Genomic DNA, 57671 nt, shown 5'->3' with positions numbered 1-57671 from the left:
CTCGTGTGTAGTTGGGTGACCCTGAAGTCTAGAGTTGATTTTTCTGAAGGTAGCAAGCTCACTCACTGGGAAATATCCAGCGCGCGCCAATGTACTGTAGAAAACTGGGGAAATGTGACCGTTCGATAAGAAGAAAAGATCTTCTCCGATACCATCCATGTTAAAGGAAGGATCATGCTTCATGGCATGAAAGTACAATGCAACAAAGTAATCAGTACAACCCAAAGAACCTCCTGGGTGACCCGATTGACATGCATGTACCATACGAACGATGTCTCTTCTTACTTGTGAAGCGATTTGTTCAAGTTTTGTTATATCTGCACTCATCTTAATGTATAATATTTCGATAATTTGCGGATAAAGTTAATGATTTTTAATGAATAATAGACCGCTGTTGGGGGAGTATTTAGTATCAAGTAGTTAGTATTTAGACCCATGGTTTGTTATTGCATGAATACTTGTTGGGATGCTACACGTATCGACCGATTAAAGAATTAAAATCTCACATCTACTGTATGAAATATGTTTTTGAAATCTGGTGTCTCACGTCTGATTTCTATTATAAATTCGGACGGGCATTCTTTTCGTTCATGTCTGGGGATATATCTCCTTCAAACCAAATAAAAAAAGGACTTGTGAATCATCTCACAAGTCCTTTTTAATATCTTTAAGACTAACACGCTTACTTTCTCATATCTCAAATTTCAGCGATTTCACTTAGGTAATGTTTTCCGGGATAGGTCTTAATACTAACTACTAACTACTATATATTACCCAAAAGCGGTCTCTCTCTACATCGCATTCGCTACAACTTCATCCACTTCTGGGACCATACGTTTCAATAAGCCTTCGATTCCGGCTTTTAAAGTGATGGTAGAAGATGGACATCCTGAGCATGAACCACGAAGTTCAACCGTTACTATACCGTTGTCAAATGACTTGTAGGCGATTGCACCACCATCTTGTTCTACAGCTGGACGTACATAGTCGTGTAGAACCTGTTGGATTTTCACTTCTACATCATTTCCTTCGAATACCACTTCTTCGGAGTGCTCCTCAGGTTTAACAGCCAATTCAGATTCAACAGCGCCTTTAACGAACTCTTTCAATAATGCTTCGATATCCGACCATTCCGCATCTTCTGTCTTGGTGATGGTAACAAAGTTGCTGGCAAAGAATACACCATTTACAAAATTGAATTTGAATAATTCACGGGCAAATGCTGACTCTTGTGCTTTCTCCCGATCTGGATAATCCAAACTACCATTGATTAACAGCTTGTTAACCAAAAATTTCATGGTTGCCGGATTAGGGGTACTTTCTGTATATACGTTTATTGTTGCCATGTTCTCTCTAATAAAAATTTAACAAATATAGGGTATTTCAAGCTGTAAGCCCGTCATTGGGGCGTCAAAGCTTATAATTGAACCCCGGTATAATTGCTTGGTGATATAGCCTTGATCTCTGCCTTTACCTCATCGGATACTTGTAAGTTCTCTACAAATTCCGCAATGGTATCCTGCGTAACGTGGCTGTTTGTTCTCGTCAAATCCTTTAATGCTTCATATGGTTTTGGATATCCCTCACGACGCAATATCGTTTGAATAGCTTCAGCAACTACCGCCCAGTTGTTTTCAAGGTCTTCTTGGAATGCTGTTTCATTTAAGATTAACTTACGTAATCCGCGTAAGGTAGATTTAATCGCAATTAACGTATGCGCCATAGGGACACCTACATTACGCAATACGGTAGAATCCGTTAAATCACGCTGTAATCTGGAAATTGGAAGTTTCGCTGATAAATGTTCAAATACAGCATTCGCTAAGCCTAAATTACCCTCTGCATTTTCAAAATCAATAGGGTTTACTTTGTGAGGCATTGCCGAAGAACCGATTTGACCCGCAGTAATTTTCTGTTTGAAGTAATCCATGGAAATGTAAGTCCAGATATCACGACAAAGGTCAATAACGATGTTGTTGATGCGTTTCAAGTTATCGCAAGAAGCAGCAAAGTTATCGTAATGTTCAATTTGCGTTGTAGTTTGCGAGCGATCCAAACCTAAGACCTCATTGACAAAATTATTTCCAAATGCCACCCAGTCATTGTTTGGATAAGCTACATGGTGTGCATTGAAATTACCTGTAGCACCACCGAATTTGGCAGAGTAAGGAACCTGCGTCAATAAGTTCAATTGTTTCTCTATACGTTCGATAAAGACTTTGATTTCTTTTCCTAAACGCGTAGGAGATGCGGGCTGTCCGTGCGTACGAGCCAACATGGGAACTTTTTCCCAAGAATTAGATAATGATTTCAATTCGTCCACTAATTCTTGAATTGCCGGTAAATACACGGCATCAATGGCCGCTTTCCAGGAATAGGGAATAGCAGTGTTATTAATATCTTGAGATGTTAATCCGAAGTGGATGAATTCTAAAGAATCCGTTAATCCTAATTTCTCAAATTCATTTTTCAAGAAATATTCAACAGCTTTCACATCGTGATTGGTCACTTTCTCGGTATCCTTAATCCATTCAGCATCCGCCAAACTGAAGTTACGGTAGATATCGCGTAGCTTTTCATTTAAGCTACCATCAAAATGACTAAGTTGCGGAATGCCTGATTGAGACAGGGCAATAAAATATTCTACCTCCACCAATACACGGTATTTGATCAAGGCAAACTCGGAAAAGTAGTTTGATAAATCTTTCGTGCTATTGTAATATCTGCCATCAATCGGCGTAACTGCGGTAAGTGGGGATAATGTCATGAGTTATAATATATTTTGGCGGTAAAAATAAGGAAAGAGGAGACAAAAGACAATAGACATTAGACATCAGACGGTAGAAATGTCAAGATGTTACTTTACGAAATCTTGGATAGACTGGCTTCAACCTATAAATTCAATAGTCTGAAATCTGTTGTCTATCCTCTGTTGTCCTCGACAAAAACAACAAAAGCCCGTTTCTAAAACGGGCTTTTGGAGTATTTTTGAATTTGTTCGGATTATTGAACGTTTTTCTTCAAAGAATCAACAGCTTGCTCAGCAGTTGAATCAACAGCGTTGATTGCTGAATCAGCAGTGTTTTTCAATGAATCAGAAACAGCGTTTGCAGTTGAATCGATAGCGTTAGCAGCTGAATCAGTAGCAGCTTCAGTTTTAGTTTCAGCGTTGTTACAAGAAGCAACAGCTACAGTTAAAGCTAAACCTAAGAATCCGAATTTTAATACATTTTTCATTTTTAATTTTTTATTTAGTTGAAACAAATTTGTTTATTTAATCCTTAATACCTCATACCTTAGAAAGGTAACCCAAAAAAAATATTTTTTTTATAATCACTTTAAATGAGTTGATTCTCAGTAGATTATTTTAATCCTTTTTGCTTTGGGCAGCGCAAATATACTACTGTTTTGCTGATTTGCAACAACAAAAAACAAATTTTGTTAAATTTTTGTTATTTTTTTAAATTACATATATGTTCGATAAACTAAAAAATGCTATAAAGCTCTTTAAATCAGTGGATTTGGAGCAATTGGAAAAAATCTCACAGAAAGTTGATTTATCCGAAGTTTTGTCATCTGTATCAAAAATGGATGAAAATCAGCTCAAAATGGCCATGAAAATGTTGACTGGAAGTAAGAAAAAAAGAGAAGCTCCACCCATTAATGCCGACTTTTATGAGGTCTCCTCAAAATTATCTGCCGAAGATCAAGCCCTACAGATGAAGGTGCGGCATTTCTTGGAAACAGAAATTAAGCCTATAGTAAACAAATATTGGTTACATGATGAATTTCCTTTTGAGGTCATCCCCAAGCTCGCTGAGCTTAATGTATGCGGCTATGTCTATGAAGGCTATGGCTGTGCCGGTGGTACATCTTTAATGGACGGTATCATTGCCAGTGAGTTTGGGCGTATCGATCCTTCCATCGCTACATTTTTAGGTGTACAGAGCGGTCTTGCCATGGGGTCAATCTATATGTGTGGTTCGGATGAGCAGAAGAACGAATGGTTACCTGTTATGCAACAGCTTAAGAAAATTGGGGCTTTTGGCTTAACTGAACCATTGGTAGGTTCGGCTACTGCCGGTGGTCTTACCACCACCTGTAAAAGAGAAGGGGATACCTGGGTGCTAAATGGACAGAAAAAATGGATCGGAAACTCCACTTTCTCGGATATCACGATTATCTGGGCCAGGGATTTAGATGATCAACAGGTGAAGGGTTTTATCGTTCGAAAAGAAAATCCAGGGTTTTCCGTAGAGAAAATCAAAGATAAAATGGCCTTACGCATTGTTCAGAATGGATTGATCACCTTGACCGATTGCCGTATTCCGGAATCTGATCGCATGCCTTTTGCAAATTCATTTAAAGACACCGCCAAGGTGCTGCAGATGACTCGAGCAGGTGTGGCATGGATGGCAGTGGGATGTGCCCGTGGAGCCTATGAAAATGCCTTAGATTACACCATCAAGAGAGAACAGTTCGGAAAGCCAATTGCTTCCTTCCAATTGATCCAAAATCACCTGGTCGAAATGCTGTCCAATTTAACCGCCATGCAGACTTTGGTTTTCCGCCTGTCGGAAATACAGGACGATGAAAAACTAAAGGATGAACATGCTTCCTTAGCCAAGGTGTTTTGTACTATGCGTATGCGTGATATCGTTTCCAGAGCAAGAGAGGTTATGGGTGGGAATGGAATTCTTTTGGAATATAACGTTGCCCGCTTCTTGGCAGATGCCGAGGCTATCTATTCTTACGAAGGAACCAAAGAAATCAATTCTTTGATTGTAGGACGAAGCATCACAGGATTCAGCGCCTTTGTATAAGTTCTAAAAATAATCTGTAACAAGATAGCTTAGTGCACAATGATTTAATTGTGCACTTTTTTTATTTCCCATCTACCGCTACGTTACATCATTCCCTTAACACGCTAAAATTGATTTGAGTTTAAATACATTCAAGCTGTATAATGCTTATGGTTTGGGTTTAGACTCAGACGGAATTTCTAGGGATCCGATAGGGATCTTTTTCGGATCTCGTTCGCTTCTAACCAAACGAGATCCGAACGAGATCCGAACAAGTTCCGAAGGAGATCCGAAGAAGTAACGAAGGAAACCCTTGAAATAGATATGTGATGTGAGACCGCTTCGCTATTAGATTTGAGACTAAAACGGTAAAAAAAAAGACAAACGGAGATGAGACAACAGACGAAAGACACCAGAATTTAGGCGAAAGAATATGGGGTTTTTGGTGAAATTTATGATCGTATGGCAGGTGTTAATTGATCTGTTTTAAGTGGATAATTTGTGAATTAGGATGTAAGGACAGAGGAGTTGATTTGATATTTATCAGAGGGTTCATCTAAGCATAAAAAAAGCGACCGAATTGACATTCGATCGCTTTTTCTAAGTTATCCTTTATGGGGATTATTTCTTGTTTTTATTTTGTTGAGCTGCTTGTTGAGCGCGCATCATATCTTCCATTTTCTTTTGGAAAGATGATTTTTTCTCTGATTCTGGTTTCTTTTTGTGTGCTTCGATTTTCGCTAAGATTTTATCATCATTTACGAATTGACGAATCAATACTTGCGTTAAGAAGGTAAGTACCGCAGAAAGGAAGTAATAATAGTTCAGACCTGCAGGGAAGCTGTTTAATACAAAGAAGAAAATCAACGGCATAAAGTAACCGATGTATTTCATCTGATTGTTTGCTCCTGCGGATGTCGCGTTATTATACCAAGTGGTTAATAAGGTGGTGATCGTCATCAACACACACATTAACGAGATGTGATCAATAAATCCGAAGAGAGAAGGGAAAGTGATCGGCGCATCATAAGTCGATAGATCCTTAACCCATAGGAAGCTTTCTCCACGCAATTCGAACAAGTTCGGGAAGAAGAAGAAGAACGCTAGGGTAAATGGCATTTGCAATAGCAAAGGCAAACATCCTCCAAGCGGATTAACACCTGCTTGTTTATAAAGCTTCATTTGTTCTTGTTGCAACAACATTGGGTTATCATCGCCTACCTTCGCTTTAATCTCATCCAATTGTGGTTTTAACACACGCATTTTACCCATGGATTGGTATGACTTGTAGGTCAATGGGAACATCAATAATTTTAAGAACAAGGTTAAGATTAGGATCACAATACCGTAGTTCATGTTGAATCCATCAAGGAAATCAAAAATCGGTACAGTAATGAATTTGTTGATCCAGCTCATTGGTCCCCAACCCATATTGATGATTTTATCAAATCCATTCCCTTCAGCCTTTAAGGTTTTATACTTGTTTGGGCCGAAGAAGAAGCTGAAGCTGTATTGGGTATTTGGCTGATTTAATGCAGGAAGTTCCGCAGTAGCTTGGTAGTTCTTCACATAACCATCCTGGGTCATGAAAGTTGACTTCAATTTACTGTTGCTTAATCCTTCCTTACTGGTCAATACTGTTGAGAAGAAATGTTGTTTGAAACCGATCCAATTAACCTTTTTCTCGATAGTTTCTTCTTCATCACTGGTTTCAGAAAGGTGATCTACCGATCCCTCTACATCACGATAGTAAATAGCCGATTTCTCACGCTCAGATTTTACATTACGTTCTTTTTGAAGTAGGGTAGACTGCCAGTTCAGTAATACTGTCTGCGACTTCACATCCATCAGATCATTTAGACCAACTGCTTTCACGTCTAATTTCAGGTTATAGTCGTTTCCAGCAAGTGTATAGATGTAGTCGATGTATTTATCAGCAGCATAAGACAAGCGCATGGTCAGTGATTTGGAATCTTTTCCAGTAACGGAAAATCCAGCACCCTGAGCTTGGAAGTAAAGGTCATTGGTCTTTACTGCCTTACCAGGAATATTGAATTCTAATCCGAAACGGTTCTCATTTCCATCAAATAGAACCACTTTCGTTCCATCGAAATTCTTTTCTTCTTTTAATTCTACTGATTTAACACGGCCACCTTTGTTCGTTAATTTAACGATCAAGCGTTCGTTTTCTAAGATTAAATCTTGTTCCTGACCAACCGATGCAGCACCGAAAGGCTGAGTTAATAAAACAGAGTCTGGAGTTTGAGGTACTAATTGCGCGGTCTTCATGGAGTCAGCAACAGGGGCTGTTCCATTCTGGGCATGCTTAATTGAGTCTTGAAGTTGTTGTTCCTTTTTAATCTCGTCTTCTGAGGGCTTTAATAAATAAAAAGAGCCGATCAGGATACCGAAGATTAAAACAAAACCTAGAATGTTATTTCTATCCATTTTTTATTGTTTACTATTCTTTCGTCGTGTTCTTTAACTGCGATGTTTTCTTATGCGCTAAAGCAGCGGCTACAAAGCTAACAAAAAGTGGGTGAGGATTTACTACTGTTGACTTTAATTCTGGGTGAAATTGTCCAGCCACGAAAAAAGGATGGTCTTTCAACTCCACAATTTCCACTAATCCAGTGTCTGGATTGAATCCGGAGGCAATCATACCGGCCTTTTCGTAATCTTTCAAATAATCGTTATTGAACTCATAACGGTGACGGTGTCTCTCGGAGATCTTGGTCTTCCCGTAAATATGGAATGCTTTAGAGCCTTTTTTGATTTCACAATCATAAGCTCCCAAACGCATCGTACCACCCATATTGGTGATGTTCTTTTGTTCTTCCATCAAATTGATAACCGGATGTGGCGTTTTATCGTCCATCTCGAAGCTGTTCGCTCCTTTAAGACCTAAAACATTACGTCCAAATTCGATTACCGAACATTGCATCCCTAAACAGATACCAAAGAATGGGATCTTGCTTTCACGCACGAAGCGGATAGTCTCTAATTTACCTTCTAAACCACGCTCTCCAAAACCCGGTGCTACCAATACGCCATCAAGACCATTTAGTTTCTCCGATACGTTCTCTTGGTTCACACTCTCCGCCGCAATGTATTTTACCTTTACACGAGTCTCATTGCTTGCGCCAGCATGAATGAAGGCCTCAGCAATGGATTTATAAGCATCTGGAAGTTCTACATATTTACCAACTAAACCAATGTTGATTTCATCTGTAGGGTTTTTCAATCTACCTAAGAATGCTTTCCATTGTTCCAGGTTAGGTTCGTTTTTAGTCGAAAGTTTCAATTTAGCCAATACTGTTTTGTCCAATTGTTCTTTCAGCATGTTCAAAGGAACATCGTAAATGGTCGGTGCATCGATGGATTCGATAACCGCATTGATATTTACATTACAGAATAGGGCTAACTTCTTACGGATATCGTTATTCAATTTGTGCTCAGTACGACACACTAAAATATCCGGTTGTACACCGTATTCCAATAAGGTTTTAACAGAATGTTGCGTAGGTTTTGTTTTCAACTCACCAGCTGCAGCTAGGTAAGGAACAAGGGTAAGGTGGATCACCAAAGAGTCGTTATTGCCCAACTCCCAACGTAATTGTCTCACCGCCTCAATAAATGGAAGCGATTCGATATCACCTACAGTACCACCAAGTTCTGTGATGACGATGTCGTATTCCCCGGATTGACCAAGTAACAACATTCTACGTTTAATCTCATCGGTAATGTGTGGAACGACCTGAACAGTCTTTCCAAGGTATGCTCCTGCACGCTCTTGCTCAATAACGTGGCTGTAGATACGGCCTGTTGTCACGTTGTTGGCTTGAGAGGTAGGTACGTTCAAGAAACGCTCGTAGTGACCTAAGTCAAGGTCAGTTTCTGCTCCATCCTCTGTAACATAGCATTCACCATGTTCATACGGATTAAGTGTTCCTGGATCGATGTTGATGTACGGGTCAAATTTCTGGATGGTTACTTTAAAACCACGTGCCTGGAGAAGCTTGGCAAGGGAGGCTGCAATAATACCTTTCCCTAACGACGAAGTTACGCCGCCCGTAACAAAGATGTATTTAGTCATAGCAATATATGGATTTCTAAAGATTTTTGATCAAAATTAGGTGCGATCAAATGCTCTATGTACGGGATACAAAGGTATGAATTTTTATTAGATTTAGGATAAAAAAAATTCCTAGCAATATTTTTGAGTTTATGCTTTTGGGATCAATTTGTTAAATGCCTCTGCGATAACTTCAAGGAGAATATAAACCTGCACTGCCTGCTATTTTATCTCAATTTTTACCTTCAAATAACATAGAATTGCTTTAACTTTAATCATAAATTGAACATATCATATGGAATATAGAAGAATGGGTAAATCAGGATTGCAACTTAGTGTGCTGTCCTTTGGTTCGTGGGTTACTTTCGCAAGACAAACCGATGACCATACCAATGAAAGATTAATGACACAAGCTTATGAGGCAGGTGTCAATTTTTTTGATAATGCAGAGGTGTATTCAGCCGGCCAATCGGAAGAAATGATGGGTCGTGTCTTGAAAAAGCTTAACTGGGATAGATCTTCTTATGTATTGTCCAGCAAAGCCTATTTTGGTTGGAAAGGAGAGGATAAGAAACCAAACCAACATGGTTTGAGTAGAAAACATTTAATGGAAGCCTGCCACGAGGCTTTAGAGCGCCTGCAAGTGGAGTATTTGGATTTGTACTATTGTCACCGTCCGGATGCGAATGTGCCCATGGAAGAGGTGGTTCGCACCATGAATACCTTAATTCAACAGGGTAAGGTGTTTTATTGGGGGACAAGTGAATGGACTGCTGCCGAAATCATGGAGGCGCATATGATCGCTAAGGATTTAGGATTGGAAGGTCCTGCGGTGGAACAGCCTGAATACAATTTGTTCAACAGACGTAAATTAGAAGTGGATTATGCACCAATCTTCAGAAATGTAGGCATGGGAACGACCATTTGGAGTCCTTTGGCATCTGGTATTTTAACAGGTAAATACAATGATGGTATTCCAGAGGGGTCAAGAATGTCTTTGGAAGGTTACGAATGGTTAAAAGACCGCGCTGTGGTAGAGGATAAGATCAACCGTGTAAAAGCTTTGGGAGACTTCGCCAATGAATTGGGTGTGTCATTGCCAACGCTATCCATAGCTTGGTGTATTAGTAATCCAAATGTAACTACGGCTATATTGGGAGCTACTAAAGTAGATCAGTTGACTGAAAATCTAAAAGCTTTGGAGGTTCTCCCTTTGATGACCGAAGAAGTGAAGCAAAAGATTGATGATATTATGGGGACAAAGCCAGTTGTGATTCGCAACTAGTCTCTTAAATAGATGGTATTGAAATCCTGGGTTATGATAAATGGCTCAGGATTTTTTTGGTAGAGTTGGGTTAGGTAAGTAGAAAATAAAATAGGGCTATGACAGATGTCAAGCCCTAAAATATCTTTTACAAGAAGTTTTTCTCGATTATCTTTTAGCTTTGATACGAGCAGCTTTACCGGTAAGTCCACGAAGATAGAATAATTTCGCACGACGTACTTTACCTACGCTGTTTACTTCAATTTTTTCAATGTTAGGAGAGTTTATAGGGAAAATACGTTCAACACCCACACCGTTTGAGATTTTACGAACGGTAAATGTAGCGTTAACACCTTCACTGTTTAACTGAATAACCACACCTTGGTACACCTGTACACGCTCTTTATTTCCTTCGCGAATTTTATAATGAACGCTGATGGTATCTCCTGCTTTGAAAGCGGGAATTTCATTTTTTACTACCGCTTGTTCTTCTACAAATTTTACTAAATCCATGATTCTGAGTAATTAATAACGATATTTAACCTGTAAAAATCGGAATGCAATATTACAGCTTTATTTTTAAATATGGAAATACTTTTTGAAAATATTTTCCTTTTTATTCAATGCGTGCAAAAGTAGGGATTATTCCATTGGAATCCTTAAGAAATGTAAAATAATTTTTGGGGATTGGGGTTTGGAAGTCTTGTTATAAAATAAGAATCAATAAATGAGAAGGTTATAAAATTTTATTAAAAAAGACTTGACAAAAATAAAAATCGCCGTATATTTGTGCCACACAAAACAAAGGTGATACCATTTCGGGGTGTAGCGTAGCCCGGTATCGCGCCACATTTGGGATGTGGAGGTCGTAGGTTCGAATCCTGCCACCCCGACGTAACGGGATTTTTCCCGGATCATCATTGGGCTGCTCCAAAAAGAGCAGCCCTTCTTTTTTGAGTATCAGTAAGTTATGCTCGAATACGGGGTTGATCCAAGTTGTTCTAAATGCCCCCTCTCTGAAGGTCAGACCATGTTTGAACATTTCCCGCATAATGCTGTGCTGTACCGCGATAGAGGACTTTTTAAAGATAGCCGTCAGATTGAGCAGATAAGGTAATACGAGCAACTGTTGTTGGTAATGGTCTTCCGCACCCTGTTTGAGATAATTGATGCCGTCCACCAACTGCCCTCTTTCCGCCTTAAACCTGGTCATGTACTTTTTATAGGTAGAGACTTCAAGCTCCTCGTTTATCATGCGTTCTTCCAGACGGTCTATTTTCCTTTCGATTTCCACAAGCTGTTCCAATTTCACCTTTTCCTGTTTTTTACGGTTGTCCAGTTCCTTGTTGAGTTCATCTTTCACGTAGGAGACTATCCTGTCAACATCGTCCTGCCGCAAATTCAGAAAACTCACCATTCGCTCGTATTTCTCATGCAGGAGCTTGCCGGAGATATTTACGTTGCTGTGCTTGATACAACGGTAATAAATGTATTTTTTCTGGTTGCCCTTACTCCATCCGGCGGTCATCTTACCCCCACAGCATGGGCTTTGCAATAGCCCTTTCAATGGAAAATCCTCTTTCGGCTTCTGCTGTTCCTTACGCTTGTTGGTCGTCAGCATCTCCTGCACCATCCAATACTGTTCCTCTGATATGATTGGCTCATGCAAACCCTTAATGATACGTTCGGGCTGTTTCGGGGTAGCCGGTACTTTAACCAGACCAGCGTACAGACAGTTACCCAATACCCTTGCAACCGAATCGTTACCTGTTAAGGTGAAACCGATTTTTTTCGCCTCCTTATGGATGATGTAATGCGGAACACCGTTGAGGTAATCCCTAAAGATACGCTGTACGATAAACGCCCTGCTCTCGTCCACGACAAGTTTTCCCTTACCGCCCGGCTCACGGGCATTAATATAGCCGAAAGGCGCACCGCTGACGTGCCGTCCCGACTCCTGAGCCTGCCGGATACCCATTTTAGCCCTTTTGCGTATCATAAGGAGCTCATGGTTTGCCATAAGGTACTTGAACGCTCGTTGGATAAATACCGCCGGATCAGAAGTGTCGATGTCCAGCGGCTCGTTTACCGCCAGTACCGTCAGCCCGAAAGTCCTTTCCAATTGGTCTATCTTCTGCAACGCTTCGGCAAGGTTACGGCTGAAACGGTCATGGTCAAAAATCACGAGGTACTTTACCTGCCGTTTGTTCTCACGGATAAATTTCTCCAAAGCCTGGAAATCGGGACGATCAAACGTATAGCTGCTCTCTCCGTCATCCGTGTAGATGTCACTCAGTTCCACGCCGTTCCGCTCGCAATATTCCCGGATGCTCTTTTTCTGGTAGTCGAGGGAATAATGGGACTGGTCTTTGGTGCTCTTGCGCACATAGCCCATCGCTTTCATCTGTCCCCCTTTCCTTGTTGTTTTCCCCTTTTACGGGCAGGGACAACACCTACTTTAGGTATCATCCCCATAGCTGTAACTGCATTCATAAAAAAATGATAAATTAAACGTTCTCTGCCTTTATGGGCGTGTCGTCCTGAGCGGCTACAGAAACCTCTCTAATGATGATCTGCACCATAACTTCAGCCAATAATTTAAGCATTTTTTCGCTATTATCATGCTGTTTTTCAGTGTTTTTATCCACATCGCTATTCTTTTTTTCTATATTATCCTGCTGATATATAGCCAGTTCCTTATTATCTTCCATATTCCTTTTTACCCCAATAATCCCCCGAAAAAAAGACACAAAATCCCATATGGGAAAAATAAATGTGCGGGACAAAATATCCCATATGGGATAAACCCTGTTCCAGCTTTGCAACCTTTGGATTTATCAAATTCAAATCGAAAAGCTATGAAAGCAAGCAAAAAGATACCCGATCTCAAAGGCAAACTATATCCGAAGATCAAACGTGTCCGGCAGCAACCCCGGCAAAAAATCCGGCAATTGCTCCGTTCGTTCATCCCATTGAGCCAACCGGAAAAGGTAGCGGAAACCGGGCAGAAACCCCAACCTTAGCCAAAGGCATTTAAAGGAGTTTTCAAACAATCAATAAAGTATGAACCAACGTTTAAGAGCACTTTCGTTTAGGTGCTTTCTGGCCCGCGTGGGCGAGCAGCAAGATGTATTTTTGTCCACAAAAACATCTTGCCGTCCTTACGGCCGGGGACTTCGCGGCGGAACTTGCGAAGTCTGGGAACGTTCAAAAAGAGCAGACCATGTCACGAAAAAAAGCTGCAAACCAGCAGGAGCTTTTAACCTGCCCCATAAGGACAAGGGTTACCCAAAAGACCTTTGACAGGCTCGAAAAGATCAGAAACGAAAGCGACTGCCGGAGCGTTGGCGAAGTCACCCGCAAGATCCTGTCCCGCGAAAAAATCAACTGCTTTTACCGGGACATATCATTAAACGCCCCGATGGAGGAAATGGCACTTATACGCAAAGAACTGAAAGCCATCGGCATCAACATCAACCAGCAGACCCACCGTTTCCACACCAGCACAAGTCCGCAGGAAAGAGCCTTTTACGCACTAAAGACCGCAGAGCTATATAAAGAAGTAGACCGCAGGGTCGACGAACTCCTGTCCATCATTTCCAAACTCGCAGAAAAATGGTTGCAAAGATAATCAGCGGCAAGAGCATCCGGGGGATGCTGCACTACAACGAGGACAAGGTTATGGAAAAACAGGCCCGGCTGATCCTGTCCAGCGGCTTTGCCACCGACATCACTCAGTTGAGCCTTGTGCAGAAAGCGCAACGTTTTGAGAGCCGTACCATGCTCAATAGCAGAACAAAGACCAACGCCATCCACATTTCGCTCAATTTCGATGCACAGGACAGGTTGTCCGATGCACAGCTCCAAAAGATAGCCGCCGACTATATGGAGCGTATCGGCTTTGGCGAACAGCCGTATCTGGTGTACAGGCACACCGATGCCGCCCACAGCCACATACACATCGCCACCACCAATATCAAAGCAGACGGCGAACGCATCGACATCCACGGCATAGGCCGCACCCTGTCCGAGACCGCAAGAAAGGAGATCGAGAAAGAATATCGTTTGGTACAGGCTGAGGGCAGGCAGGCGAGCAATGCACTGGGTATCAAACCCGCCGACATCGAAAAGGCCGTATATGGCAAAAGCCTGACCAAAAGAAGTATTACCAATATCGTGAACGCCGTAATCCGCACCTATAAATTTACGTCCCTTGCCGAAATGAACGCCATCCTGAAACAGTTCAACGTTACAGCAGATCGTGGCAACCAGAACACGTTCATGTACCAAAAAAATGGCCTGCAATACAGTATTATAGATCAAAATGGAAAGAAAATCGGTGTCCCCATCAAGGCAAGCACCATTTACGGCAAACCCACTTTAGCCAATCTGGAAGAAAAGTTCCGGCGGGGCAAGGAAAAGCGCAGGCCTTATAAAGAGCCGCTCAAAGCAGCTATTGACGCCATTTTCGCCAAATATGGCGACCTCAGCAAAGCAACGTTTATCAGGGAACTTGCCGGGCATAACATCCATGCCTCATTCCGCCAGAACGAACAGGGGTTTACCTACGGCCTGACATTCGTCGACAACAGGAACAAAACCGTATTCAACGGCAGCGATCTGGGCAAGGGCTATGGCGCAAAGGCTATCATGGAAAGGTTCGGCACCACGGACAAACCATTGAAGCCGGAGCAGAAAACCTACCTCAAGCCGCCCCCGCAGACAACATATCTCAAAAAAGGAACTGTCGCCAAGACCTATCTAAAAACACCGGCACAGCATACCAAAGGCCTGCTCGACAAAACCCGAACGGATTACGGCCTCGGAGTGCCACGCCGGAAAAAGAAGAAAAAACGGCTGCCTGAACAGGATCAGCAGCAGGAACAAAGTTTATAGTCCTGCCAAAATCTCAATACTCATATCTCACATCTCACATCTCAATACTACCATTATGCAAACCGGAGAAGACACCCAGGGACTGCGCAAGATCATAGATTTCACACGGCTGATCAGCCTGTTCATCCTTGCCATCCATTTTTACATTACCTGCTACACCGCATTCAGCCAATGGGGGCTTACGGCGGACATTACCGACCACATCAACGAAAACATCGCAAAAACAGGCCTGTTCAACGACATCTGGAAGCCCAAGATCGCCGCCCTGCTTTGCCTGCTCGTTTCCCTTGTCGCCGTCAAGGGCAAAAAGGACGAAAAGATACAGATCAGGCCCATTATCGCCTACCTGCTCACCGGCCTGCTGCTTTACTTCATCAGCTTGCTGTTTTTCTACCTGCATGCAGCAGCCACCGCCATAGCTTTATTATATATAGGTACGACCGCCACAGGTTATATGCTGATCTTAACGGGTGGCGGCCAGCTGTCAAGACTGTTAAAAAATAAGCTGAACAAAGACCCTTTCAATACCGAGAACGAGACCTTTCCACAGGAAGAACGGCTTTTGGAAAACGAATATTCCGTCAACCTACCGGCAAAGTACCGGCTAAAATCAAAGATCCGCAACAGCTGGATCAATATCATCAACCCCTTTCGGGGCATTCTAGTCGCCGGAACGCCCGGAGCCGGGAAGTCCTACTTCGTTATCCGCCACATTATCGACCAGCACATCAAAAAGGGCTTTTCCATGTTCCTGTACGACTTTAAGTACGACGACCTCACCAGGATTGCCTATAACAAGCTGCTCCGGTACCAAAAGAACTACAAAGTAAAACCTGCCTTTTACATCATCAACTTTGACGACCTGACCCGTACCCACAGGTGTAATCCACTTGATCCGGCCGGCATGGACGACATTACCGATGCGACCGAGGCCAGCCGCACCATCATGCTGGGGCTGAACAGGGAGTGGATCAAAAAGCAGGGAGACTTCTTTGTCGAAAGCCCCATCAACTTCCTGACCGCCATTATCTGGTACCTGTGCAGGTACGAGGACGGAAAACTCTGCACCCTGCCCCACGTCATCGAGCTGATGCAGACCGATTACGACCGGCTCTTTGCGATACTCGAAACAGAGGAGGAAATCAAGGTACTCATCAACCCTTTTATATCCGCCTACCACAACAAGGCGATGGCACAGCTGGAGGGGCAAATTGCATCGGCAAAGATCGGGCTGGCAAGGCTGTCCTCTCCACAGCTCTACTACGTACTTTCGGGCAATGACTTTACGCTGGACATCAACAATCCCCAAGAGCCCAAGATTGTCTGCATGGGCAACAATCCGCAGAAATTGCAGGTCTACGGAGCGGTACTATCCCTGTACATATCAAGGATGCTCAAGCTGGTCAACCGCAAGGGACAGCTCAAAAGCAGCCTGGTCTTTGACGAATTTCCTACCATTTATGTCGGCGGGGCATCGGGCGTGGACGGACTGCTGGCAACCGCCAGAAGCAATTTTGTGTCCACCACGCTGGCGGTGCAGGATTTCAGCCAGCTAAAGAAAGATTACGGGGCCGAGCAGGCGGACGTGATTACCGGCATAGTCGGCAATATCCTCAGCGGACAGGTAACGGGCGATACGGCCAAGAAGCTGTCCGAAAACTTTGGCCGTATCGTACAGGACAAAGACAGCATGACCATTAACAGAAGCGATACTTCGACCACCAAGGCAACCCAGTTGGGCGACGCCATACCGTCCGCCAGGATTGCCGCCCTGTCGTCCGGTGAGTTTGTGGGCATGGTAGCCGACAATCCCGACCAGAAAATCAACCTGAAAATGTTCCATTGCGAGATACAGAACGACCATAAGGCCATCAAGACCGAGGAAGATGCTTATAAACCTATCACCCTTATCGAACAGGTAACAGAGCAAGACATACAGGAAAACTATAAAAAGATAAAAAGGGACATCATGGAGCTTATCGACCGGGAATTATCCCTGATCAATACCTTGCAGGAACCGGAAGAAGCCGTACAGGCAGCAGAAAAAACGCCCGCCTGCGATGATGAGGACGAAAATCCGGGGCAGGCCGTTTCCATGTAGCATATATCCTCTTAATGTTAACAATAAATTAACCAAAACATAATCTCGGCATCCCTCCCTTATTGGCTAATTTTGCGTTGGAATTCCGTTATCCGACATGGCAAAACAGGAAACAGACAAGTACATACAGCAATGGCTGAAAGGCGACGAACAGGCCTTCCGTCATGTCGTGGACGGCTATTTCCACCAGATGTCCGCCTTTGCGCTGCAAATGGTACAGCATCCCGAAGATGCCGAAGAGCTGGTCATGAATGCCTTTCTGAGGCTGTGGCAGCACAAGCACCGCATCGTCTACGTGTCACGGCCGGAAGAATACCTGTTCGGCATCCTGCGCCGGGAAATCGTGGCACATGCCCGCAAGCGTGTCCTGCTGACCGAACCTCTGGACAACATCGAACCGGAGGATCTGGGAACGGTGGCACACCCGGAGCTGGGCATGCAGGAACTCCGCAGCAAATACCAGGCGGCATTGGACAAGCTTACCCCCCGACAGAAAATGGTGTTCCGCCTGAGCCGGGAGCAGGACCTCAGCCAGCAGCAGATTGCCGACAATACCGGCCTGTCCGTCAACACGGTGGGCAATCACATGAATGCCGCCCTGAAAGTTTTCAGGGAAGAATTCAAAGAATGCCCCTCTGCCTTGCTTTTATTCGCATGCAGCAGCCTTACAGCCCTGTTTCTGTAGGGAAAACCATCCCTTCTTTGTGTTAACCCCATATTAACTATTCTGGCTGAATATTAATAAATCATGAAATCTCACTTTTCATATAGTGGCTGGACAGCGTTTTTGCATTGTTTATAGTAGAAGGCAGATGGTACTGCCTCAGAACAATGGATAAAATGACCCGACCACCAAAAGAAATACTGCTGCGCTACTTCAGGGGAGCCTGTCAGCCCCATGAACAGGAGCTGGTAGAACTCTACCTGTCCATGGATACAGACAAGGACTATATAGAGGCCTGCATAGCCGAAGCATGGGATCAGTTACCGGCCCGGGAGGACACCAGCCCGGACGGCCCCGGACTGGAAAAATTCATGCGGGAATTTGAGCAAAGGAAAAAGACGGTCATACAGCTCCCTCCCGATCACGGGGCAGTCCACGGCAGCAGGTTCAGGCCGGCAGTCTGGATGAAGGTTGCCGCAGCGGTCTTGCTGCTGGCCGGGGGTATTGCTTTGCTTACCTACAAGACGAATGTCCACACGCCCGCTGCGCAGCTGGCACAGCAGGAAGCTATCCTTCCCGGCAGCGAAAAAGCGGTGCTTACCCTTGCCGACGGATCTACGGTTTCACTTTCAGAAGCCAAACGCGGCGAGATAGCCCTGCAGGAAGGCCTGGCGGTAGAGAAGACCGCAGACGGGGAAATCGTTTACCGGGCAACCGGTACAGCCGCGATAAAACCCGGTGCTTTCAATAAGGTCGCCACACCCAAAGGCGGGCAATACCGCATCACCCTGCCCGACGGCTCGGTAGCCATGCTCAATGCCGCATCCTCGCTCAGCTACCCGGTACATTTCGGCGAAAAAGAACGCCGTGTAAAAATGACCGGGGAAGTGTACTTCGAGATAGCCAAAGCAACCGGCAGCAACAACAAGCGCATCCCTTTCTTTGTGCAGACCGAAAAACAGGAAATAGAGGTATTGGGAACGGTGTTCAATGTTAATGCCTACGCCGATGAAGCCCATCAGCTGACTACACTGGTAGAGGGCAGCGTCCGGCTCAAATCGGAAATAGACAACAGCTACACCGTACTGAAACCCGGTGAACGGGCGGCCGTTGGCACCTCGGTGATGGTATCCCCGGCAAATATAAAGCAGGAGCTGGCATGGGTAAACGGCAATTTTGTGTTCCAGCGGGAAGCGCTCGGCAGCATCCTGCGCAAAATATCCCGCTGGTACGACCTGGAAGTAGCATGTCCGCCCGAGCTGGCGAATATCACCTTTACCGGAAAGGTCTCCCGCAGCCAACCCCTGTCTGCCGTGGTAGCCATGATTGCCGCTACCGGAAAAATAAATGTACAGCTTAAAGAAAGGAGGATCATCGTGACAAAGTAATTACCTCCCAAAGCGATGACCTCTGAAAAAAAAGAGGCGAAGATGCTCGAACATCTCCGCCGGATAATTAAGGTCGTCTGAAAAAATGCGTGAACAAGTTTAAAAACAACAAAATTATCAGACAAAAATATGAAATATTCATGGGCAGGCAAGCCTGCCAGCGAAAACCGGTATGAATTCATACCGGCAGCACCAAAAAAATTAAAAATAACAATCAATTTTTATCAGCTCATACGTGTGATGAAACTTACCATAATACTGATGACCTGTTTTATGATGCAGCTGAGTGCTGCTACCTATGGGCAACGCCTCTCAATCAACAAGCAGAATGTCTCTCTGGCAGTTATTCTGGAAGAGATAAGCGAAAAAACAGGATATGATTTCTTTTACGATGCGGAAATCTTTGATGCCGCATCAAAGGTTACGGTCAATGTCAGCAATGCGGATATTGATAAAGTACTGTCGCTTTGCTTTTCCAACCTGCCTTTTGATTATACGGTCAACAATAAGATTGTGACCATCAGGAAGGTTTCAAATGCTGTGACAAAAGGAGCTGCACCCAAAGCCACCCGCCAACAACCCGGCCGCATCAGCGGCAAGGTGGTAGACGACCGTGGAGAGCCCCTACCCGGTGCATCCGTAAAAATTGTACAGACCAACCAGGCCGTACAGAGCAGCGTGGACGGAACATACAATTTCAGCCTCATGCCCGGCAGCTACACCATAGAAGTAAGCTATATCTCGTTTCAGACCAAACGCATTACCGAAGTAGAGGTAAAGGCCGGACAGGCTACCGACCTCAACATTGTACTGAACCCTGCCACCAATGAACTCAGCCAGGTAGTGGTGACCGGAGACTACAAAAAAGAAAGCGTTGCCGGACTGTACGCTCAACAAAAGAATGCAGCGAGTGTGACGGACGGTATCTCTTCCGAACAGATTGCCCGTACACCCGATAACAATATTGGGCAGGTACTCAAAAGGGTAAGCGGTGTGACCACCGTGGACAACAAGTATGTCGTGGTTCGTGGATTGGGCGACCGCTACAACCAAGCCATGGTAGATGGCGTTGTACTGCCCAGCACCAGCATGAACCGCAGGAATTTTTCCTTCGATGTAGTACCGCAGGAGCTGGTCAGCAGCGTGGTGGTCAACAAAACCGCTACGCCCGATATGTCGGCAGAGTTCTCCGGCGGGCAGGTCATCGTTAATACGATGGATATACCTACCGAAAACTTTACTACCCTGACCATTGGCTCCGGGATGAACACCCAAAGCACCGGAAAGAATTTCTATACACTTGGCGAACGCAAGGGTGCTGACTACCTCGGCCTGAGCAACCATCGTAAGGAACCTGCCGGACTACAATCGTGGTATTGGTACACGAATGGACACACCCCACCGTTAGGACCAAATGGCAACTATCCCGCTACACCGCCTTCCGGATATACGGATTGGAACGATGTACCGCTGACGCCCGGCTCCGACATTCCCTACACCAGCTTAGATGCTATTGCACAGAGCCGGAAGCTGAATGCCGCCGACTTGCGTGTGGCAGATTACAAGGCCATCCCTTTTTCGAATGCCCGTCTATCGTTGGGACGTGTGTATGACCTCAACAACAACCTGCGCTTTGGTTTTTCAGGTGGTGCTACCTACCGCAACCAGCAGACCATAGTAACGTTCAACAATGTGAGGGGGCAGGAAGCGAGTACCAATCACATGGAAAGTGAAGAAAACAATCCCGGTACATCCTATCGTTTTAACAGCACCATCGGTGCGGCACTGAACATGGGCTTGCAGGGCACCGGCTTTAAGATTGTGCTAAAAAACATGTACTCCCATATTTTTCAAGACCAGTTTAACGAGACCTACCGCATCAACTATGGTGCAAGCAACGAGGCGAAGTATCGTGAACTGTTTCAAGACCCGCAGGCTACCGCAGTATGGCAGCACAAACTGGAGGGGCAGAACCTATTGGGCAGTACCGGCGTGAAGCTGGACTATACGCTGGGGCTTACCCGTATTAAGCAACAGAACCAAGACCAGCGCAGGATGAAATACAGGCGCTCGGAAACTATTGGCGGTGTAGACTACTTTCAGACCCCAAATATCTATACCCCCAACCGTCTGGACAGTGACTATGATTACCGCATGTGGACGGACGTAAAGGAAACCGATTACAACTGGGGATTGTCTTTCAGCAAAGACTTTACGCTGGGCAACCGCATCAAGAACACCGCTAAGCTGGGCTACAGCGGCTGGAACAAACAACGTACCCTAAGCGTCACCAAGCTGATACCCTTTACCAGTTTTCAGGATAACCTCAATCCTATCGAGGGATTGTACAGCGATATCCTATCAGCAGACCGTGTGGGCGCAGAAAAAGGACAGGCCTACTATTGGGCAGATAACCTGAACGGCCCTGCGTTTGATGGCAGCATGGCAACACATGCACCCTACCTGATGTTAGACCAACGTTTCTTCGAGAAGCTGCGCCTGGTATATGGCTTAAGGGCAGAGCATTACAACCTTGCCAACAGACAGGAGGAATATATTAAACGCAGATTTGGGGAAATAGACAATAACTGGGCTTTATTCTCTACCACAGGAGAGAAAGACTGGCGCTTGCTGCCCTCTGCCAATCTTACGTATAGCCTTACCCCGCAGATGAACGCCCGTTTGGCATACAGCAAGACCGCCATCCGCCCCGATTTCAGGGAAAGCGGCTACTTTGGCTTCTACGATTTTGAACTGGACGCTAACATCAGCGGCAGACAGGTGGTATCTACCATTGTGGACAATTTCGACCTGCGCTACGAATGGTATCCATCCGCCGGGGAAATTATTTCCATATCGGGCTTTTATAAAAAGATGAAAGACCCTATCGAACTGGTCTTTGTGCAGGATGGGCAGTATCGTTTTCAAAATCAGTATGCAGCCAAAAACTATGGCGTGGAAATGGAAGTCCGCAAATCGTTGGGTTTTATCGCCGATAAGCTCTGGCTGCACAACATCACTTTGTTCGGTAACGGAACGCTGCTGAAATCAAAGGTAGAGGTACAGGATGTACCCATGCCGGGCGAAAACCGGGAAACCGAGCGCTATCCCGAATTGGACAGACCCTTGTACGGGCAGGCTCCGTGGGTTATCAACGGCGGTATTGCCTGGCAGGATGATATTTTCGGCTTCACGGCAAGCTATAATAAATCCGGACACCGCAGCAATACCATCAACTTAGATCCTGCATCAGTGGAATACGAAAAAGGGCGCAATCTGCTGGACGTACAGGTAAGCGCCCGACTGTTGAAAAGGAAAGCAGAACTGAAACTGGATGTAAGCAACCTGCTGGATGAGTATATCCTTTTCTACCAGAACATCAATGCGTATGAACACGATGACCCTAATGCGACAGGAGCTCCCATGAAACTTAAAAATGGCAACACCACTGCCTATGAGCGGGAAAATGACGACCGTGTAACCTACCGGGCAAAGACCGGAAGAAATATATCGCTCTCATTTACTTACAAATTTTAAGAACTAATAAAACAAAAAAGATATGAACATAAAAATAACCAAAGGGCTGTCAATACTATTGCTGCTGGCGCTTAGTTTCGCAGGTTGCGAAAAAGGAGATTATACCGAACCCTATACTGAATTTGGTGAGGTGTATTTTGATGCAAGCCAAACAGCAAGCTATCAGACAGGTCATCTTAAAATAAAGTACAATGGTAATTCGATTGAGATACAAAGTGGTACTAATGGCCGTGTCCGTGTGCCCCAAGGTGAAGGGAAATTTGAATTTTACGATGAAAGGACGGGCGAGGTGTTAGGAGGAAAAACGGTAAATATCATTCCCGCAAGTCCCGAAACGTTTAACCTGTTTCAGCCTACCGAAACTGATCCGATAGCTTTTCTCGATCCTAATGGACAAGCAGATGAAGAAGCCGCTCCGGCGGAATTTATGAGACTTAAGATTGCAAATTATGCTGGAGATTTATTGCCTAAGGATCTTGATATTGTAGTGCTTGGGTTAAATATGAACTTCGAAACTGTAGAATTGGCAACTTTGGAATCTGTATCAAACAACATAGGAGAAGAACAATACAGACAGATCCCTACAGGGGGAAGCGATATATTAGCCTACACTTTTAAATTTAGGGATAGGAAAACACAGGAATTTGTAAAAATGCATGGCGGCGAAGACTATTGGAGCCAAAACTTCTTTTTGTATCCGGATATGATTTCTCCCTATCCAGAAAAACGAGTTTACACTATTTATCTTAGATCAATTGAACAATGGGGAGAGCATCCTCTTTTTATAAAATTAGGAGATAAATATTACGAAATATCTCCTGAAATATTATATGCTAATTAACAGCCTCATATGGCGAAGGAATGCTGGGTTGGTTAAGTGGGAAAGGTTCTTGTGCCTTATAAGATGATAACAACACAACAATAAAACAACATTGAAAGCCATCAGCAAGCGACAGCACCAGGCATTAATAGCCGCTCTGCAACAACTAAAGGAGTTGTCGGTATCTTCTTCCAACTTTTCCAAAGTTCCGAACTTTGGAAAAGTTTCGGAAGAAGCTGCTTTGTCCGCTGATGGCTTTTTACCCTACATTCAGTCACTAAGCGAACGGTTCAGTCATTACGAAGCACTGCTTTCCCAACTGGCAGATTGCATTGCAGAGTATGAAGCCCTGCACAAAGAAGTAAGGGTAAACGTGGTAGCACCGGTGCTAAGGCAGGTAAAGAAAGAAACCCGCATTTCGCAGCGCAGAAAAGAGCAATACCGCCTGGCGGTGGAGTATGTGACGGTATAGAATTTTACAGAAGACAGAAAGATAAAGACATGAACACAACGATATTGATTATTTCGCTGATACTACTGGATGCTTTGCTGTTCTGGTACTCGCTGCACCTGGACAGGCGTATACGCAGGGAGTTTGGTGTAAACATCAACCTGTAACTTTTTATTTTTTACTTTCTACTTTCTACTTTTCACTTTGACAACAATAGGCTGTACACAGATGCACCCCGCCACATTGGCGGCCATCATCATCGAACTTATTATATTGGGCGCACAGGCTGCACTCTACCTGCAACGCCCCCACGACAGGACAAGGTTGGGGTATATCATCCTTTTGTTGCTCCTGCTCGGGTTTAACTTCGTAAATGGACTGCTGCCCAATCCGGGCTACGCTTTGCCCATCTATGTCCAGCACATCATCGTCAACACGTTCGGGTTTATGATCGTGTCCTATTTCCCCTTTTATTTTTACCGGTTTTTCGGTCTGGAGAAACTCCGCTTCCTCGCCGTTTATGGCGTACCCCTCTTTCTCCTGCTTCCATACTTTTCTTTTTTCGTTGTCGGCCTTTCCATCCACGAGGACATTGCATATACCCACCGTTACGGTTATATCGTCCCCACGGTCTATGCCTTGGTGCTGTTGGCAGGCATCGGCAGAGCCATCCGCTTTGCCTACCGTGAACACCGCAACCGGCACCTGTTCACCGAAGAACTGGCGGCATATATAGCCATCATGCCCTGGGCGTTTCTGGCTCCTGTCGTGTATTTCGGCTGGGGGCAGCTCACCGAAACGCTGTTTACCAATCTGGGTTTCCTTGGGCTCAGCGTATTTTTGCTGTACCGGTCGCTCAACTATGAGCTTGCCGAGAAAAGGGAGCTTGCTGAACTGCGTGAAATGGGAATGGCACATGCGCCTTACTTTGAGGAAAACTGTGTGCATTATGGTTTGAGCGGGAGGGAAAAAGAGGTTGCGCAATATATCCGCCAGGGACTGCGCAACAGGGAAATTGCCGACAGGCTTTTTATTGCCGAAAGTACGGTCAAGAAGCATATCGAAAACATGTTCCATAAGACGGGGGCAGCTGGCCGTATGGAGCTGGTACACGTATTGGTGTACAGCATTTCCCATGAAAAATAGCGGTTAAACGTTACCTTTTCTACATAAGGCGTACAATAACCATCCTAAAGACGTATTGACACCTGTGCCGCCTTAGCCGAATTTTGCTCTCTTCATCAATGCGCAGACCTATGAAACATAGCTACCTTTTCCCTGTCCTGCGGCGAGAAATGGATTAAGGACAAATACATCATACCGGACAGGGTTTACTAAAATCCGGACTATGATAAAGAAATTCAGCGACGGAGAATTTATCCGGCTCAGGGACGGCCTTGCAGATATTGCGGCCCGGCAGGAGCCTGCACATATCAGGCTGGCCGATGAGCTGGCCTGTATTGCCCATTCCATAGACGAACTTGACGGTTTCGTTGGAAAAAACGGTTTTGCCGGCCTCTGCCAGGAGATCGACTACTACAAGAATATCTATCCCACCTTCCAGAGCCTCTATGTCTATCAGGCCAGTCTTTACCGGCTGGAAGCCAGCCTGCCGGACTGGGACAAGCGTTCCCTGAAGAAATTTTACCGGGAACGCCAGCAGCGTTTGCGGCAGGAAGTGGAGAGCGAACACATCCATTACACTTATTTCAAGCTCGGTGCGGACGATCTGGATGACCTGTATTTCAGGAAAGACCCCGGACGCTGCAGTGTGCTGATGCCCGTCCTTATCGAACCGCTGGCCTATAAGGCTGCGCCCATGAGCTGCCTTTTTGCCCGTTTCCGTGCCGCAGAGATGCTCTATAGCCATATCGAGGGCAGGTTGCAGGCACTGCAGCCTGTAAAAGAGGGCAAACCACGCAGAAAAGTGCAGTGGACAGGGCCTGTTATCCACCTGATCGAGCTGGCCTACGGCATTTACCTCAACGCACAGGTCGAGGGCGGCAATATCGGTATCGTGGAGTTCTTCGGGCTGCTGGGCGAGTTCTTTGGTGTCAACCTGGGTATCCCCAAAAAAGGCTTCGATGACCTGAAAAAACGCAAACGCCTCAGCAAAACGCACTTTACCGACCAGATGCGGGAGAAACTGCTGCAACAGATGGACGACGAGGACATATGGAAGCCCGGAAGCTGATTTTTAAAACCGCTTTTCGGAGTGTTTCGGGGCTGTTTTTCCAGCTAAATATCCCATATGGGATAAGAAGTTTTGCGATCTGGCAAACTTTGCTTCCGTCAATCCTGTCGTAATGGAGCGGCAGGTAAAAACGAATGCAATATGTTACAACAATTCACATGGCAGCAATTTTTGCTTGTCGCACTGCTGCTGGCGGTAGCCTGGTATGCAGTGGTCATCCTGCTGTACTACCGGAACGGGGTGAAAAAACTGTTTTCCCGACAAAGGCAGCCGGAGCCTCTGCGCAGGGAATGGGACGAAGAAATCGGGCAGCCCGGGGAGGAAACGCTGATGGGCAGTACCCGGCAGCCCGAGGGCGTAAGCAGCGTAGCGATGGACGAACTCCGCTTTTCAGCTAAGGAGGAAGATCCGGATGCCGGCCGAGACATCCGGTTAGGCGAGGTTCCCGATGTGCTGGAGGAACTGAAGACCATTTTCCGCATCCTTGAAAAAGAGGATGGTACCAAAGAAGACTTTATCTCGCTGTTTGCGCTGGTCAGTGCCAGATACCCGCAGATCAAGGGTACGCCGTCGCAGCAGGCACTGAACGGGTATATCCGGGAGCATGTACTTTTTCCTGTCTCGGACGAGGAACTCGACCGGCTCTGGGAGTAATTCAAATCTACACCCTCTAAATCATCTGTGCAACCCTAAAAAAAAGATCATGAACAACACCAATAATCCCAAAAAACAACAATTTGCCAGACTGCTGCTAATGGCCTTCACGCTCTGTGCATACCATTTACTTTCCACGCTTGCCCTGTTCGCCCAGGACGGAAACGCGGGCATACAGGAAGCCACCAACAAGGTAAAAGGCTACTTCGACACCGGCACCGACCTGATGTATGCCATCGGTGCAGTGGTCGGTATCATCGGGGCCATAAAAGTTTTTAACAAGTGGAATGCGGGAGAACCCGATACCAACAAGGTGGCCGCCGCATGGTTCGGTTCCTGTATCTTTTTGGTAGTCGTGGCAACCGTACTCAAATCGTTCTTCGGCATTTAACAGGTCTCAAATCTAATATCTCATGTCTTCGATATATCAGATCAACAAGGGCATCAACAAGCCCATCGAATTTAAGGGCCTGCGGGCGCAGTACATCGGCTATCTGGCCGTGGGACTGGTACTGCTGCTCATCGGCTTTGCCGTTCTCTACATTTCAGGACTAAGCCTACTGGTTATCCTGCCGCTGATCCTGGGCCTGGGTTCAGGACTGTTCTTTACCGTATTCCGGCTCAGCCACCGCTTCGGCCAGTACGGGCTACTCAAATACTTCGCCAGACGCAGCCTGCCCCGCTACCTCAAGTTCAGTTCAAGAAAAATATTCACCGCATTAACAAAGGACAGATGATGATCGAAATCGAAAAAATAATGCCGCTCAGCAAGGTGGAACACCGGGCCATCGTATCGGCGCAGGGCGACATCACCATTGCCTATGAAGCCCGCCTTCCGGAAATCTTTACCCTGTCGGCACAGGATTACGAAAGCTATCACCAGGCGATGGTCAAGGCCATCCGCGTACTGCCCCGGCACAGCATTTTCCATAAACAGGACTACTTTACCCGGAGCCGGTACAAAGCTGAATTTCAACAGGACACTACTTTTCTGTCCGGTTCCAGCGACCGCTTTTTTGACGGCAGGCCGTACCTGGACCACCGCTGCTATTTCTTCCTGACCAAAAAGCCCTCCGGCCGTAAATTAGCTTCATCGGCCTACAGCAATATCCTGCGCAAGTCCATTGTGCCCCGGCAGACCGTTGACCCGGCACTGTTCAGTGATTTTATGGACAGTGCCGGCCGTTTCGAGCGTATCCTGAAGGACAGCGGATTTGTCAGCCTGCGCAGGCTGTCCGATGAGGAACTGGCGGGAACCCGTAAAATGCCGGGCATCATCGAACAGTACGCCTTTCTGTTGGGAGCCGGTGAAAAGCCGGTGCTGAAGGACATCCACCTGAAAGACGGAATACGTGTCGGTGACAGCCATTGCCAGCTTTTTACCCTGTCGGACGTGGAAGACCTGCCCGCCCTGTGCGGCAGCCGCATCAACTATGAGAATTACAGCACCGATAAGACCAAATTCAGTATCGGCTTTGCTTCCACATTGGGGCTGCTCCTGGACTGTAACCATATCCTGAACCAGTACGTGTTCATCGGCGATGCCCAACAGACCCTGAAAGGGCTGGAAAAGAAAAGGCTCCGCCTGCAATCCCTGTCCGCCTATTCGCGTGAAAATGCCATATCAAGGGATGCCACAAGCGATTTTCTGAACGAGGCGATCAGTGCCCAGCGGCTGCCGGTCAAGGCACATTTCAATGTACTGGCCTGGACAAACGATGCCGGGGCTTTACAGGAGATCCGTAACAAGGTAGGCTCGGCAATGGCGAAAATGGATGCCACCTGTAAACAGGAAACCGATGGAGCGCCGCAGATCTGGTGGGCAGGCCTGCCCGGCAATGCAGCAGACTTCCCCATGAACGACACCTTTGATACCTTTCTGGAGCAGGCTGCCTGCTTTTTCAATCCCGATGCCAATTACCGTTCCGATGCAGAAGGTATCCGCTTTGGTGAACGGCTGTACGGTGCACCGGTATGGGTCGACCTGTTCGATCAGCCCATGAAGAACGGTACGGTCACAAACCGCAATCTGTTTGTCTGCGGTGGTAGTGGCGGGGGAAAGTCCATGACCATGAACCACATGCTGCGCAGCCTGTACGAGCAGGGAACCCACTGCGTCACCATCGACATTGGCGGGAGTTACAAGGGACTTTGCGACCTGCTGGGCGGTTACTACTTTATCTATACCGAGGAAAACCCCATCCGGTTCAATCCCTTTTACCTGACCGCTGGCGAGGTGCTGGACACCGAGAAAAAGGAAAGTTTGAAATCGTTGCTGCTGGCACTCTGGAAAAAAGAGGACGAAACGTTCCGGCGCAGCGAGTACGTCGCCATATCCAACGCCATTACGCTGTACTATGCCGACCTGGCGGCCAATCCCGAAATCTTTCCCTGCTTCAATTCCTTTTACGACTTCCTGATGGAAAAGTACCTGGTGGTATTGAAAGACGGGGACGTGAAGGAGCGGGATTTTGACATCGGCAATTTTTTATATGTGCTGAACCCCTATTACAGGGGTGGTGAATACGATTACCTGCTGAATGCCAGGGAAAACCTGGACATGCTGAACGAGCGCTTTATCGTGTTCGAGCTGGACAATGTAAAAAACCATCCGATCCTGTTCCCTGTGGTGACGCTCATCATTATGGAACTCTTTATTTCCAAGATGCGCAAGCTGAAGGGGCAGCGCAAGATACTGGCCATTGACGAGGCATGGATAGCCATTGCCAAGTCCGGTATGGCGGAATTTATAAAGTATCTCTATAAAACGGTCAGGAAATTCAACGGTATCGCCGCGCTGATTACCCAGGAAGTAGAAGACCTGATCAGTTCCCCCATTATCAAGGAAACGGTCATCAACCTGTCCGACACCAAGCTGCTACTGGACATGCGCAAATTCATGAACAAGTTTGACAGATTGCAGGAGGTGATGGGCATGTCCGACAAGGCCAAGATCCTGCAACTTTCCGTCAACAGGGCGAACGAACCGGGCCGGAACTATCGCGAACTATTGATAGACCAGGGCGGGCAGGTGATGAAGATCTACCGCTACGAACCCTCTACGGAAGAATACCTGGCCTATTCCACCGAGGAAAGCGAAAAGATCAGGGTACAGCAATACGCCGAAAAGTACGGCAGCATGGAAAAGGGCATTGCCGTACTGGCGCAGGAACTGCGAAGCGGCAAACAGTAAGGCGAAAACCGCCATACGTTCTTTGAATTATCGGGTAAACAGGACAGAAAAGCGATGGTTATTCGCCGGCATCCTTTATGATCTGGACGAACAGCCATTCGGAGAGCCTGAAATTAGTCTGGCGGATACGGTCCAGATAGGTCCTGACAGCAGGAATAACACCGGTGCGCTTGGCCTCAAGGATCACGCCCACCGTTCCGGTAATGTTCAGTTCCAGCTGATGGGCAAATTTCCGCCCCTGTGCATCATCGAGAATAAGCAGATCGGCCTTTATCTCCGCAGCAAGAGCCATTGCGCTGGCTTCGCCGATGTCGACGGTTTCGGCATAGTCATAAAGGAGCTCACGGTTCTGAACGGGCAGTACATGCACCCAGTCGGGAAGCCTTTTGCCGTATTCGGCCGCAATTTCCGGAGTGGTGATAACCTCGCTGTACAACGCATGCAGCAGTTGCAGGCCGTCTATTTTATCCAGCGTGATAAAGCAGCTGGCATCCGTGATGACAATCTTATTGCGCATGGGATTTTCTAAAGGCTTCAAGGTCTTCAGCAGCACCCTGGTCAAGGAAATGTATGCCGTACCGGATAAGGGTTTCCGCAAAATCCCACTTTTTCATGCCGGCCATTTCAGCAGCCTGGCGCAAAGTCAGTTTACCCGCTTCGTACAGCTTGGCCGCAAGGAACCTGACGGTTTCCTCACGCTCCTTTTCGAGCTTTTCCGGCACCTGTATCGTTAACGTATTCATGCTATAAAGTTACGGAATTTTTAAAACATAACATAAACAAATGGAAATGACAACACAACATGCAACAATCTTCGCGGTGGCCGTCCTATGGATGACCGCCTGCACCACCGACAAGACAAGGCAGTTTATTCCCGGTACCTATGTAAACAGTGCCGGTGGTGAGTACAGCGTGGCAGATGATACACTGGTCATCGAACCCGCAGAAAGCAACAACTACGTCATTGACCGGAAAACAGGCTTCAATATCATCAGGGACGGCAAAAAGGGAAAGCGAGAATATGAAACCGAAAAGTGGCAGGCAATCTACGATGAGGCCACCAGATCCCTGACCGAAACCCGGTTGGGAAAAAGCATTACGTTTTACCCCAGCAGCAACAGCCTGCGGGTCGGTACAAGGGAGTATAACAAGATCAATTAAATCACCACAATATGGATAATCACAAAACGATCGATGTAACCGAGCTTGCGAGCTCATCGAAGATAATCCCTTACATCGGTGCAATCAAAAGATATATGAAAACCCCGTCAGGGTTCTTCATATCCATTAAAAAACAAATTAAAAATACTATGAAAAAGTACATGGTCGTCCTGCCCATGAGTGCCATGACGCTGTTTGTCGCCCTGCCCACCGGGGCAAACGCACAGATTGCCGTACTGGAAGTCATCAAGGCAGGCGTTAAAAAAGTCATCAAGGCCGTTGACCTGAAGGTACAGCGGTTGCAGAACGAAACGATATGGCTGCAAAATGCGCAGAAGGTACTGGAAAACCAGCTTTCCAAGCTCAAACTAACAGAAATAGCCGACTGGACGGAAAAGCAGAAACAGCTTTACAGCGAATATTACGAGGAACTCTGGAAGATCAAGTCCGCCATTGCCTATTACCGGCGCATCAAAGACCTGACCGAAAAGCAGGTAGCCATCGTGGACGAGTATAAATGGGCATGGGGGCTGTTCAATAAGGACAAGCATTTCAAACCGGAGGAACTGCAATACATGGAAACGGTGTATTCGGGCATACTGGATGCCAGCATCAAAAATTTGGACCAGATCCTTTTGGTAGTGAACAGCTTCAAAACGCAGATGTCCGATGCCCAGCGGCTGGAGATCATCAATGCCGCCGCAGACCGGATGGATGAAAATTATTCCGACCTGAAGCGGTTCAATGCGCAGAATATCCAGTTAAGCATCCAGCGGTCAAGCTCACTGGACGAAACAGCCACTTTAAAAGAAATCTATGGGATCAATGAATAAAGCAAACCGAAAGGCCGGACAGATCAGGACAAAAGCCAGGCGTTTGCTGGCCTACGCCCTGTTGACCGCTCTGGCATCCGCTGCCGCAGCAGGCGTACAGGCGCAGACCTTTGCCGAGTTTTTCAGCCAGAAGAAAAAGCAGAAAGAATACCTGCTCACACAGATTGCAGCCTTGCAGCTTTATATAGGCTATGCCAAAAAAGGCTATGACATCGTGGGCAGCGGCATCAATACCGTAAAAGACATCAAAAATGGGGAATTTGGCCTGCACAGCGCTTTCTTTGGTTCACTCAAAGCGGTCAGCCCGGTCATCCGCAACAACAGCAAGGTAGCGGAAATCATTGCCCTGCAACTGGCCATCAGCAAAAGTCTTAACGGCATGAAGGGCAACAGCTTCTTATCCGCCGATAACCAGCGGTACATTGCATCGGTCAGGGCAAACGTACTGGACGAATGTGTCACAGACCTGGAGGAACTGCTTTTGGTCATCACTTCCGGTAAAGTGGAGATGACCGAGGACGAGCGCATTAAACGGCTGGACAGGGTATATGACGCCATGCGGGACAAATCGGCATTTACCCAACATTTTACCGGTCAGGTGCAGGCACTGGCCGCACAGAAATCACGAGAACAGCAATCCATTAACCATATCAGGAGGCTCTATGAAAACACTGAAAATCAATAAAAAAATACCCGTTATAGGCTTTTTGCTTTTCGTTCTGTGCTTTCCGCCGAAAGCGGACGCACAGACACAGGAGGTCATGCAACTGCTGCTGAACGTGGAAAAACTCAGCCAGCTAAAGAACATACTGGAGGATATGAAAAAGGGGTGCCAGATCGTCAGTACCGGATATAATGCGGTAAAGAACATTTCGCAGGGCAATTTCAGTTTACACGAAACCTTTATTGACGGGCTGATGCTGGTCAGCCCCGAGGTCAGAAAATACCACAGGGTGGCGGGCATTATCGCCTGTCAGAAGGATATAGTAAGTGAGTACAAAAGTGCCTTTGACCGCTTCAAAGCGTCAGGCACCTTTAATGCCGGTGAACTGGATTATCTGGGAAAGGTGTACGGCCAGCTATTCGAGCAGAGCGTAAACAATCTGGATAACCTGCTGACCGTCATTACCGCTTCGCAGCTCAGGATGAGCGATGACGAGCGGTTGCAGGCCATCGACCGCATTTTTGCCGATACACAGGACAAGCTTGTTTTCCTGCGCAGCTTCAACAGCCAGGCCAGCATCCTGCATCTGCAAAGGCTGAAAGAAAAAAACGAGATACAGAACCTTCAAAAGATTTATCAGCCATGAAACAAACCATAAAAAAATACAGCCTTTTTGCCGGTCTGCTCTTGCTCGTCCTGCTTCCCGGACTTACCCATGCCCAGGGCATAGCGAGTGAAATTAGCGGTATGCAGGCCGAACTGGACAAGGTGTACAGCCAGATGCTGCCCCTCTGCTCCAAGCTCATCGGCGTGGCACGAGGCATAGCGGGGTTTGCCGCCCTCTGGTATATAGCCAGCCGGGTATGGCGGCAGATTGCATCCGCCCAACCGGTGGACTTCTATCCCTTATTGCGCCCCTTTGCGTTGGGCCTTGCCATTATCGCCTTTCCTGCGGTCATCGCCCTGATGAACGGCGTATTGCAGCCGACGGTTTCGGCAACCGGCGCAATGGTCAGTGACAGCAATAAAGCCATTGCCGTTCTGCTCAAACAAAAGGAAGAAGCCGTGAAAAATTCCAAACAGTGGCAGATGTACGTCGGCGAGGACGGTAGCGGCGACCGGCAGGCCTGGTACAAATATACGCACCCCAAAGATCCCGAAGGCCGGGACGAAGGTTTTTTCGAGGGCATCGGCAACGATATGAAGTTCTGGGCCGAAAAACAGTCCTACAACTTCCGCAATTCCATCAAGCAATGGCTCAGCCAGGTACTGGAGGTACTGTATGCTTCGGCTGCACTGTGCATCAACACTATCCGGACATTCTTTTTAATAGTACTGGCCATATTGGGGCCGCTCGTATTCGGCTTTGCCGTGTTCGACGGTTTCCAGCATACGCTCACCGTCTGGCTTGCCCGCTACGTCAACATCTTTTTATGGCTGCCCATTGCCAATATATTCGGAAGCATATTGGGAAAAATACAGGAGAATATGCTCAAACTCGATATTTCACAGATCGGTGAGCAGGGCGACACCTTCTTCAGCTCCAGTGATACGGCATACCTTATATTCCTGGTCATCGGTATCGTGGGCTACTTTTCCGTACCGAATGTCGCCAACTACGTGGTACACGCCGGAGGCGGCAATACCATACTGGAACGTGTCAACAGCATCGTGAGCAATACCACCTCGATGGTGTCGCAGGCCGATACAAAATCAAGGGGAATGCAGGCCGACATGCTGGGAGACGGCTACCGTACCCTTACACAGGGCTTTTCCGGTGCCGGCAGCAAGGATTACTTCCCCGATAAGTCCGGCGGCTCACAGCACCAGCACAACAAACTGTCCGGTAAGTAATATTTAAAACAAACAGCATCATGTTAAACCAAAGTCTATTTAGCTCTAAGCGCCTTGATTGGGAAACACCGTACTGCTTCTTTAAAGAACTGGACGATGAGTTCCATTTCACGCTTGACCCTTGCTGCGTACCCGAAACCGCCAAATGTGCGAAATATTATACGCCAAAAGAGAATGGATTGATACAGGACTGGCAGGGCGAGCGGGTATTCTGCAATCCGCCTTACGGAAGGCAACTGGTGGAATGGGTTATAAAATGCCAGAAGGAAGGCAGTAAGTCCGGTACGCTGGTGGTCATGCTTATCCCTGCCCGTACCTGTACTGCCTATTTCCATAAATACATCTATAAAACAGCACAGGAAATCAGGTTCATCAGGGGACGTATCCGGTTTGTCGGAGCCCAATGGCAAGCCCCTTTTCCTTCCATGCTGGTCATCTATAAAACGATATAAAACCAAAAAATATGTTCACACAGTTCAAAAATATAGACACCGCCTTCAGGCACATTAAAACGTTCAGTATCTTCCTGATACTGGCCAATGTGCTGACGATGGGCTTCTGCATCTATAAAAGCTATGACATTGTTGACAGGGCGCAGAACCGCATACATATCCTGTACAACGGCAAGGTACTGGAAGCCATCGCTTCGGACAGGAAAAGCAACCTGCCCGTCCAGCTCCGCGACCATATCAAGACCTTCCACCAGTATTTTTTTACGCTCAGCCCGGATGACAGGGCGATACAGGCGAACATATCCAAAGCCCTGTATTTAGCGGACGAATCGGCCAAAAAACAGTATGACAACCTACGGGAATCCGGCTATTACAACAACCTGATCTCCGCCAACGTATCACAGGATATCGAGGTGGACAGCGTCCGACTGGACATCGACCAATATCCCTACACCTTTACCTGTTACGCCACCCAAAAGCTGGTACGGGCAAGCAGTACGGCTACCCGGAAGCTCGTCACACAGGGACAGGTCAGGGATCTGAAGGCGCAGACGGACAACAATCCCCACGGCTTTCTGGTACAGGGCTGGGAAGTGCTTTCCAATCAGGATACAGACCCTAAAACCTTGCAACGATGAAATTATTCAGGAAAAACAAAGCGGACGTTAACCCCAAACGGGAAGAACTGGCAGGCCGGATCGCAGGGCGCATTATCGGTACCCAATCACGATTGGCCGCCTACCTGAACAGCAGGACAAGGCATTTAACCTGTAGGAGGAAACTGCTGCTGCTGATCGTATTCTGCCTGCTGTTTGCTGCTGCCAACCTCTGGCTGCTTATCGGTTCAATTACTCATTAATCATAAAAATACAATGGAAACAAAAGAAAAAAACACCAAAAAACTGCTGCTGGCACTGCCGGTACTCATCCTGCCATTTCTGGCGCTGGCCTTTTATGCGCTGGGCGGTGGCAAGGGCAGCTCCAATGCACAGGATCAGCAAGTTAAACAGGGCATCAATACCAGCCTGCCGGATGCGGCTTTTAAGAACGAAGACCCGCTGGACAAATTGAGCCTGTACGAACAGGTCAGGCGTGAGCAGGCCGGTAAGCCCGACAGCCTGCCCGTTTCGGTTACCGAGCAGGGATTTACTTCAGCTGGCCAGCCGGACCCGAATGAGCAGCGTATCAATGAAAAACTGGCACAGATCGGTGCCGAGATCAACAGGCCCGTTTCCGCACCGTCTGAAGTTTACAGGCCGCAATTACAATCCCATGCAACAAACAACGGTATCGGCAGTGACGTGGACAGGCTGGAAAAGCTCATGCGCACCATGCAGGAAGAAAAGGGCGAAGACCCCGAAATGACACAGCTCAATGATATGATGGACAAGATACTGGCCATCCAGAACCCCGAGCTAATGCAGCTGCAAAGGGCAAAACAGCCGGTAGCCGAAGCCGACAGCCAGTTCCGGGCAATACCTGCCCAGATTGTTAAAAAGCAGAAGGCGGTACAGGGGGCAAGTATCAGACTGCGACTGCTGGACACCGTGACCCTCAATGGGCATCTTATTCCCAAAGGTCATGAGATCACCGGCTCCTGCCGCATCACCAACCAGCGCCTGCTGCTGGATATCAAAAATATCCGCCTGGGCACCTCGATCATTCCGGTTGACCTGACCGTCTATTCGCCCGATGGCATGGTGGGCATCAATGCGCCCGAAGCGGAACTGGCAGACGCGGCGGGTATGGGCGCCGATGATGCGGTGCGCAGTATCGGCCTATATGGTATCGACCAGAGCATCGCCACGCAGGTAGCCGGGGCAGGGATTGATGCTGCCAAAAACCTGTTCAGCAAAAAGATCAGGAAAGTCAAAGTGAAACTGGAAGCGGGTACAGCAGTACTCCTGCGCAATAACCAGCTTAAAACCCGGTAATTATGAGGCAGGACGTGAACAGAGCCGAACAGCTCTGGAAAAACTGGGAGGAAAAGCAGAAGAGGCTGGAAAGCCTTGCCGGACTGGGCAGCGAAAGCAACAGTATGATCGGGAAGCTGAAATATGATTTTCTGCGTCAGGGGCTGTACCGCTTATCGGTGAACCCATCGGAAAAGGAACAGCTTTACCTACACGTGATCCGTTCGGTGACCGCCAGACTGGAAAAACAGCTTTATCCCAATCCGGTTATCCGTACCCTGCACCGCCTGAAAGTACTGCTCCATGACAGACCCGCCCACCTGAAAATGTTTGAAAGGCAGAAAGCGGAAAATATGGAGCAGCTTACCACACAGCTTAAAACATCGGGTTTCGCTTCCTTCACCGGAAAGCTGGACAATTACCTGGACTACGAACGGGCACAGATCAGCATCCCCATGACCACGCAGCTTGCGGACAAGGGAACTATGGATATTATCCTGAAGCTGGAACGTGACCGGACAGGGCATTACCGTTTTACCGAATATCAGGCCGGTCTGTACAGAGACGGCTCCATGCAGTGCAGCTACACCTTTCCGGCAGAAGGCAAGGTAACAGCGATTGAAGCCGCAAATTTACTGGAAGGCCGGCCGGTCAGCAAAAGCTACCGGACAGCGAACGGCAGCATTGCACAGAAATGGGTGCAGCTGGATTTCAGGGAAAACGGGTCGAAACTCATAGAATTTCATGCCGGTTACGGCTATGACCTAAAAAAGGAAATCATGGCTGTTGCCAGTGGCCTGGGCGTGGATGGACTGGGTAGGGATAAGATCATCAGGGATTTGGAAGCAGGAAAACTCATTGCAATGGAAGTGCCGGACAAAGGCCGGTATTATCTGCATGCCAATCCTGCGGACCGTTCGGTAAGTGTGCTGGATGCCGGCAAAAGACCGGTAGCGCTTTCAGAACTTTTAAAGGAGGTCAAAGAGGGAAAAGCCGCTGCTATCCGCTCTGAAGTAAAGCTGCACAAGGTACAGGAAAACCACCGGGCACAGGATCAGCCCCTGAGCGTTGGTATATGATAATATTAAAAATAAAAAGCCATGTCACAATTGGTAGGTAAACCGGAAATGGCCGGGGAATTACGGGAATATCTGGAGCAGCAGGCTGCCAAAGGCCATGAATGGGTAGTCTATGATACCGATAACCCGATCAACACCAGGTATGACCTGCATTGCTTTCCGGATGAGGAGGAAGCCTTCGATTTCGAGCGGGAATACCAGCAGCTATTCAACTGGCATCAGGCCGTTCCCATCGGAGACATGATCTTTAACCTGAAAGAACTGGAGCAGGCATCAAGGGGGATAGCTGTAAATAACCCCGATTTAGTATTAAAAACGATAAAAGCTATGAACAAAAACAATTTAGACGATCTGAAAAACGAACTCAAGGAGCTTCGCTTTCCAAAAAAGGTGATCGAGGAAATGGAAAAACACATGGAAAAAAACCTGTCGGAGTTTCAGCTCCGTCACCAGCAGCCCGGCGACAAAGGGCAGGTAGATATGCTGCTCCATTTCCGGCAGTCTGCACAGTCGGACTATTATTACTTCAATAAATACAACATCACCCTCAATAATGCCAAGCCGCTGGCCGAGGGACACCAGTACCTGGTAATCTCACCCGGCGAAAAGGATAAGCAGATGATGCGAAGGTTTGATACACCGCATGAGGCCATTGCCTATTTCAAGGAGCAGAAAGGCAGCAGCGAACTGGCCGTAGGCAAAATAGATAAAAAGGAACTGGCCTTTAAGACCACGCTGGCCACAATGGAGAACGACAAGGTGAACTTTGTGTCCAAAGATTTCAGCAAGGTCTTTTATACCCCTGCGGTGACACAGACGGTCTATGTAGAAAAAGGAAAGGGGTTTACCGCCGAACAGTCCGCTAATATGTTGCAGGGCAGGGCCGTTCACCGGGACGACATGCTCAACCTGGGCGGCCAGACCTACAAGGCATGGCTCGAACTGGACTTCAAAAGCCCCAAAGACCGCTTCAATAATTACAAGACCAAGCAGTACCATGACCCTTCCTACGGCTTTGACCTGCAAAAAACACTGGACAGGTACCACATCAAAGAACTCGCAGACCCCGGCAAGCGGGAAAAACTGGAAGAGACCATCCGTAACGGCAACCGTCCATTTGTGACCGTTGTTAAAAATGGAGAAGAAGTAAAGATGAGGGTTGTGGCCGCTCCCCGTTACGGTGAACTGAACTTCCATGCCGAGAACGGCAGACCGGAAAAAAGGGAACAGTTTATGACCCCGAAAGCCCATGAACAGCTTTTGGCCAAAAACAAGGGCAAAGAAAAGGAACTGGCAGAAAGCCAGGGCATAAGTATCTGAACAGGATTTTTTGGGCGATAAATCAAATAATGCATAAATTCATTCCGCTAAAAAAATTAAACATCATGGAAACCGCCGCAGGCAGCTTCCATACCACTAAAAAAAATAACATCATGGAAAACTTTCAAAAAGTAAAGGAACTGGTAGCCTCAATCGAATCGGATGCCGAAAAATTCTATAACAGGGCAAACAATGCCGCAGGGACACGTTTGCGCAAGGGTTTACAGGAATTAAAGGTACTCGCTACCGAAATCAGGAAAGACGTAACCGAAAGGAAAAACAGTAAGTAGGTTTGTTTTACCGTTTTTATAAGGGTCTGGACTTTTGTTCAGGCCCTTTTTTATGCTGCTACAGATTATGCTGTCAGCTAACCCGAAAAGTTCGACACCCCGGATTATCGCAGCAGGTGCAGCCGTTGCCTCGTTCCTCGTTCAACAGCTTCCCTGCACTGGGCATAAGCAGCCTCGTTCCTCGGCCGCCTATGCTGATTGCCACTTTATAATCCTTTCAACGGTTTGCCAAGCCTGTTTAAAAAGCTCCCCCAGTACTTTTTGGTAGCAAATTTCTCAACAATCCCCGATCTGGTCAAGACGGCTCCTTCGTCGCTGGTTTTTGAAAAAAAATCTCCATCCCCTGCGGGGTAGTATTTTTTTTCAAAAAGCCTTGCCCTGCTCTGGGATTGGTTTAGGTGCGGGTGCCTATCAAAAAGCCCGGAGGCCCTGCCGACGGACTTTCAAAAGAAACAGCATTATGGAAGCACCCAAAGGCAGAAGCCCACCCACAGACACCATGCACAGCATAGCGGACAGTCCGCAGGATGCACAGCGATTTTGCACCCCCTGCCCATATCGGGCAGGTCATAGAACACATTTTTAATCATTTTTTTTAATAGAAATATCATGAAAACGACAGTAATCGGAAACGGTAAAAATACCGCAAAAACAGGAAATACGAACGTAACAGCGAACACCAAAGCAGAAAGCGGAAGCACAGCAAAAAAGGTAAACGGTCTGCCCCTTAGCAAGGAATTTGACGGCAAGGCAAAGGACGAAGCCAAAAAAGCGGAAGTTCCTGTACAGGCAGAACAGCCCAAAGCACAGGAGACAGTACCCACCGCAGGAACGGTAGAACCTAAAGCGGAACCTACCAAAGCGGAGGTAAAGGAACAGGTAAAAGAAAAAACAATCCTTAACCTTGAAAGCACCCTGAAACTGGTTGAGGAACTGCACCGCCGTAAAATCCAACGTGATAAGCTGCTTAACACCATTGATACGCTGGAAGCGTTCGAGGTAGCGCAGTTGGACGATGCGGAGGAAACCGACAGCAACCCCTACCAACGCTGTGAACTGACTATTGAGGACGATGACCGCAGGAAATTTGTAACCAAAAATCCGTACATCATCCAAAAGGTAGCCGAGTACATCAATGGGCTTTGCCTTGACAGGTTAGCCGAAATCGAGGGCGAAATTATTATCCCCTCATAATTCAGCAATGCCCCTGTCACGAACAGGCAGGGGCATTTATTCCGTTCATTAAAATTTTTCAGCACATGGAACAGGCATTTTTGGAATATCTCGACCAATTGTATTGGGAGGGCTACGGTGAAACATTTCGCGAGGAAAACCCCACCGAGTACCAAAGGCAATTGACCGCCTTTGTATGCGAACACAGGGGAATACAAAAAAACAGGAGTTTACAACAGTCTAAAATCAAAAACAATGGCACACAACATTAATTATAACGGCAGTACGGGCAGGCATGCGTTTATGTCTGTCAAGGAAAAAGCATGGCACGGATTGGGGACAATCATAGCGGATTACCCCACGAGTTCGGAAGCGATACAATACGCAGGGTTGGATTATCATGTGGAAAAACGCAATCTTTTTACCTATGACAACGAAAACCAATACATTTCCGAAGATTGGGATTTCAACGGAGAGAAGCTAAAAAGGGCGAAATTATCCGTACCCGGTTTCTTTGCGACCGTTCGGACAGATACGGAAGAAGTTTTGGGGATTGTGGGAACGGATTACGAAGTTGTGCAGAATGTGGATGCGTTCGGTTTCTTTGACAGCATTGTCGGGGGAAAGGACGGCATTTTGTACGAAACGGCAGGGGCATTGGGCAGAGGGGAACGCATTTTTATTACGGCTAAACTGCCTGACCATATAAGGGTGGGCAGAAATGACCTGATAGAAAACTATCTTTTTCTGACCGCTTCGCATGACGGTTACAGCAGTATAACGGCAGCGTTTACACCTATTCGGATTTGTTGCAACAATACCCTAAACGCAGCCCTAAAAGGTGCGGTAAACAGTATCAAGATACGCCATACCGCCAGTGCGCATGAGAAACTGAAACAGGCGCACAAACTTTTGGGTATTTCCGATATGCTGGCGGGCGAATTGGAAGACGTGTTTAACCATTGGGCGAAAATCCGCATTACGGATGAAAACGTCAAAAGGTTGGTACAGATGGCAATGTCTCCGAACAAGGAAATTTTACAGCAGGTACGGAGCGGAAAGGATGAACAGCTATCGACCACGTTTAACAATATCGTTTCTTCGGTCATGGATTACCATTTTACGAGCGACACCCAGCAGGAAGTTACCACCAAAGGCACTTTGTACGGTGCTTACAATGCCGTAACCGGGTATTTTCAGAATGTGCGCAGTTACAGGAATGAAGAAAGCAAGCTAAATTCCATCATGTTCGGAACAGGTTTTCAACGTTCACAGACAGCGTTTAACCTGTGCGGAGAGTTTGCCGTACATGGCGATTTGGCGTTAAACTGACGGCTCTAAGATATTGGCAGGGCATTTTTTGCCCTGTCGATATTTGATTTACTGCCCCGAAAATTCCGGGCGGCGCCTTGCGGCGCAAAAGTGCCTTTGGAAGACATTTGATGACACTTTTCGCAAGTGATTTTATAATAATATCCCAAATTATGGTGCTTTCTTTCTATATTTGTTATTATGGCACGGGCAGATCTTTTAGTTAAATTAGTCAAAGCTGGCTCCAACGGTGATAAAGCACTTTTTACAAAAGTGGTTGAGTCTCTCATTGCCGAAGAAAAAGCTAAACAACACCATGTCGTTGCCAATCAATTGGAAGATATATTAAGGAGTAATAGAAACTCTTTGTCCCATAATGCTGAAGTAAAAAGATCGCCGCTCGATGACAAACTGGAAAATTTTCTGTTCAGGATTTATCCTAAAAAGTCGTTAGAAGACATTGTCTTATCCCGTGAAAATCGGACGATAATCAATGAACTAATTCAGGAGCATCATAGAAGTGATTTACTAAGGTCGTATAACTTAGAACCACGAAATAGAATTATGCTCGCAGGAGAACCGGGTAACGGCAAAACTTCCCTCGCTGAAGCCATTAGTCAGTCTCTTATGGTGCCTTTTTATGTAATTCGATATGATGGTATCATAGGCAGTTATCTGGGCGAGACTGCCTCAAGGCTAAAAGCAATGTTTGATTTCATAAGAACCCAAGAGTGCGTGTTGTTTTTTGATGAATTTGATGCGATAGGAAAAGAAAGAGGGGATATTCACGAAACTGGAGAAATCAAAAGGGTTGTCAGTTCTTTGTTATTACAGATAGATCGACTGCCGAGCTACGTTGTCGTGGTGGCGGCAACAAACCACCCGGAATTACTTGATAGGGCTGTGTGGCGGAGATTTCAGATTAGATTGGAACTGTCCAAACCTGATAGGACAATGATTGAAAACTGGCTAAAGAGATTTGAATCTCAGGTTAAATATACATTACAACACCCACATAAGACTATCGCCGCAAAACTTGAAGGTTTGAGTTTTGCAGAAATTGAAGAGTTCGTATTGGATATCCAGCGGAAGTATATATTGTCGCTTCCCGATGTAAATGTTAAGAAAATCGTTGACGAATCCCTAAGCCAGCTTGCATCCAAGTATGAACTGAAATATGGCCAAGAAACCTCTACTAATTTTTCCTAAACCCGCGTTTGCTTCAAAATCCAAAAAAAGCGGAGGACCGGGAAAGATGAATTTTCCGACTTCTGAAAGTCAAATAGCGAGACTCGAAACTCCAATAACCAATCTGGATCGGGTCTTAGAAAACAAAACTGCCTATTTGGGTAGAAATCCTGCGAATTTCATATCTGAAATGATCCTCGTATTGGAGGTGGCAGGAACTTTGGACGATTTTTATAAGGCTGTCAGCAAGACATCCGGTTTCGAATTTTTAGCGGAACATCAAACTGAAATTCCACCCGATGATAGCTTTTATATCAAATCGGACGCTGGTGAGCGAACGGATAAGCCAGTAGGTGCCCGCCTATTCCTGACCATGACTAACCAGCAAGCATTAACTGAATTGGTAAGTTATTGGCGAGAATACAAGAAGCCCATTGCGAGACAAAAATTTAAACGTGGTACTACAAAATTCAGGAATCTTTTTGAACAGCTAAAGGATATAAGGCCATATAGTGTTGAGGATAGATTAAGGGATACGGGTTTTGGAACTTATGTTGAGCTGATGAGGGACTATGGCACAGATGAAGTATATTTTGAAATTGAGCTTGCGTACAAAAGTACTCCACAGGGCAACGAAAGGGCATATGCAGAAGTAGCTGAACTTATTGATGAATCGGGAGGTCAAGTAGTACATGGTTCCTTAACGATAATTCCGGAAATTAACTACCATGCTTTCATAGCCAAAGCTCCTATAAATTGTTTTGGAATACTCAATGAAAACACCAACATAAGCTTTCTTAAATCGCAGCAGATACTCTTTTTCAGACCGGTCGGTCAATCCATATCGGATGGCAGCATTGAGGAAGGTGAATTGGCAAGAGATCAGGAAACCGAAATACGTGAAGTTGAACCCCAGGGCGAACCTATAGTGGCATTATTTGATGGACTTCCCTTACAGAATCATTCGGCTTTATCAAATAGGCTAATTGTGGATGATCCTGATAACTTCGGTGAGAACTACCTCGCAGAAAAGAGAAATCACGGTACCGCAATGGCTTCCCTTATTTTAAACGGAGACTTGGGCAATGAGCATGAATTGCCATTGTCTCGGCCAATTTATGTCCGTCCTATAATGAAAACAGAGGCTAATGGGCTTAGTCAAAGTGAATATCTTCCGGATGATAAATTACCCATTGATTTGGTACATAGAGCGGTTAAAAGAATGTTTGAGGGTGACGGCGGAGTTCCTCCGACAGCTCCAAATATTAGAGTGATTAATTTCTCAATTGGAGACAGTTTTCGACCTTTTCATAATAACCTCAGTGCTTGGGCTAAGCTTATTGATTGGTTATCTTTTAAATATAATGTGCTGTTCATAATCAGTGCTGGTAATAAAACAGACGACATAGTTTTAAATATCACTGAACAGCAATTTGATGCTTTGTCAATAGAAGACAGGGAAAAAGAGACCATTAAAAGTATCATAACGGGAAACCTTGACAGGAAAATTCTAACACCGGCAGAGTCATTGAATTCGCTTACAGTAGGTGCTTGTCACACAGATTTTTCGCAAGTAGGGGATTCGCAGCAAAGGATCAATATCGTTACATCTCCTCATCTTTTGAGTCCGATAAGCCGAATAGGCTTTGGCTATAACAACTCGGTTAAGCCGGAAATACTGATGCCGGGAGGAATAAAACTGTATAGAAGGCCTATTAGGCAACCTGATGCAGCTAAGACCCAATTGAGATGCGAGGGTTACTACCCGTCAAACCAGCCCGGAAATAAAATTGCTATTCCCGGAAATTTGGGTGAGATAAACAAATATGGATATTCATGCGGTACAAGTAATGCAACGGCGTTGACAACCCGTCTGGCTGCTCAACTATATGAATTGTTGTTAGAATTGAACACAGAACTGCCCTATGAACACAGAATTAATCCGGATTACTTCACAGTAATATTAAAAAGCCTCTTAGTGCATGGCGCGAGCTGGGGTGATGCTCATGCTTTACTTGAAGAAATAGTGAAGAACGTACCCGGTGTTGCTGGCAATTATGCAAAAAAGCATTTACTTCCCTATTTGGGCTACGGAAGCGTTGATTCTGAAAGGGTGTTATATTGTACGGAACAACGTGTAACCCTTATTGGATACGGAGAATTATCGATAGAGGAAGGAAAGAATGCACATATTTATAAATTTCCTCTACCTCCTTCCATTGGACAACAACGTATAAAAAAGAGGTTGGCGGTTACTTTAGCCTGGTTCTCACCTCTTAATTTCAATACTGCAAAATATAGAAAGGCTCATTTGTTTTACGATAACTTGGATAAAAATGGACATTTGACCCTTTCACGTGATACCTATGACTTTCGTGTCGCACAAAAAGGAACTGTTCAACATGATATTCTATTAGGCGACAACGCTGATGCTTTTATTGATGGAACCTCCCTCAATATCAAAGTAAATTGCCGAGATGATGCTTCGGGACTTACAAAGAACGATAAAATTCGATATGCCCTAATAGTTACTCTTGAAATTCAAGAAGCTGTTGGTACTGAAATATATGAAGAAGTACAACTTAGGTTACGGCAACAAATTCGTCCACGGATATAAAGTGAAAATAGATATTCCAAGCGTTACTGTATGAAAATTTATGTCATACAGTAACGCTTGGTTTTAAGATTTAAAGGTTTTCTATAAATATGAGTTGTTTGATGCAGCTAAGTCGACTCAAATTAGTTTTCATCTTCATTAATCAAATCACCTATTAACCTAATAATACCCATTAAATGTTCTAACGGATTATCACTGCCCCGACAACACTTACACTAAGTAAGGTCAAAAACCCTCAAATTCTATGAATTTGAGGTTTTTTTGTTTTATATTATATCAGGAAACCCCAATAAATATCAATCTAAATGTGAGTTAAACGGTGAGTCTTTTTAAGTTTTATATTTACTCACCGGATAGCTTATAAATAACTGTAAATCATTTATTTACAACATTTATTTTGATGCTATTTATTATTGTTTGACTTCTTTACTGCATCATATCCAATAGTTGGATTGAGAGAACTGCACTAAAGTGTATCAGTTGAACATAAAATAAATGGATATGAAGAGTAAAAACACTTTTGGGATTCAATTCGTGTTACGGTTGCCCAAGAACAAGAAAGACGAAATGGCCACTGTTTATGCAAGGATTACAGTAAACGGCCGTAGAACTGAAATTTCCCTAAAAAGCAAAGTATCGATCAACAATTGGGACGAAGTAAAAGGAAGAGCAAAAGGAAAACGCCAAGAAATCGTAAAGCTGAACAGCCACATGGAGCAGGTACGCTCCCTTATTTTCGATTGTTATCACCAGTTGGTGCAGCAAAATAAAACCGTTACCATTGAAGCGGTTAAATCTGTCTACCTAGGCGAGGACATAGAGGAAACAATGACTCTTCTAAAGCTAGTGGAATACCATAAACAAGTGGCAGTAAGTAAACTTGCCCCCGGTACCATGAAAAATTATTATACCACCGAAACCTATATTCAAAAATTTATAAAACAAAAATATGGAAAAAAAGACATACCGTTGGATGAACTGAACTATCGGTTCATTTTGGATTTTGAAAACTTCCTTAATGACTACAAACCTAAAGATCATCATAAGCCCATAAATAATAATGGGGTGATGAAACATATGGAACGTTTGCGGAAGATGGTCAATTTGGCTGTTACGATGGATTGGCTGGTTAGGGATCCATTTGCCAAATACAAACTTCGGTTTGAAAAGGTAGAAAGAGGCCATTTGTCAAAAGAGGAGCTAACTGTTTTGCTTAATAAATCCTTTTCAATAGAGCGTCTGCAATCCGTGTCGGACATGTTCATTTTTAGTTGCTATACAGGTCTTGCTTACATCGACATTTTTAACCTGACCCCCGAAAATATTTCAAAAGGAATCGACGGAAAAGATTGGTTGACGACAAAAAGACAAAAGACCGATACAACGGTTCGAGTTCCTTTGCTGCCCGAGGCTTCAGATCTTCTTAAGAAGTACAGAGGGCATCCGGTAGCTGAGGCGAATGGAACGATCTTCCCTGTCATATCCAACCAGCGAATGAACGGTTATTTAAAAGAGATCGCAGAAATTTGCGGCATCAATAAAAATTTAACGTTCCATCTCGCAAGGCATACTTTTGCTACAACGGTGACATTAAGCAATGGTGTGCCAATTGAATCGGTGAGTAAAATGCTTGGCCATACATCTATACGTACCACCCAAATTTATGCTAAGGTGTTGGAACATAAGCTAAGTGAGGATATGCACAAGTTAGAGGTTAGAATGGCTTCCCAGGATTAGATACTTCTAGGTCATTATTGAAATGAAACGAGGTAAGGTTGTAATTTTAATGGATGCAATACTATATGTGTGCCTTTGGACGCCAAATGCAACCACTGACTGCCATGTTGATCAAATTCGTAGATACTTTTGGTTCATTTGTATCCGTAAAGACAGAAAAGACCATAAATCAATTCTGTTCTAGAGGAGAGAATTTAGAAACATTAAAAAGCAGCGCAAATGAAAGTAGAACTTATCACTAAAGAAGACTTAGATAGCTTTAAAAAGGAACTTCTTGAAGAAATCAGGAGAAATAGACCACATCCGAGAAAAGCCGAAAAGGAGCCTCGGGAATGGCTCAAGAGTTACGAGATCCGAGAATTATTGGGGATTTCAGCGGGGACACTCCAAAACCTTCGGCTAAACGGAACGTTACCCTTCACGAAAATCGGTGGATTGATGTATTATCGGTATGAAGATATCCGGAAACTAATGGATGGTGTTGATGGGAGTTAGGGATTAAAATATTAAAAAATAAATGATAGCAAGCAGGATTTGACGATCCTGCTTTTTTTTGCCGGTACTTTTTGCAGCCAAAGCACATTTACCTCCCATAGCAATATCCTCGCAGTAAAAGAGCTTTCCGGCTATTTCTGAAACAGAAATTTTTAAAAAAAACCTCTCCGCTATTCCCATTTTCAGATATTTTTAAAATCCCTGTTCTGTGGTTTTGAGAACCACACCTTAAGAAAACATTTATCAATCCGACGAATTGGAAGTATTATTTCAATTCAAAACAGACCATTTTCTAATGCAATTTTCTCGGCTTCCACATTTCTTTTATTCAAAGAAGCCTGTATGCACTATTGTCCCATTTCAAGAGCAAAGGTATTTCCGTGTTCTTAACACCGCCAAAAGGTCAAGCAAGTTTGAAAAAAAAATCTCCACCCGCTGGGTAGTATTTATTTTTCAAAACCTTGTGTCGGCTAAATACGAACCTTTTATGCTCGTGAAACGAAACATAGCATACTCCGGCTCTTTGGACGAATAAAAAAAATGTCAGTTATGAAAATTATAAGCATTAAAAATGGTAATGAAACGAAACAGCACCTCCTCTCATTACCGAATAAATCAGAAAAATTAAATCAAATATCAATCACTAAAAATCAGCGAAAATGAACATCACAGGCAGACTGACAAGAAATGCGGAAGTACGCACATTGTCGAACGAAAAACAGGTGGTAAACTTTTCAGTAGCGGTAAACGACAGCTACCGTAACAAACAGGGCGAACGAGTAGAGCAAACCACCTACTTCGATTGTGCCTACTGGATAACTCCAAACGTGGCAAGGCTACTGACAAAAGGCACTTTGGTAGAACTCACAGGGCGTGTAAGTCCGAGAGCGTGGGTAAACAAAGACGGAGAACCAAGAGCAGGACTTAATTTCCATACCTCACAAATCAAATTGCACGGAGGTAGCAATAGAGCCGAAACCGTACAGGTTACTGCAAAAGCAGAAAACAACAGCATTGCAGGAATATCAACCGAGGACGACCTCCCATTTTAACAACGAATATTCAATCGTTTTTCAACATCAAAATTTTAGCATTATGGCACATAACATCAATTACAACGAGAAAACAGGACGTTATTCATTCTTTAGCGTTCAGCAAAAAGCGTGGCACGGTCTGGGGCAAATCGTAGAGCAGTACCCCACAAGCGAGGAAGCTATCCGACACGCAGGGTTAGATTACGAGGTAGTCAAATCCCCTCTGTTTACCAAAGGTTCGGGCATTACCGAAACCGCAGACGGTATCGAGATAGGCAGTAACGAACTGGAAGTACCTAACTGTTTCGCCAACATACGCACCGATAACAATGCCGTATTGGGCGTAGTGGGTAAAGATTACCACATCGTACAAAACCGTGAAGCGTTCAGTTTCTTTGATGCTATCGTAGGAGGTGGCGAGGGTATTCTGTACGAAACCGCAGGGGCATTGGGCAAAGGCGAACGCATTTTTATCACAGCCAAATTGCCCGACTATATCCGTGTAGGCAATGGCGATGATGTTACGGAAAAATACATCTTCCTTACCACAAGCCACGACGGAAGCGGAAGTATTACCGCAGCGTTTACGCCTATCCGTATCGTTTGCCAAAACACCCTTAACGCTTCATTGCGGAATATGACCAATGTAGTCCGTATCAAGCACACATCGGGAGCAAAACAGCGTATCGAGAATGCACACAGGATAATGGGGTTAGCCAACACATTGAGCGACCAGCTACAGGGTATTTTCAATGACTGGACAACGATAAGGGCAACAGACCAAGAGGTCAGAAAGCTAATCCAATTGGCACTATGCCCGAACAAAGAAACCCTTGAGCTCATCAAAAAAGGTGCTGAAGACGAAATATCAACAATGTTTAAAAATGCCGTGAACGATGCGTTTGCCTATGCAATGACGAGTGATACGCAACAAATGGACACTACAAAAGGCACATTGTTCGGAGCATACAATGCTGTTACAGGCTACTTCCAAAATGTACGCAATTACAGGGATGACGAAGCCAAGTTACAGAGTATTGTATTGGGTGGAACGGCTCAAATGAAAGGACAAAAAGCATTTGACCTATGTACAGCCTTTGCGACAGACGGTGCGGAAATCCTAAACCTCAATTAGATAATCACAGGCTACCGCCACAATCGGTGGTAGCCTGTTAAAAATAAGTTTTATGAAAGCGATAACAATAGAGGAAGCCAAAAATTTGGCGAGAGCCAAGAGCCTTGAAAAGAAGCACAAAGGCGAAAGCGTATTTATCATTTACTGCAATCGTACAGAGCATTTCTATATAGACACGAACGGTTTAGTACGCCTTTGGGAAAAATTACACGGCTACTATGTAAATGGGGTTTATGCCACCGAAGATTAACGCATAACATTCAAAAGCAGTTACAATGGAAACGAACGCCATAGCGATAAAATTTGTCAGCCACGAAGTACCCGAATTGGAAACGCTGAAAACCTCAAAGGTCTATCAGCTAAGGGAAAAACTGAACAAGGGCGAGAAGCTAAGCCGAGCCGAGAAAAATTGGATTGCGGAAGCGGTAAACCGAAACGCCTTTTTTAACGGGGCAGTTCCCCTAATGGGTTATCGGTTTGGGTTTGATGATATTCTAAAAACCTATGTAGTGAAGCAGTACGACAGTTGGCAGGAATACAGCGCACCCGACAAAACGAGCCTACGGAGTATAATCTATGGCAGGATTGACCAAATAGCAGAAATCAGTCATTAACACTTAAAGCAATCAAAGATGGAAACAACAGATAGAATTACCAAAGAAACAGACCTTGAAAAGTTTTGCAGGGAGCGATTTAAGCACTTGACCAATGCACAGCTTGTGGCAAGGGTAAACGGTCTTCCCGATTTTGGTTGGGATGATGAGGGCGTGGAACTGCGAAGAAGGCATAGGGTATCAAACGGTGCGTTTGACTATGCCTTTAATCATAACACGATGGTAATCCTAAAAGACGATTAATGATGTACGTAACAGATTTAAACGGTTGCCAAATCGAAGTAACGGATTTAAAGGAAGCCATAAAAATAGCAGGGCGGTACAAAGAATACCGCCACGAGGACGAGCGTTTTTCCGAGTTCGACAAGAGGCAAAAAGCCTATTGGGCGGATATGTACGAGAAACTTACAGCCATCAAAGAACAAGTAACAACACATTAAAACTCACAGCAATGAACACAAATTTTTTCAATCAAGTACAGCAGTTGGATTTTACAGGAATATTGCAACTGAACATTTCTAAGGGGATAGAAAACAAACTAATCGTAACAGTATTGCTCAACAATGAGCAATGCGGAGATAGTGCGAAAAACCTCATTCCCCCATTGATTTTTAACGCCACTTCGCAGGAGTTTGACGAGGGATTTTTTGAGCAGATAAACGCACCAATTAAAGCCATATCGGGTTTAATGGTGGATATGGAAGCCTTTATGAAGCAAATGGAAACCGTCAAACTGCAATCCGAAATGGAGAAGCAGAAAACCGAGAAAGCCAAAAAGGAAAAAGAAACCAAAGACAAGAAGTACAAAGACGGTATGGCAAAGGTGGACGAGTTGGAGAAAGAGGGCAAGTTCCGTGAAGCGTGGATGAAAGTACCCGACATTACGGAGTTTCCCGAAAAAGCGGACGAGATACGCAAACGCAAAACGTCATTGTCCGACAAGTTCGGGACACCGAGCCTTTTTGGTGGAGTAACGGAGGAGCAACCCGAACCGTCAAAAACGGAGGAGGTTGCTACCTATTGCCCAATAAATACAACAAACGAAGAAGTAGAATATTAACAATTAAAAACGAACATTATGTTATTAGCAACAGTATTACCGAGAATTTTCATACTCAAAGATAAAGGACAGGATATTCCATTGACTGACCCCGAACCACGTTGGAGCGTGGAAGCCGTAATGAATTTCTATGCAAATTCTTATCCGATACTGACCACTGCCAAAGTATCTGCCCCTGTTATCCGTGACGATACAATACAGTACCGATTTGAGAGTGTAATGGGAACGAAAGGTTAAATCAAAAATCAAAAAAAATGAATTATGCAACGCAATATCATATCGGGCATCATCAAAACCCTACAGCAACCGAAACAGAAGACTTTGCACAAACAGTTGGGCGAGTTCGCAGATTGGATGCAAAGACCAAAGAACGCAGACGAAATAAGAAAAGACAAAATGAAATCGGTACCGATAACGGTACTACCAATGGTTTTCTAAAATGCTCATTTCTGCCTAAACTGCAAGAAGCACAAACCGTACAGGCTTGTGGAAAATCGGAAAAGACGGAAAGGGATTTTTATCAGTCCCTTTCCAAATTGGCAGGGCATTACGGTATACAACCTATGCAGTCCAGGCAGTACGGCTATCCCTACAATATCGCTTTAGCTTTGGATTCCACAGAGGAACAGTTAAGAAAGAAGTTTCGTGATTGGGAAGAACTCCGTTTGATACAGGATAGTAAGAAAACGTATTTCGTAAGTGAAGAACGGTACAGTACAGGTGCAACCCTGTATTACATTCCCGTAGTGCCATTGTACCGACTATCTAAGCATCCCAATCGCAAGCAAGCCGTACAGCTATTGCAATCCGTGTGTGCGTACCTATACCACATTGCAGATGTTCCTTACTATCGACAGGAAAACAGTTATCTGTATTGGATGTATGAAATGGTAACAGAGTGGATTGTAAGCGATGACGAGAATGAGGACACGACAACGTATTTAAGCGAGATTAGGCAATCAGAACAGATAGGCGAACGTATGGAGCAGAAAATTTACAACAAGCACAATTTGAGCCGATTTGCAGTCCGTTTAAACTCCTTTAAAATCAAAGACAGCTTTGACCAAGATTGCTACAAACTGGCAAGTGAAGCCTTTGCCTTGTATGAACAATACCCGAATGCTACCATAAACCGTAATGCCCTGCCAAGCGGAGAAGCAAGCGAAGAAGATATGGAAAATAGTATAGGTGTGGAAAAGTACGTTTCGTTCTGTGCCGATGCAAAAGGTATTTTGTTTCAAACACTTTTTGAGAGCGTGAACACCGAGTTGCAAGAATACGGACAAATGGAAGAACCCACCATTGTGAAAAGGTTTGATGGTAGTGATATTACTGCAAATACCCTTGAATTTGAAAACCGTGTTTTTGCCTTAATTGAGGAATTGATATACATACTGAATAACTTTTAGATACTCTAAAATGAAAGATATAACACAAAACTTTGGAACGCTTTACCACCCTTTATCGGCTTTGGTTTTTTACCAAACCAAAGGAAGTAATAGAACCACCTATGTAGAGCATTTTGATATGGATAGGAACGGTAATCCAATCAACGCCCATCCTTTGACCGAGAGAGAAGCTAAAGAATTGGCAAAAGCACTCAATACGGAAAAGGAAAAGAGCAAGGCATTTTTAAAATCTAACGGCATTCTGCCTACCAACGTCCTGCACATTAATCCGAGTGAAAACGGTACGGTACTTTGGTACACCAAAGCACGAAAAGTCAAAATGTTCTTTACTGAAAGTCTTGAAATACCAAACGGTACGGCGAAAGTACCTGCAATGCTTTGGTATGCAAGCAAGCAGAGCCTTATTGTTTTCGCCCTAGAAAAAGACCGAAGACCTACCGAGAATACCGTATTATTTCACGCACCATTTTTCAATATTTACGAGGACGGACACGTATGTATGGGAACTGTAGATATCAATATCAAAAATTCTGCTTCGGTTGAAGAATTTATGCAAGCGTGGGAAAGCTACTTTTTTAACAGCTATTTCAGTCACTTGGTAAACGAACACAACCCCATAAAAGGAAATTGTGTAAGCCTTTGGAAAGACCTCATCGGCACAGACAAAGCCTTTCCTAAAGATATATTGAAAAAGACAAACAAGACCATAAAAACGATATTGTAATGAGCAAAGAAATTTTAAAAGTCCATTTTACGGACAGCGATTTGATAAATCCTACCAATCCCATAACGGTAAACGTAATCGGTGCAGGTGGTACAGGCTCAAAAGTAATGACTGCCTTGCTTGAGATGAACCACAGCCTAAACGAGTTAGGACACGCAGGGTTGTTTATTCGTCTTTGGGATGATGATGTAATTACCCAAGCCAATTTAGGAAGACAGCGTTTTGCAGAAAGTGAGGTCGGTTTGTACAAATCTGTTGCTATCATTAACCGTATAAATCGCTTCTCAGGTACGAACTGGAAAGCGGAAGCAAGGAAATTTGAAAAAGACAATAGCGACAGTTTCCCCGAAAATGCAGGAGCAAGTATTTATATTTCCTGTGTGGATAGCGTAAAAGCAAGATTTGAAATTGCGGAAATATTAAGTGAATTGAGCAATGGAAGACCCTATTCCAACCGCCCACGTTATTGGTTGGACTTCGGCAACAGTCAACATACAGGACAAGTTTTACTATCTACCATAGGAAAAATTCGCCAACCCAATTCAGAGAAATATGAAACGGTGGCAAGCCTGCCAATGGTTACGGATGAATTTGGCGAACTGCTTAAACAATCCGAACTGGAAGACGATACACCGAGCTGTTCCCTTGCCGAAGCGTTGGAAAAGCAGGACTTGTATATCAATTCCTCATTGGTTCAGATGGGTTGTTCACTGTTATGGGGTATGTTTAAAAATGGTTTGACACCATACAGGGGATTTTTTCACAACCTGAAAGATTTCCGAACCCATCCTATAAAAGTCGCCTGATTGGAAAATCGGGCGGCAAAAAGACACTCCCTCCCGATGGTCGGGACAGTCTTTTTGCATAAATCGGAGCAACCTCTTTGGCAAAATGGGATGCCTACCCACCATTCATTCCGGCACATTTTACCAAACAGGTTGCGACATTATTTGAGGGATGTTCATTATCCCTTTTGTTGTTTTAGGGAACTTCTTTTCTTGCCACATTGGCGACCAAAGAAAAGATTCTGTGTTATAAAACAAATATTTTTAGATTTATTTTGTATTAAATTGTATAAAATAATTATAAATTGTACTTTTGCACCACTCAATGAAAAGAACAGTACAAATATCATCCCAAGTTACTCCGCCCTGAGCGTAGGCTAAACTGTTGTTTTTTCCAATTTTAATTTATTGGCTTTTTTATGGTACCCAAAGGTTTTACTTTGGTACACCCTCTTTTTTATTTACATTTTTCATATTAAACATAATCTTTTATGCAGAAAGTTATTAATCTGTTTGATTTCAGACAGAAAATTAATTACAAGAATGAAATTCTTGCAGGTCTGGCAGTAGCTATGACCATGATCCCAGAGTCTTTATCGTTTGCTATTTTAGCTGGTCTCTCACCATTAACAGGTCTATATGCAGCTTTTTTAATGGGTATTGTAACCGCAATCCTAGGAGGCAGACCCGGAATGGTTTCCGGAGGTGCCGGAGCGACTGTTGTCGTGCTTATTGCACTGGCAGCATCACATGGGGTGGAATATCTTTTTGCCGCTGTTATAATGGCAGGTATAATGCAATTTTTAGTAGGAGTTTTCAAACTTGGTAAATTTGTGCGTTTAATCCCACAACCGGTAATGTATGGTTTTTTGAACGGTCTTGCAGTAATCATTTTCATGGCACAGGTAGCTCAATTTAAAGTCGTAGAAAACGGGATTGAAGGTTGGATGCAGGGTTCTGCACTCTATTTAATGGTAGGATTGACATTGTTAACCATAGCAATTGTATTTATATTACCTAAGTTTACCAAGGCTGTTCCTGCGTCCTTAGTTGCGATAATAGTTGTATTCGCTATCGTATACTTTTTCGGCATCGATACTAAAAAAGTAATTGATATAGCTTCTGTAGGTGGTTCACTACCATCATTTCATATTCCGGGAATTCCATTTAATCTGGAAACCCTGAAAATTATTTTCCCGTATGCCTTAGTAATGGCAGGTGTTGGACTGATTGAAAGCTTATTAACACTGAATATGGTTGATGAAATAACCGGTACAAAAGGACAATCCAACCGTGAGGCTGCCGCACAGGGCATAGCCAATATCACAAATGGCTTCTTTGGAGGAATGGGTGGATGTGCAATGGTTGCTCAAACATTGGTTAATATCGGAGCTGGAGGAAGAGCCCGACTTTCTGCAATAGTGGGAGCGCTTGCGATCTTATTGATCATTTTAGTGGCAGGCCCTGTAATCGAACAAATACCTATGGCTGCCTTAGTCGGTGTAATGATGATGGTAGCTATAGGAACCTTTGAATGGGTAAGTTTCCGTATTATCAATAAAATGCCTCGACACGACATTTTTATTGGTATGCTTGTAGCAGTTATCACCGTATTATTACACAACTTAGCTTTGGCGGTTTTAATAGGTGTGGTTATCTCAGCCCTGGTGTTTGCCTGGGAAAGTGCCAAACGTATCCGTGCAAGAAAATATGTAGATGAAGATGGTGTAAAACATTACGAAATTTTTGGTCCGCTCTTCTTTGGTTCTACTACTGCATTTATAGAAAAATTTGATGTTGTAAGCGATCCGAACGAGGTAGTAATTGATTTTAAAGAAAGTAAAGTAGTAGATATGTCTGCCATTGAAGCCCTAAATAAAATTACAGAGAAGTATCACAAGGAAGGTAAAAGACTACATTTACGTCATTTAAGTCAAGATTGTAGGCAATTACTTAAAAATGCTGAAACAGTTATTGATGTGAATATTATCGAAGATCCTACCTACAAAGTAATGACTAATAAGTAACATTGGTATAAATAAGTTTACATCGAAAGCTATAAGATTTTTTCTATGGTTTTCGATGTTTTTTTATGCATTTCAGCCTTTTAATTCTAAACTAAGTTTAAATATTAGATTTAAATAAATCCAAAAAGGTTAGGGGGTTATAAGCTAAAGCCAACCTCTTAAACAAATTATCGATAGAGAATTAAGCTTCTCCTTATTTACATCGCTACTTCCTGAAAAGGAATGATTTGATACTGGTGTTCTGAATTATAATAAGAATTGTTTTTCCATAATATAAAAGTCAATTCTAGCAGTTTTCTTTGGATGGCAACTATAGCCTTCATTTTGATACCATGCCTTGAAACTATTCTTAAGAAAATATCTCTGAACCTTTCATCAGTCCTAATTGCAGCTAATGCTGGAAAGTGCATTACCTTTCTTATATTCCTATTACCCCGCTTGGAGATTCGAGGTTTGGATTTCACTGAGGTTCCAGATGTCTTTTCTCTTACATCTAATCCTGCATAACTGACCAACTGTCTTTTATTCTTTATTAACTCAAATCCGTTGGTTTCTGCTATAATCGTTACAGCAGTTAGATTTCCAATTCCGGGAATAGAAGATACCATTTTGATCTTTTCCACTAGAGTTTGATCTCCTTTGATAAGTATAGCAATTTCCTCCCTTATCTCTTTTTCCTGTAAATCAATAAGAGCAATTCTTTTTTTAGTTCGTTGCACTGAGTTTTCACTTGATGTTGCAGAAGTACGTTCTGCAT

General features: G+C 44.9%; 60 protein-coding genes, 1 tRNA gene and 1 pseudogene (1 of these 62 running past the window's edge). 49 read left to right on the top strand and 13 right to left on the bottom strand.

All coding sequences use genetic code 11. The features are described from left to right. The 4 genes from ABD676_RS01380 to ABD676_RS01365 form a co-directional block, all read right to left on the bottom strand. On the bottom strand, positions 1-327 hold the 5' end (the start) of the coding sequence (locus tag ABD676_RS01380; RefSeq protein ID WP_344672880.1) for a transketolase. Its footprint begins 522 nt before the window's first position; the window shows 327 of its 849 coding nt (coding positions 1-327); the start codon lies at positions 325-327; the stop codon falls past the left edge of the window. A 464-nt stretch (positions 328-791) separates the two neighbouring features. Beyond that, complete coding sequence (locus ABD676_RS01375; RefSeq protein ID WP_344672879.1) at positions 792-1346, bottom strand: NifU family protein; 555 nt, start codon at positions 1344-1346, stop codon at positions 792-794. Positions 1347-1417: 71 nt separating this feature from the next. Then, positions 1418-2767, bottom strand: a complete 1350-nt coding sequence (gene purB, locus ABD676_RS01370; protein WP_344672878.1) for an adenylosuccinate lyase — start codon at positions 2765-2767, stop codon at positions 1418-1420. 236 nt (positions 2768-3003) lie between these two features. Beyond that, complete coding sequence (locus tag ABD676_RS01365; RefSeq protein WP_344672877.1) at positions 3004-3237, bottom strand: hypothetical protein; 234 nt, start codon at positions 3235-3237, stop codon at positions 3004-3006. Between the two features lie 236 nt (positions 3238-3473). On the opposite strand from ABD676_RS01365, the gene ABD676_RS01360 reads away from it, so the two are divergent. Further along, positions 3474-4823: an acyl-CoA dehydrogenase family protein gene (locus ABD676_RS01360; RefSeq protein WP_344672876.1), complete on the top strand. Its 1350-nt coding sequence runs from the start codon at positions 3474-3476 to the stop codon at positions 4821-4823. Between the two features lie 600 nt (positions 4824-5423). Here the strand turns inward: ABD676_RS01360 and yidC are convergent. Together yidC and pyrG are read right to left on the bottom strand one after the other, a co-directional pair. Further along, complete coding sequence (gene yidC / locus ABD676_RS01355) at positions 5424-7250, bottom strand: membrane protein insertase YidC (protein ID WP_344672875.1); 1827 nt, start codon at positions 7248-7250, stop codon at positions 5424-5426. 13 nt (positions 7251-7263) lie between these two features. Beyond that, positions 7264-8898 (bottom strand): CTP synthase, encoded by a 1635-nt coding sequence (pyrG, locus tag ABD676_RS01350; RefSeq protein ID WP_344672874.1) that lies wholly within the window; start codon positions 8896-8898, stop codon positions 7264-7266. 274 nt (positions 8899-9172) lie between these two features. On the opposite strand from pyrG, the gene ABD676_RS01345 reads away from it, so the two are divergent. Then, positions 9173-10162 (top strand): potassium channel beta subunit family protein, encoded by a 990-nt coding sequence (locus ABD676_RS01345; protein ID WP_344672873.1) that lies wholly within the window; start codon positions 9173-9175, stop codon positions 10160-10162. Between the two features lie 147 nt (positions 10163-10309). Here the strand turns inward: ABD676_RS01345 and rplS are convergent, their stop codons facing one another. Further along, positions 10310-10654 carry a 50S ribosomal protein L19 gene (gene rplS / locus ABD676_RS01340; RefSeq protein WP_344672872.1) on the bottom strand — a complete coding sequence of 115 codons (345 nt, stop codon included), beginning with the start codon at positions 10652-10654 and terminating at the stop codon, positions 10310-10312. Between the two features lie 306 nt (positions 10655-10960). On the opposite strand from rplS, the gene ABD676_RS01335 reads away from it, so the two are divergent. Then, a tRNA-Pro gene (locus ABD676_RS01335) sits at positions 10961-11034 on the top strand. A 245-nt stretch (positions 11035-11279) separates the two neighbouring features. Next, positions 11280-11699 carry a hypothetical protein gene (locus ABD676_RS01330; RefSeq protein WP_344672871.1) on the top strand — a complete coding sequence of 140 codons (420 nt, stop codon included), beginning with the start codon at positions 11280-11282 and terminating at the stop codon, positions 11697-11699. Positions 11700-11807: 108 nt separating this feature from the next. Here the strand turns inward: ABD676_RS01330 and ABD676_RS18180 are convergent. Together ABD676_RS18180 and ABD676_RS01320 are read right to left on the bottom strand one after the other, a co-directional pair. Then, a pseudogene (locus tag ABD676_RS18180) lies at positions 11808-12536 on the bottom strand (recombinase family protein); the annotation flags it as partial. Positions 12537-12648: 112 nt separating this feature from the next. Next, positions 12649-12852, bottom strand: coding sequence for a hypothetical protein (locus ABD676_RS01320; protein ID WP_344672869.1), 204 nt, complete (start codon positions 12850-12852; stop codon positions 12649-12651). Positions 12853-13364: 512 nt separating this feature from the next. Between ABD676_RS01320 and ABD676_RS01315 the strand changes: the two genes are divergently transcribed. The 14 genes from ABD676_RS01315 to ABD676_RS01250 all read left to right on the top strand — a co-directional run bounded on the left by ABD676_RS01315 (position 13365) and on the right by ABD676_RS01250 (position 30039). Then, on the top strand, positions 13365-13772 hold the full coding sequence (locus ABD676_RS01315; protein ID WP_344672868.1) for a mobilization protein: 408 nt from the start codon (positions 13365-13367) through the stop codon (positions 13770-13772). After that, positions 13757-15037 carry a relaxase/mobilization nuclease domain-containing protein gene (locus tag ABD676_RS01310; RefSeq protein WP_344672867.1) on the top strand — a complete coding sequence of 427 codons (1281 nt, stop codon included), beginning with the start codon at positions 13757-13759 and terminating at the stop codon, positions 15035-15037. The genes ABD676_RS01315 and ABD676_RS01310 overlap by 16 nt, the downstream gene beginning before the upstream one ends. Before the next feature lie 55 nt (positions 15038-15092). Continuing rightward, complete coding sequence (gene mobC, locus ABD676_RS01305; RefSeq protein WP_344672866.1) at positions 15093-17138, top strand: conjugal transfer protein MobC; 2046 nt, start codon at positions 15093-15095, stop codon at positions 17136-17138. 97 nt (positions 17139-17235) lie between these two features. Beyond that, positions 17236-17823 (top strand): RNA polymerase sigma factor, encoded by a 588-nt coding sequence (locus ABD676_RS01300; protein WP_344672865.1) that lies wholly within the window; start codon positions 17236-17238, stop codon positions 17821-17823. Between the two features lie 146 nt (positions 17824-17969). Continuing rightward, on the top strand, positions 17970-19190 hold the full coding sequence (locus ABD676_RS01295) for a FecR family protein (protein ID WP_344672864.1): 1221 nt from the start codon (positions 17970-17972) through the stop codon (positions 19188-19190). 129 nt (positions 19191-19319) lie between these two features. Next, positions 19320-22727, top strand: coding sequence for a TonB-dependent receptor domain-containing protein (locus ABD676_RS01290; RefSeq protein WP_344672863.1), 3408 nt, complete (start codon positions 19320-19322; stop codon positions 22725-22727). Between the two features lie 22 nt (positions 22728-22749). Continuing rightward, a complete protein-coding gene (locus ABD676_RS01285) occupies positions 22750-23568 on the top strand; it encodes a hypothetical protein (RefSeq protein WP_344672862.1) in 819 nt (272 codons plus the stop codon). 91 nt (positions 23569-23659) lie between these two features. Then, the gene (locus ABD676_RS01280) at positions 23660-24019 is read left to right on the top strand and encodes a hypothetical protein (protein ID WP_344672861.1); all 360 of its coding nucleotides are present in this window, start codon (positions 23660-23662) and stop codon (positions 24017-24019) included. 207 nt (positions 24020-24226) lie between these two features. Beyond that, positions 24227-25144, top strand: coding sequence for a helix-turn-helix transcriptional regulator (locus ABD676_RS01275; RefSeq protein WP_344672860.1), 918 nt, complete (start codon positions 24227-24229; stop codon positions 25142-25144). Between the two features lie 202 nt (positions 25145-25346). Further along, positions 25347-26192 carry an RteC domain-containing protein gene (locus tag ABD676_RS01270; RefSeq protein ID WP_344672859.1) on the top strand — a complete coding sequence of 282 codons (846 nt, stop codon included), beginning with the start codon at positions 25347-25349 and terminating at the stop codon, positions 26190-26192. 141 nt (positions 26193-26333) lie between these two features. After that, positions 26334-26846, top strand: a complete 513-nt coding sequence (locus tag ABD676_RS01265; protein WP_344672858.1) for a hypothetical protein — start codon at positions 26334-26336, stop codon at positions 26844-26846. 100 nt (positions 26847-26946) lie between these two features. Beyond that, the gene (locus ABD676_RS01260) at positions 26947-27237 is read left to right on the top strand and encodes a DUF4134 domain-containing protein (protein WP_344673445.1); all 291 of its coding nucleotides are present in this window, start codon (positions 26947-26949) and stop codon (positions 27235-27237) included. Between the two features lie 22 nt (positions 27238-27259). Further along, a complete protein-coding gene (locus ABD676_RS01255; protein WP_344672857.1) occupies positions 27260-27583 on the top strand; it encodes a DUF4133 domain-containing protein in 324 nt (107 codons plus the stop codon). Then, positions 27583-30039 (top strand): TraG family conjugative transposon ATPase, encoded by a 2457-nt coding sequence (locus ABD676_RS01250; RefSeq protein WP_344673444.1) that lies wholly within the window; start codon positions 27583-27585, stop codon positions 30037-30039. The genes ABD676_RS01255 and ABD676_RS01250 overlap by 1 nt, the downstream gene beginning before the upstream one ends. 58 nt (positions 30040-30097) lie before the next feature. On the opposite strand, the gene ABD676_RS01245 is transcribed toward ABD676_RS01250, so the two are convergent. Together ABD676_RS01245 and ABD676_RS01240 are read right to left on the bottom strand one after the other, a co-directional pair. Further along, entirely contained in the window at positions 30098-30556 is a 459-nt protein-coding gene (locus ABD676_RS01245; protein WP_344672856.1) for a PIN domain-containing protein, read from the bottom strand. Next, positions 30546-30782, bottom strand: a complete 237-nt coding sequence (locus ABD676_RS01240; protein ID WP_344672855.1) for a UPF0175 family protein — start codon at positions 30780-30782, stop codon at positions 30546-30548. Before ABD676_RS01240 ends, ABD676_RS01245 begins: the two co-directional genes overlap by 11 nt. A 40-nt stretch (positions 30783-30822) precedes the next feature. On the opposite strand from ABD676_RS01240, the gene ABD676_RS01235 reads away from it, so the two are divergent. The 19 genes from ABD676_RS01235 (at position 30823) to ABD676_RS01145 (ending at position 48126) form a co-directional block, all read left to right on the top strand. Beyond that, positions 30823-31200: a hypothetical protein gene (locus ABD676_RS01235; protein WP_344672854.1), complete on the top strand. Its 378-nt coding sequence runs from the start codon at positions 30823-30825 to the stop codon at positions 31198-31200. Positions 31201-31349: 149 nt separating this feature from the next. Next, positions 31350-32033, top strand: coding sequence for a conjugal transfer protein TraI (locus ABD676_RS01230; RefSeq protein WP_344672853.1), 684 nt, complete (start codon positions 31350-31352; stop codon positions 32031-32033). Beyond that, positions 32026-32718 (top strand): hypothetical protein, encoded by a 693-nt coding sequence (locus tag ABD676_RS01225; protein WP_344672852.1) that lies wholly within the window; start codon positions 32026-32028, stop codon positions 32716-32718. Before ABD676_RS01230 ends, ABD676_RS01225 begins: the two co-directional genes overlap by 8 nt. After that, positions 32696-33343: a TerB family tellurite resistance protein gene (locus tag ABD676_RS01220; RefSeq protein ID WP_344672851.1), complete on the top strand. Its 648-nt coding sequence runs from the start codon at positions 32696-32698 to the stop codon at positions 33341-33343. Before ABD676_RS01225 ends, ABD676_RS01220 begins: the two co-directional genes overlap by 23 nt. After that, positions 33340-34551, top strand: coding sequence for a conjugative transposon protein TraJ (traJ, locus tag ABD676_RS01215; RefSeq protein ID WP_344672850.1), 1212 nt, complete (start codon positions 33340-33342; stop codon positions 34549-34551). The genes ABD676_RS01220 and traJ overlap by 4 nt, the downstream gene beginning before the upstream one ends. Before the next feature lie 20 nt (positions 34552-34571). Beyond that, positions 34572-35003 (top strand): DNA N-6-adenine-methyltransferase, encoded by a 432-nt coding sequence (locus ABD676_RS01210; RefSeq protein WP_344672849.1) that lies wholly within the window; start codon positions 34572-34574, stop codon positions 35001-35003. A gap of 11 nt (positions 35004-35014) precedes the next feature. Further along, a complete protein-coding gene (gene traK / locus ABD676_RS01205; RefSeq protein ID WP_344672848.1) occupies positions 35015-35641 on the top strand; it encodes a conjugative transposon protein TraK in 627 nt (208 codons plus the stop codon). Continuing rightward, a complete protein-coding gene (locus ABD676_RS01200; RefSeq protein ID WP_344672847.1) occupies positions 35638-35862 on the top strand; it encodes a hypothetical protein in 225 nt (74 codons plus the stop codon). Before traK ends, ABD676_RS01200 begins: the two co-directional genes overlap by 4 nt. Before the next feature lie 13 nt (positions 35863-35875). Continuing rightward, positions 35876-36937, top strand: coding sequence for a conjugative transposon protein TraM (gene traM / locus ABD676_RS01195; RefSeq protein WP_344672846.1), 1062 nt, complete (start codon positions 35876-35878; stop codon positions 36935-36937). A gap of 2 nt (positions 36938-36939) precedes the next feature. After that, the gene (locus ABD676_RS01190) at positions 36940-37995 is read left to right on the top strand and encodes a hypothetical protein (RefSeq protein ID WP_344672845.1); all 1056 of its coding nucleotides are present in this window, start codon (positions 36940-36942) and stop codon (positions 37993-37995) included. A 21-nt stretch (positions 37996-38016) separates the two neighbouring features. Then, entirely contained in the window at positions 38017-39315 is a 1299-nt protein-coding gene (locus ABD676_RS01185) for a hypothetical protein (RefSeq protein WP_344672844.1), read from the top strand. A 65-nt stretch (positions 39316-39380) separates the two neighbouring features. Beyond that, positions 39381-39605, top strand: coding sequence for a histone H1 (locus tag ABD676_RS01180; RefSeq protein WP_425565260.1), 225 nt, complete (start codon positions 39381-39383; stop codon positions 39603-39605). Between the two features lie 609 nt (positions 39606-40214). After that, a complete protein-coding gene (locus tag ABD676_RS01175) occupies positions 40215-40799 on the top strand; it encodes a hypothetical protein (protein ID WP_344672843.1) in 585 nt (194 codons plus the stop codon). A gap of 234 nt (positions 40800-41033) precedes the next feature. After that, positions 41034-42110: a DUF932 domain-containing protein gene (locus tag ABD676_RS01170; protein WP_344672842.1), complete on the top strand. Its 1077-nt coding sequence runs from the start codon at positions 41034-41036 to the stop codon at positions 42108-42110. A gap of 180 nt (positions 42111-42290) precedes the next feature. Next, the gene (locus tag ABD676_RS01165; protein WP_344672841.1) at positions 42291-43298 is read left to right on the top strand and encodes an AAA family ATPase; all 1008 of its coding nucleotides are present in this window, start codon (positions 42291-42293) and stop codon (positions 43296-43298) included. Between the two features lie 46 nt (positions 43299-43344). Further along, positions 43345-45894 (top strand): S8 family peptidase, encoded by a 2550-nt coding sequence (locus ABD676_RS01160; protein ID WP_344672840.1) that lies wholly within the window; start codon positions 43345-43347, stop codon positions 45892-45894. 501 nt (positions 45895-46395) lie between these two features. Beyond that, on the top strand, positions 46396-47631 hold the full coding sequence (locus ABD676_RS01155) for a site-specific integrase (RefSeq protein ID WP_037459845.1): 1236 nt from the start codon (positions 46396-46398) through the stop codon (positions 47629-47631). A 53-nt stretch (positions 47632-47684) separates the two neighbouring features. Next, the gene (locus ABD676_RS01150) at positions 47685-47873 is read left to right on the top strand and encodes a hypothetical protein (RefSeq protein WP_144034608.1); all 189 of its coding nucleotides are present in this window, start codon (positions 47685-47687) and stop codon (positions 47871-47873) included. Further along, complete coding sequence (locus ABD676_RS01145) at positions 47851-48126, top strand: helix-turn-helix domain-containing protein (protein WP_002993139.1); 276 nt, start codon at positions 47851-47853, stop codon at positions 48124-48126. The genes ABD676_RS01150 and ABD676_RS01145 overlap by 23 nt, the downstream gene beginning before the upstream one ends. A gap of 3 nt (positions 48127-48129) precedes the next feature. On the opposite strand, the gene ABD676_RS01140 is transcribed toward ABD676_RS01145, so the two are convergent. Next, a complete protein-coding gene (locus ABD676_RS01140) occupies positions 48130-48306 on the bottom strand; it encodes a hypothetical protein (protein ID WP_344672839.1) in 177 nt (58 codons plus the stop codon). 479 nt (positions 48307-48785) lie between these two features. On the opposite strand from ABD676_RS01140, the gene ABD676_RS01135 reads away from it, so the two are divergent. From ABD676_RS01135 to ABD676_RS01080, 12 genes are all read left to right on the top strand, one after another. Further along, on the top strand, positions 48786-49178 hold the full coding sequence (locus ABD676_RS01135) for a single-stranded DNA-binding protein (RefSeq protein ID WP_002993142.1): 393 nt from the start codon (positions 48786-48788) through the stop codon (positions 49176-49178). 43 nt (positions 49179-49221) lie between these two features. Further along, positions 49222-50295, top strand: coding sequence for a DUF932 domain-containing protein (locus tag ABD676_RS01130; protein ID WP_002993143.1), 1074 nt, complete (start codon positions 49222-49224; stop codon positions 50293-50295). 52 nt (positions 50296-50347) lie between these two features. Further along, complete coding sequence (locus tag ABD676_RS01125; RefSeq protein ID WP_002993144.1) at positions 50348-50545, top strand: hypothetical protein; 198 nt, start codon at positions 50348-50350, stop codon at positions 50543-50545. A gap of 25 nt (positions 50546-50570) precedes the next feature. Continuing rightward, complete coding sequence (locus ABD676_RS01120) at positions 50571-50909, top strand: hypothetical protein (protein ID WP_002993145.1); 339 nt, start codon at positions 50571-50573, stop codon at positions 50907-50909. 18 nt (positions 50910-50927) lie between these two features. After that, positions 50928-51152: a hypothetical protein gene (locus ABD676_RS01115; RefSeq protein ID WP_002993146.1), complete on the top strand. Its 225-nt coding sequence runs from the start codon at positions 50928-50930 to the stop codon at positions 51150-51152. Further along, positions 51152-51349, top strand: coding sequence for a hypothetical protein (locus ABD676_RS01110; protein ID WP_002993148.1), 198 nt, complete (start codon positions 51152-51154; stop codon positions 51347-51349). The genes ABD676_RS01115 and ABD676_RS01110 overlap by 1 nt, the downstream gene beginning before the upstream one ends. 11 nt (positions 51350-51360) lie before the next feature. Beyond that, the gene (locus ABD676_RS01105) at positions 51361-51969 is read left to right on the top strand and encodes a PRTRC system protein E (RefSeq protein ID WP_313260157.1); all 609 of its coding nucleotides are present in this window, start codon (positions 51361-51363) and stop codon (positions 51967-51969) included. Between the two features lie 18 nt (positions 51970-51987). Further along, entirely contained in the window at positions 51988-52206 is a 219-nt protein-coding gene (locus ABD676_RS01100; RefSeq protein ID WP_002993150.1) for a PRTRC system protein C, read from the top strand. A gap of 17 nt (positions 52207-52223) precedes the next feature. Next, positions 52224-53378 carry a hypothetical protein gene (locus tag ABD676_RS01095; protein ID WP_094280377.1) on the top strand — a complete coding sequence of 385 codons (1155 nt, stop codon included), beginning with the start codon at positions 52224-52226 and terminating at the stop codon, positions 53376-53378. A gap of 10 nt (positions 53379-53388) precedes the next feature. Next, positions 53389-54102: a PRTRC system protein B gene (locus ABD676_RS01090; RefSeq protein ID WP_002993152.1), complete on the top strand. Its 714-nt coding sequence runs from the start codon at positions 53389-53391 to the stop codon at positions 54100-54102. After that, positions 54102-54908 carry a PRTRC system ThiF family protein gene (locus ABD676_RS01085; protein ID WP_002993153.1) on the top strand — a complete coding sequence of 269 codons (807 nt, stop codon included), beginning with the start codon at positions 54102-54104 and terminating at the stop codon, positions 54906-54908. Before ABD676_RS01090 ends, ABD676_RS01085 begins: the two co-directional genes overlap by 1 nt. Before the next feature lie 470 nt (positions 54909-55378). Further along, positions 55379-56914 (top strand): SulP family inorganic anion transporter, encoded by a 1536-nt coding sequence (locus ABD676_RS01080; protein ID WP_027384264.1) that lies wholly within the window; start codon positions 55379-55381, stop codon positions 56912-56914. A 197-nt stretch (positions 56915-57111) separates the two neighbouring features. Here the strand turns inward: ABD676_RS01080 and ABD676_RS01075 are convergent. Continuing rightward, a partial coding sequence (locus ABD676_RS01075; protein WP_344672838.1) for a transposase occupies positions 57112-57671 on the bottom strand: 560 nt, incomplete at its 5' end.

The organism is Sphingobacterium kyonggiense (genome assembly GCF_039536825.1).
In the GTDB taxonomy this organism is placed as follows: Bacteria; Bacteroidota; Bacteroidia; order Sphingobacteriales; family Sphingobacteriaceae; genus Sphingobacterium; species Sphingobacterium kyonggiense.
Note: the sequence above shows the minus strand (reverse complement) of the source record. Positions and strands in the feature narration are given on the sequence as shown.

Coding starts and splice junctions, on each gene's coding strand:
- ABD676_RS01190 (WP_344672845.1), top strand. CDS start 36,940: ATGAGGCAGGACGTGAACAGAGCCGAACAGCTCTGGAAAAACTGGGAG.
- ABD676_RS01130 (WP_002993143.1), top strand. CDS start 49,222: ATGGCACATAACATCAATTACAACGAGAAAACAGGACGTTATTCATTC.
- mobC (WP_344672866.1), top strand. CDS start 15,093: ATGCAAACCGGAGAAGACACCCAGGGACTGCGCAAGATCATAGATTTC.
- ABD676_RS01155 (WP_037459845.1), top strand. CDS start 46,396: ATGAAGAGTAAAAACACTTTTGGGATTCAATTCGTGTTACGGTTGCCC.
- ABD676_RS01110 (WP_002993148.1), top strand. CDS start 51,152: ATGATGTACGTAACAGATTTAAACGGTTGCCAAATCGAAGTAACGGAT.
- ABD676_RS01265 (WP_344672858.1), top strand. CDS start 26,334: ATGTTACAACAATTCACATGGCAGCAATTTTTGCTTGTCGCACTGCTG.
- ABD676_RS01175 (WP_344672843.1), top strand. CDS start 40,215: ATGAAAACGACAGTAATCGGAAACGGTAAAAATACCGCAAAAACAGGA.
- ABD676_RS01285 (WP_344672862.1), top strand. CDS start 22,750: ATGAACATAAAAATAACCAAAGGGCTGTCAATACTATTGCTGCTGGCG.
- pyrG (WP_344672874.1), bottom strand. CDS start 8,898: ATGACTAAATACATCTTTGTTACGGGCGGCGTAACTTCGTCGTTAGGG.
- ABD676_RS01140 (WP_344672839.1), bottom strand. CDS start 48,306: ATGGGAATAGCGGAGAGGTTTTTTTTAAAAATTTCTGTTTCAGAAATA.
- ABD676_RS01300 (WP_344672865.1), top strand. CDS start 17,236: ATGGCAAAACAGGAAACAGACAAGTACATACAGCAATGGCTGAAAGGC.
- ABD676_RS01320 (WP_344672869.1), bottom strand. CDS start 12,852: ATGGAAGATAATAAGGAACTGGCTATATATCAGCAGGATAATATAGAA.
- ABD676_RS01200 (WP_344672847.1), top strand. CDS start 35,638: ATGAAATTATTCAGGAAAAACAAAGCGGACGTTAACCCCAAACGGGAA.
- traM (WP_344672846.1), top strand. CDS start 35,876: ATGGAAACAAAAGAAAAAAACACCAAAAAACTGCTGCTGGCACTGCCG.
- ABD676_RS01270 (WP_344672859.1), top strand. CDS start 25,347: ATGATAAAGAAATTCAGCGACGGAGAATTTATCCGGCTCAGGGACGGC.
- yidC (WP_344672875.1), bottom strand. CDS start 7,250: ATGGATAGAAATAACATTCTAGGTTTTGTTTTAATCTTCGGTATCCTG.
- ABD676_RS01365 (WP_344672877.1), bottom strand. CDS start 3,237: ATGAAAAATGTATTAAAATTCGGATTCTTAGGTTTAGCTTTAACTGTA.
- ABD676_RS01210 (WP_344672849.1), top strand. CDS start 34,572: ATGTTAAACCAAAGTCTATTTAGCTCTAAGCGCCTTGATTGGGAAACA.
- ABD676_RS01170 (WP_344672842.1), top strand. CDS start 41,034: ATGGCACACAACATTAATTATAACGGCAGTACGGGCAGGCATGCGTTT.
- ABD676_RS01160 (WP_344672840.1), top strand. CDS start 43,345: ATGAATTTTCCGACTTCTGAAAGTCAAATAGCGAGACTCGAAACTCCA.
- traK (WP_344672848.1), top strand. CDS start 35,015: ATGTTCACACAGTTCAAAAATATAGACACCGCCTTCAGGCACATTAAA.
- ABD676_RS01360 (WP_344672876.1), top strand. CDS start 3,474: ATGTTCGATAAACTAAAAAATGCTATAAAGCTCTTTAAATCAGTGGAT.
- ABD676_RS01085 (WP_002993153.1), top strand. CDS start 54,102: ATGAGCAAAGAAATTTTAAAAGTCCATTTTACGGACAGCGATTTGATA.
- ABD676_RS01315 (WP_344672868.1), top strand. CDS start 13,365: ATGTCACGAAAAAAAGCTGCAAACCAGCAGGAGCTTTTAACCTGCCCC.
- rplS (WP_344672872.1), bottom strand. CDS start 10,654: ATGGATTTAGTAAAATTTGTAGAAGAACAAGCGGTAGTAAAAAATGAA.
- ABD676_RS01240 (WP_344672855.1), bottom strand. CDS start 30,782: ATGAATACGTTAACGATACAGGTGCCGGAAAAGCTCGAAAAGGAGCGT.
- ABD676_RS01135 (WP_002993142.1), top strand. CDS start 48,786: ATGAACATCACAGGCAGACTGACAAGAAATGCGGAAGTACGCACATTG.
- ABD676_RS01145 (WP_002993139.1), top strand. CDS start 47,851: ATGAAAGTAGAACTTATCACTAAAGAAGACTTAGATAGCTTTAAAAAG.
- ABD676_RS01225 (WP_344672852.1), top strand. CDS start 32,026: ATGAATAAAGCAAACCGAAAGGCCGGACAGATCAGGACAAAAGCCAGG.
- ABD676_RS01310 (WP_344672867.1), top strand. CDS start 13,757: ATGGTTGCAAAGATAATCAGCGGCAAGAGCATCCGGGGGATGCTGCAC.
- ABD676_RS01220 (WP_344672851.1), top strand. CDS start 32,696: ATGAAAACACTGAAAATCAATAAAAAAATACCCGTTATAGGCTTTTTG.
- ABD676_RS01295 (WP_344672864.1), top strand. CDS start 17,970: ATGGATAAAATGACCCGACCACCAAAAGAAATACTGCTGCGCTACTTC.
- ABD676_RS01105 (WP_313260157.1), top strand. CDS start 51,361: ATGAACACAAATTTTTTCAATCAAGTACAGCAGTTGGATTTTACAGGA.
- ABD676_RS01090 (WP_002993152.1), top strand. CDS start 53,389: ATGAAAGATATAACACAAAACTTTGGAACGCTTTACCACCCTTTATCG.
- ABD676_RS01095 (WP_094280377.1), top strand. CDS start 52,224: ATGAATTATGCAACGCAATATCATATCGGGCATCATCAAAACCCTACA.
- ABD676_RS01115 (WP_002993146.1), top strand. CDS start 50,928: ATGGAAACAACAGATAGAATTACCAAAGAAACAGACCTTGAAAAGTTT.
- traJ (WP_344672850.1), top strand. CDS start 33,340: ATGAAACAAACCATAAAAAAATACAGCCTTTTTGCCGGTCTGCTCTTG.
- ABD676_RS01120 (WP_002993145.1), top strand. CDS start 50,571: ATGGAAACGAACGCCATAGCGATAAAATTTGTCAGCCACGAAGTACCC.
- ABD676_RS01345 (WP_344672873.1), top strand. CDS start 9,173: ATGGAATATAGAAGAATGGGTAAATCAGGATTGCAACTTAGTGTGCTG.
- ABD676_RS01165 (WP_344672841.1), top strand. CDS start 42,291: ATGGCACGGGCAGATCTTTTAGTTAAATTAGTCAAAGCTGGCTCCAAC.
- ABD676_RS01180 (WP_425565260.1), top strand. CDS start 39,381: ATGGAAACCGCCGCAGGCAGCTTCCATACCACTAAAAAAAATAACATC.
- ABD676_RS01290 (WP_344672863.1), top strand. CDS start 19,320: ATGAAATATTCATGGGCAGGCAAGCCTGCCAGCGAAAACCGGTATGAA.
- ABD676_RS01100 (WP_002993150.1), top strand. CDS start 51,988: ATGTTATTAGCAACAGTATTACCGAGAATTTTCATACTCAAAGATAAA.
- ABD676_RS01260 (WP_344673445.1), top strand. CDS start 26,947: ATGGCCTTCACGCTCTGTGCATACCATTTACTTTCCACGCTTGCCCTG.
- ABD676_RS01330 (WP_344672871.1), top strand. CDS start 11,280: ATGGTCTTCCGCACCCTGTTTGAGATAATTGATGCCGTCCACCAACTG.
- ABD676_RS01125 (WP_002993144.1), top strand. CDS start 50,348: ATGAAAGCGATAACAATAGAGGAAGCCAAAAATTTGGCGAGAGCCAAG.
- ABD676_RS01275 (WP_344672860.1), top strand. CDS start 24,227: ATGCACCCCGCCACATTGGCGGCCATCATCATCGAACTTATTATATTG.
- ABD676_RS01250 (WP_344673444.1), top strand. CDS start 27,583: ATGATCGAAATCGAAAAAATAATGCCGCTCAGCAAGGTGGAACACCGG.
- ABD676_RS01235 (WP_344672854.1), top strand. CDS start 30,823: ATGGAAATGACAACACAACATGCAACAATCTTCGCGGTGGCCGTCCTA.
- ABD676_RS01255 (WP_344672857.1), top strand. CDS start 27,260: ATGTCTTCGATATATCAGATCAACAAGGGCATCAACAAGCCCATCGAA.
- ABD676_RS01230 (WP_344672853.1), top strand. CDS start 31,350: ATGAAAAAGTACATGGTCGTCCTGCCCATGAGTGCCATGACGCTGTTT.
- ABD676_RS01150 (WP_144034608.1), top strand. CDS start 47,685: ATGCAATACTATATGTGTGCCTTTGGACGCCAAATGCAACCACTGACT.
- ABD676_RS01245 (WP_344672856.1), bottom strand. CDS start 30,556: ATGCGCAATAAGATTGTCATCACGGATGCCAGCTGCTTTATCACGCTG.
- ABD676_RS01185 (WP_344672844.1), top strand. CDS start 38,017: ATGTCACAATTGGTAGGTAAACCGGAAATGGCCGGGGAATTACGGGAA.
- ABD676_RS01080 (WP_027384264.1), top strand. CDS start 55,379: ATGCAGAAAGTTATTAATCTGTTTGATTTCAGACAGAAAATTAATTAC.
- ABD676_RS01375 (WP_344672879.1), bottom strand. CDS start 1,346: ATGGCAACAATAAACGTATATACAGAAAGTACCCCTAATCCGGCAACC.
- purB (WP_344672878.1), bottom strand. CDS start 2,767: ATGACATTATCCCCACTTACCGCAGTTACGCCGATTGATGGCAGATAT.